This is a genomic window from Blastococcus sp. SYSU D00813 (genome assembly GCF_054050735.1).
In genome coordinates this window covers 1-46,843 of the sequence record NZ_JBJGZX010000034.1, presented here as the reverse complement: position 1 = coordinate 46,843, position 46,843 = coordinate 1, and the positions used below count along the sequence as shown (strand labels likewise).

General features: G+C 75.9%; 47 protein-coding genes. 23 read left to right on the top strand and 24 right to left on the bottom strand.

The annotated features are described in order from the left end of the window. The first annotated feature begins 334 nt into the window (after positions 1-334). The 3 genes from ACI8AX_RS18940 to ACI8AX_RS18930 are packed head-to-tail and all read left to right on the top strand — an operon-like array spanning position 335 to position 3,718. Positions 335-1,165 carry a hypothetical protein gene (locus ACI8AX_RS18940; protein WP_456551400.1) on the top strand — a complete coding sequence of 277 codons (831 nt, stop codon included), beginning with the start codon at positions 335-337 and terminating at the stop codon, positions 1,163-1,165. Further along, on the top strand, positions 1,165-2,958 hold the full coding sequence (locus ACI8AX_RS18935; protein WP_456551399.1) for a fumarate reductase/succinate dehydrogenase flavoprotein subunit: 1,794 nt from the start codon (positions 1,165-1,167) through the stop codon (positions 2,956-2,958). The genes ACI8AX_RS18940 and ACI8AX_RS18935 overlap by 1 nt, the downstream gene beginning before the upstream one ends. Positions 2,959-2,962: 4 nt before the next feature. Further along, positions 2,963-3,718: a succinate dehydrogenase/fumarate reductase iron-sulfur subunit gene (locus ACI8AX_RS18930; protein ID WP_456551398.1), complete on the top strand. Its 756-nt coding sequence runs from the start codon at positions 2,963-2,965 to the stop codon at positions 3,716-3,718. Between the two features lie 145 nt (positions 3,719-3,863). Here ACI8AX_RS18930 and ACI8AX_RS18925 read toward each other — a convergent pair whose 3' ends face one another. From ACI8AX_RS18925 to ACI8AX_RS18915, 3 genes are all read right to left on the bottom strand, one after another. Beyond that, the gene (locus tag ACI8AX_RS18925; RefSeq protein WP_456551397.1) at positions 3,864-4,085 is read right to left on the bottom strand and encodes a hypothetical protein; all 222 of its coding nucleotides are present in this window, start codon (positions 4,083-4,085) and stop codon (positions 3,864-3,866) included. 1 nt (position 4,086) lies between these two features. Continuing rightward, positions 4,087-4,668: a gamma carbonic anhydrase family protein gene (locus ACI8AX_RS18920; RefSeq protein ID WP_456551396.1), complete on the bottom strand. Its 582-nt coding sequence runs from the start codon at positions 4,666-4,668 to the stop codon at positions 4,087-4,089. Between the two features lie 97 nt (positions 4,669-4,765). Then, positions 4,766-6,190, bottom strand: a complete 1,425-nt coding sequence (locus ACI8AX_RS18915) for an MFS transporter (RefSeq protein WP_456551395.1) — start codon at positions 6,188-6,190, stop codon at positions 4,766-4,768. A gap of 149 nt (positions 6,191-6,339) precedes the next feature. On the opposite strand from ACI8AX_RS18915, the gene ACI8AX_RS18910 reads away from it, so the two are divergent. Further along, complete coding sequence (locus ACI8AX_RS18910) at positions 6,340-6,903, top strand: TetR/AcrR family transcriptional regulator (RefSeq protein WP_456551394.1); 564 nt, start codon at positions 6,340-6,342, stop codon at positions 6,901-6,903. A gap of 56 nt (positions 6,904-6,959) precedes the next feature. After that, positions 6,960-8,426 carry a protein adenylyltransferase SelO gene (locus tag ACI8AX_RS18905; protein ID WP_456551393.1) on the top strand — a complete coding sequence of 489 codons (1,467 nt, stop codon included), beginning with the start codon at positions 6,960-6,962 and terminating at the stop codon, positions 8,424-8,426. A gap of 19 nt (positions 8,427-8,445) precedes the next feature. On the opposite strand, the gene ACI8AX_RS18900 is transcribed toward ACI8AX_RS18905, so the two are convergent. Continuing rightward, complete coding sequence (locus tag ACI8AX_RS18900) at positions 8,446-8,655, bottom strand: hypothetical protein (protein WP_456551392.1); 210 nt, start codon at positions 8,653-8,655, stop codon at positions 8,446-8,448. Between the two features lie 146 nt (positions 8,656-8,801). Between ACI8AX_RS18900 and ACI8AX_RS18895 the strand changes: the two genes are divergently transcribed. Continuing rightward, complete coding sequence (locus ACI8AX_RS18895; RefSeq protein WP_456551391.1) at positions 8,802-9,155, top strand: hypothetical protein; 354 nt, start codon at positions 8,802-8,804, stop codon at positions 9,153-9,155. Positions 9,156-9,228: 73 nt separating this feature from the next. Here the strand turns inward: ACI8AX_RS18895 and ACI8AX_RS18890 are convergent, their stop codons facing one another. Genes ACI8AX_RS18890 through ACI8AX_RS18880 form a run of 3 tightly spaced genes read right to left on the bottom strand, consistent with a single transcriptional unit; the run spans position 9,229 to position 10,038 of the window. Next, positions 9,229-9,621, bottom strand: a complete 393-nt coding sequence (locus ACI8AX_RS18890; RefSeq protein ID WP_456551390.1) for a nuclear transport factor 2 family protein — start codon at positions 9,619-9,621, stop codon at positions 9,229-9,231. A gap of 23 nt (positions 9,622-9,644) precedes the next feature. Then, positions 9,645-9,806 (bottom strand): hypothetical protein, encoded by a 162-nt coding sequence (locus ACI8AX_RS18885; protein WP_456551389.1) that lies wholly within the window; start codon positions 9,804-9,806, stop codon positions 9,645-9,647. Positions 9,807-9,840: 34 nt separating this feature from the next. Beyond that, the gene (locus ACI8AX_RS18880; RefSeq protein ID WP_456551388.1) at positions 9,841-10,038 is read right to left on the bottom strand and encodes a ferredoxin; all 198 of its coding nucleotides are present in this window, start codon (positions 10,036-10,038) and stop codon (positions 9,841-9,843) included. Positions 10,039-10,135: 97 nt separating this feature from the next. Between ACI8AX_RS18880 and ACI8AX_RS18875 the strand changes: the two genes are divergently transcribed. The 3 genes from ACI8AX_RS18875 to ACI8AX_RS18865 are packed head-to-tail and all read left to right on the top strand — an operon-like array spanning position 10,136 to position 12,274. Beyond that, positions 10,136-11,449 (top strand): cytochrome P450, encoded by a 1,314-nt coding sequence (locus ACI8AX_RS18875; protein WP_456551387.1) that lies wholly within the window; start codon positions 10,136-10,138, stop codon positions 11,447-11,449. Next, complete coding sequence (locus ACI8AX_RS18870) at positions 11,446-11,613, top strand: hypothetical protein (protein ID WP_456551386.1); 168 nt, start codon at positions 11,446-11,448, stop codon at positions 11,611-11,613. The genes ACI8AX_RS18875 and ACI8AX_RS18870 overlap by 4 nt, the downstream gene beginning before the upstream one ends. 25 nt (positions 11,614-11,638) lie before the next feature. Then, complete coding sequence (locus ACI8AX_RS18865; protein WP_456551385.1) at positions 11,639-12,274, top strand: TetR/AcrR family transcriptional regulator; 636 nt, start codon at positions 11,639-11,641, stop codon at positions 12,272-12,274. A gap of 34 nt (positions 12,275-12,308) precedes the next feature. Here ACI8AX_RS18865 and ACI8AX_RS18860 read toward each other — a convergent pair whose 3' ends face one another. Beyond that, on the bottom strand, positions 12,309-13,079 hold the full coding sequence (locus ACI8AX_RS18860) for an SDR family NAD(P)-dependent oxidoreductase (RefSeq protein ID WP_456551384.1): 771 nt from the start codon (positions 13,077-13,079) through the stop codon (positions 12,309-12,311). 555 nt (positions 13,080-13,634) lie between these two features. Here ACI8AX_RS18860 and ACI8AX_RS18855 point away from each other — a divergent pair. Then, the gene (locus tag ACI8AX_RS18855; protein WP_456551383.1) at positions 13,635-14,099 is read left to right on the top strand and encodes a DNA glycosylase AlkZ-like family protein; all 465 of its coding nucleotides are present in this window, start codon (positions 13,635-13,637) and stop codon (positions 14,097-14,099) included. Between the two features lie 114 nt (positions 14,100-14,213). Beyond that, a complete protein-coding gene (locus tag ACI8AX_RS18850) occupies positions 14,214-14,459 on the top strand; it encodes a hypothetical protein (protein WP_456551382.1) in 246 nt (81 codons plus the stop codon). Here ACI8AX_RS18850 and ACI8AX_RS18845 read toward each other — a convergent pair. Continuing rightward, positions 14,444-15,133 carry an NADPH-dependent F420 reductase gene (locus ACI8AX_RS18845; RefSeq protein WP_456551381.1) on the bottom strand — a complete coding sequence of 230 codons (690 nt, stop codon included), beginning with the start codon at positions 15,131-15,133 and terminating at the stop codon, positions 14,444-14,446. The two genes, ACI8AX_RS18850 and ACI8AX_RS18845, sit on opposite strands and share 16 nt — an antisense overlap. A 126-nt stretch (positions 15,134-15,259) precedes the next feature. On the opposite strand from ACI8AX_RS18845, the gene ACI8AX_RS18840 reads away from it, so the two are divergent. Both ACI8AX_RS18840 and ACI8AX_RS18835 read left to right on the top strand, forming a co-directional pair. Next, complete coding sequence (locus ACI8AX_RS18840; RefSeq protein WP_456551380.1) at positions 15,260-15,934, top strand: hypothetical protein; 675 nt, start codon at positions 15,260-15,262, stop codon at positions 15,932-15,934. An 88-nt stretch (positions 15,935-16,022) separates the two neighbouring features. After that, the gene (locus ACI8AX_RS18835) at positions 16,023-19,388 is read left to right on the top strand and encodes a BTAD domain-containing putative transcriptional regulator (RefSeq protein WP_456551379.1); all 3,366 of its coding nucleotides are present in this window, start codon (positions 16,023-16,025) and stop codon (positions 19,386-19,388) included. Here the strand turns inward: ACI8AX_RS18835 and ACI8AX_RS18830 are convergent. The 4 genes from ACI8AX_RS18830 to ACI8AX_RS18815 form a co-directional block, all read right to left on the bottom strand. Beyond that, positions 19,332-20,015, bottom strand: a complete 684-nt coding sequence (locus ACI8AX_RS18830) for a hemerythrin domain-containing protein (RefSeq protein ID WP_456551378.1) — start codon at positions 20,013-20,015, stop codon at positions 19,332-19,334. The genes ACI8AX_RS18835 and ACI8AX_RS18830 overlap by 57 nt on opposite strands. A gap of 162 nt (positions 20,016-20,177) precedes the next feature. Next, a complete protein-coding gene (locus ACI8AX_RS18825) occupies positions 20,178-21,257 on the bottom strand; it encodes a DUF2855 family protein (RefSeq protein WP_456551377.1) in 1,080 nt (359 codons plus the stop codon). A 58-nt stretch (positions 21,258-21,315) separates the two neighbouring features. Further along, positions 21,316-22,182, bottom strand: a complete 867-nt coding sequence (locus ACI8AX_RS18820; RefSeq protein WP_456551376.1) for a class I SAM-dependent methyltransferase — start codon at positions 22,180-22,182, stop codon at positions 21,316-21,318. 104 nt (positions 22,183-22,286) lie between these two features. Continuing rightward, positions 22,287-25,127 carry a BTAD domain-containing putative transcriptional regulator gene (locus ACI8AX_RS18815; RefSeq protein ID WP_456551375.1) on the bottom strand — a complete coding sequence of 947 codons (2,841 nt, stop codon included), beginning with the start codon at positions 25,125-25,127 and terminating at the stop codon, positions 22,287-22,289. An 85-nt stretch (positions 25,128-25,212) separates the two neighbouring features. Between ACI8AX_RS18815 and ACI8AX_RS18810 the strand changes: the two genes are divergently transcribed. Further along, a complete protein-coding gene (locus tag ACI8AX_RS18810; protein ID WP_456551374.1) occupies positions 25,213-26,202 on the top strand; it encodes an LLM class flavin-dependent oxidoreductase in 990 nt (329 codons plus the stop codon). Positions 26,203-26,204: 2 nt separating this feature from the next. Here ACI8AX_RS18810 and ACI8AX_RS18805 read toward each other — a convergent pair whose 3' ends face one another. From ACI8AX_RS18805 to ACI8AX_RS18795, 3 genes are all read right to left on the bottom strand, one after another. Further along, positions 26,205-27,035 (bottom strand): NAD(P)H-binding protein, encoded by an 831-nt coding sequence (locus tag ACI8AX_RS18805; protein ID WP_456551373.1) that lies wholly within the window; start codon positions 27,033-27,035, stop codon positions 26,205-26,207. A 123-nt stretch (positions 27,036-27,158) separates the two neighbouring features. Next, positions 27,159-28,211: a 1-acyl-sn-glycerol-3-phosphate acyltransferase gene (locus ACI8AX_RS18800; protein ID WP_456551372.1), complete on the bottom strand. Its 1,053-nt coding sequence runs from the start codon at positions 28,209-28,211 to the stop codon at positions 27,159-27,161. Position 28,212: 1 nt separating this feature from the next. Further along, a complete protein-coding gene (locus ACI8AX_RS18795; RefSeq protein ID WP_456551371.1) occupies positions 28,213-29,070 on the bottom strand; it encodes a patatin-like phospholipase family protein in 858 nt (285 codons plus the stop codon). Between the two features lie 106 nt (positions 29,071-29,176). On the opposite strand from ACI8AX_RS18795, the gene ACI8AX_RS18790 reads away from it, so the two are divergent. From ACI8AX_RS18790 to ACI8AX_RS18780, 3 genes are all read left to right on the top strand, one after another. After that, positions 29,177-29,770: a carboxymuconolactone decarboxylase family protein gene (locus tag ACI8AX_RS18790; protein WP_456551370.1), complete on the top strand. Its 594-nt coding sequence runs from the start codon at positions 29,177-29,179 to the stop codon at positions 29,768-29,770. Further along, entirely contained in the window at positions 29,767-30,636 is an 870-nt protein-coding gene (locus tag ACI8AX_RS18785; protein WP_456551369.1) for an RNA polymerase sigma-70 factor, read from the top strand. Before ACI8AX_RS18790 ends, ACI8AX_RS18785 begins: the two co-directional genes overlap by 4 nt. A 76-nt stretch (positions 30,637-30,712) precedes the next feature. Continuing rightward, complete coding sequence (locus ACI8AX_RS18780) at positions 30,713-31,906, top strand: FAD-dependent oxidoreductase (protein ID WP_456551368.1); 1,194 nt, start codon at positions 30,713-30,715, stop codon at positions 31,904-31,906. A gap of 6 nt (positions 31,907-31,912) precedes the next feature. Here ACI8AX_RS18780 and ACI8AX_RS18775 read toward each other — a convergent pair whose 3' ends face one another. Then, entirely contained in the window at positions 31,913-33,286 is a 1,374-nt protein-coding gene (locus ACI8AX_RS18775) for a multicopper oxidase family protein (RefSeq protein ID WP_456551401.1), read from the bottom strand. 592 nt (positions 33,287-33,878) lie between these two features. On the opposite strand from ACI8AX_RS18775, the gene ACI8AX_RS18770 reads away from it, so the two are divergent. Then, positions 33,879-35,444 (top strand): protein kinase domain-containing protein, encoded by a 1,566-nt coding sequence (locus ACI8AX_RS18770; RefSeq protein ID WP_456551367.1) that lies wholly within the window; start codon positions 33,879-33,881, stop codon positions 35,442-35,444. 70 nt (positions 35,445-35,514) lie between these two features. Next, positions 35,515-36,084, top strand: a complete 570-nt coding sequence (locus ACI8AX_RS18765; RefSeq protein WP_456551366.1) for a TIGR03086 family metal-binding protein — start codon at positions 35,515-35,517, stop codon at positions 36,082-36,084. A gap of 26 nt (positions 36,085-36,110) precedes the next feature. Here the strand turns inward: ACI8AX_RS18765 and ACI8AX_RS18760 are convergent, their stop codons facing one another. After that, positions 36,111-36,587 (bottom strand): MarR family winged helix-turn-helix transcriptional regulator, encoded by a 477-nt coding sequence (locus ACI8AX_RS18760; protein ID WP_456551365.1) that lies wholly within the window; start codon positions 36,585-36,587, stop codon positions 36,111-36,113. A gap of 122 nt (positions 36,588-36,709) precedes the next feature. On the opposite strand from ACI8AX_RS18760, the gene ACI8AX_RS18755 reads away from it, so the two are divergent. After that, a complete protein-coding gene (locus ACI8AX_RS18755) occupies positions 36,710-37,477 on the top strand; it encodes a pirin family protein (RefSeq protein ID WP_456551364.1) in 768 nt (255 codons plus the stop codon). Positions 37,478-37,585: 108 nt separating this feature from the next. Continuing rightward, entirely contained in the window at positions 37,586-38,188 is a 603-nt protein-coding gene (gene wrbA, locus ACI8AX_RS18750) for an NAD(P)H:quinone oxidoreductase (protein WP_456551363.1), read from the top strand. 122 nt (positions 38,189-38,310) lie between these two features. Here the strand turns inward: wrbA and ychF are convergent, their stop codons facing one another. Together ychF and ACI8AX_RS18740 are read right to left on the bottom strand one after the other, a co-directional pair. Further along, positions 38,311-39,384 carry a redox-regulated ATPase YchF gene (gene ychF / locus ACI8AX_RS18745; RefSeq protein WP_456551362.1) on the bottom strand — a complete coding sequence of 358 codons (1,074 nt, stop codon included), beginning with the start codon at positions 39,382-39,384 and terminating at the stop codon, positions 38,311-38,313. A 28-nt stretch (positions 39,385-39,412) separates the two neighbouring features. Further along, entirely contained in the window at positions 39,413-41,074 is a 1,662-nt protein-coding gene (locus ACI8AX_RS18740) for a serine/threonine-protein kinase (protein WP_456551361.1), read from the bottom strand. Positions 41,075-41,232: 158 nt separating this feature from the next. On the opposite strand from ACI8AX_RS18740, the gene ACI8AX_RS18735 reads away from it, so the two are divergent. Next, positions 41,233-42,759 (top strand): flavin-containing monooxygenase, encoded by a 1,527-nt coding sequence (locus ACI8AX_RS18735; RefSeq protein ID WP_456551360.1) that lies wholly within the window; start codon positions 41,233-41,235, stop codon positions 42,757-42,759. A gap of 19 nt (positions 42,760-42,778) precedes the next feature. Then, a complete protein-coding gene (locus ACI8AX_RS18730; protein WP_456551359.1) occupies positions 42,779-43,804 on the top strand; it encodes an alpha/beta fold hydrolase in 1,026 nt (341 codons plus the stop codon). Positions 43,805-43,848: 44 nt separating this feature from the next. On the opposite strand, the gene ACI8AX_RS18725 is transcribed toward ACI8AX_RS18730, so the two are convergent. The 4 genes from ACI8AX_RS18725 to ACI8AX_RS18710 form a co-directional block, all read right to left on the bottom strand. Next, on the bottom strand, positions 43,849-44,391 hold the full coding sequence (locus ACI8AX_RS18725) for a glutathione peroxidase (RefSeq protein WP_456551358.1): 543 nt from the start codon (positions 44,389-44,391) through the stop codon (positions 43,849-43,851). 73 nt (positions 44,392-44,464) lie between these two features. After that, on the bottom strand, positions 44,465-44,953 hold the full coding sequence (locus ACI8AX_RS18720; RefSeq protein ID WP_456551357.1) for a GNAT family N-acetyltransferase: 489 nt from the start codon (positions 44,951-44,953) through the stop codon (positions 44,465-44,467). Next, positions 44,950-45,588 carry a response regulator gene (locus ACI8AX_RS18715; RefSeq protein ID WP_456551356.1) on the bottom strand — a complete coding sequence of 213 codons (639 nt, stop codon included), beginning with the start codon at positions 45,586-45,588 and terminating at the stop codon, positions 44,950-44,952. Before ACI8AX_RS18715 ends, ACI8AX_RS18720 begins: the two co-directional genes overlap by 4 nt. Further along, a complete protein-coding gene (locus tag ACI8AX_RS18710; RefSeq protein ID WP_456551355.1) occupies positions 45,585-46,721 on the bottom strand; it encodes a sensor histidine kinase in 1,137 nt (378 codons plus the stop codon). Before ACI8AX_RS18710 ends, ACI8AX_RS18715 begins: the two co-directional genes overlap by 4 nt. Positions 46,722-46,843 lie beyond the last annotated feature (122 nt).

The window sequence follows — 46,843 nt, the reverse complement described above, 5'->3', positions numbered from 1 at the left end:
CCCCCCCCCCCCCCCCCCCCCCCCCCCCCCCCCCCCCCCCCCCCCCCCCCCCCCCCCCCCCCCCCCCCCCCCCCCCCCCCCCCCCCCCCCCCCCCCCCCCCCCCCCCCCCCCCCCCCCCCCCCCCGCGCTCGTGTGACGCCGGGCACACCCGCGTCTCCGCAGCCCTTCCCTCCGGACGACGTCCGTGGTCGGATGCGCCCCACCGCCATGCGGCGGCGCGTCAGCAACGGTGCTGGAGGCGCTCATGGACGACGTGTCGTTGGAGGCCCCCGCCGGGGCTCATACCCCTGGCGTCGCCACGACGCCCCTCCTCGGCGGCCGGCGGACCACGCCGTGACCGCGACCGCTCCGCGCAGAACCGGGGCGGTCACCCCCGGGCGCGGCACGAGCGAGACCCCGCCCCGCCGCGCGGCCATCGCGGCGCGCACCCTGCGCACCGACCGGTGGTGGCTGCAGCCGCTGATCACCGTCGTCGTCCTGGTGCTCTTCATCGCCTACTCGACGTTCCGCGCGTTCCAGAACGCCCACTACTTCGCCGAGCCCTACATCTCGCCCTTCTACTCGCCGTGCATCACGACGCAGTGCGAGGGCGACACGTTCCCGGAGCTGTTCACCGGGCCGTCGTGGATCTCCCCGGCGATCTACATCCTGGTGATCCCGCTCGGCTTCCGGCTGACCTGCTACTACTACCGCAAGGCCTACTACCGGTCGTTCTGGCAGTCACCGCCCGCGTGCGCGGTCGCCGAGCCGCACCGCCGGTACACCGGCGAGACCCGGCTGCCGCTGCTCGGCCAGAACCTGCACCGGTACTTCTTCTACGCCGGCCTCGTGTTCAACGTGATCCTCACCTACGACGCCGTGCTCGCCTTCCGCGACGAGACCGGCGCCTGGGGGCACATGGGGCTGGGCACGCTCGTGCTGCTGGCCAACGCCGCGCTGCTGTGGCTCTACTCGCTGTCGTGCCACTCGTGCCGGCACATCGTCGGCGGCCGGCTGAACTCCTTCTCCCGGCACCCGCTGCGCTACCGGTTCTGGACGGTCGTCTCGCGGCTCAACGCCGACCACATGAAGTTCGCGTGGATCTCCCTGTTCGGCGTCGCGTTCGCCGACCTCTACGTGTTCCTGCTGGCGACCGGCACGATCTCGGATCCGAGGTTCTTCTGATGGTGGAGCTCGAACGGCACGAGTACGACGTCGTGGTCGTCGGGGCCGGCGGCGCCGGCCTGCGGGCGGCGATCGAGGCGCACGAGCAGGGCGCCCGGACGGCGGTGGTGTGCAAGTCGCTGCTGGGCAAGGCGCACACCGTCATGGCCGAGGGCGGCATCGCCGCGGCGATGGCCAACCTGTACCCGGAGGACAACTGGCGGGTGCACTTCCGGGACACCATGCGCGGCGGGAAGATGCTCAACCACTGGCGCATGGCCCAGCTGCACGCGCAGGAGGCGCCCGACCGGGTCCGCGAGCTCGAGGACTGGGGCGCGCTGTTCGACCGCACCCCCGACGGGCTGATCAGCCAGCGCGACTTCGGCGGCCACCGCTACGCCCGGCTGGCCCACGTGGGCGACCGCACCGGCCTGGAGCTGATCCGCACGCTGCAGCAGCGCACGGTCGCGCTCGGCGTCGACGTGTACATGGAGTGCACCGTCACCCGGCTGCTCACCGACGCCGAGGGCGTCACGGGGGCGTTCGGCTACTGGCGGGAGTCCGGGCGGTTCGTGGCCTGGCAGGCCCCGTCGGTCGTGCTGGCCACGGGTGGGATCGGCAAGTCCTACAAGGTCACGTCGAACTCCTGGGAGTACACCGGCGACGGCCACTCGCTGGCGCTGCAGGCCGGCGCCTCGCTGGTCAACATGGAGTTCGTCCAGTTCCACCCGACCGGGATGGTCTGGCCGCCGTCGGTCCGCGGGATCCTGGTGACCGAGAGCGTGCGCGGCGACGGCGGGGTGCTGCGCAACTCGGCCGGCAACCGGTTCATGTTCGACTACATCCCGGACTTCTTCCGCAAGGAGACCGCGGAGACCGAGGACGAGGCCGACCGCTGGTACGACGACAAGAAGAACAACCGGCGCCCGCCCGAGCTGCTGCCGCGCGACGAGGTCGCGCGGGCCATCAACAGCGAGGTCAAGGCCGGCCGCGGCAGCCCGCACGGCGGGGTCTTCCTCGACATCGCCTCCCGCCGCCCGGCCGAGTACATCCGCCGCCGGCTGCCCTCGATGTACCACCAGTTCAAGGAGCTGGCCGAGGTCGACATCACCGCCGAGGCGATGGAGGTCGGGCCCACCTGCCACTACGTGATGGGCGGGGTGGAGGTCGACCCCGACAGCGAGGCGGCGCGCGTTCCGGGGCTGTTCGCCGCCGGCGAGGTCGCCGGCGGCATGCACGGCTCCAACCGGCTGGGCGGCAACTCGCTGTCGGACCTGCTGGTGTTCGGACGGCGTGCCGGCGCCGCGGCCGCCGAGCACGCGCTCAAGCGGGCCGGCGCGGTGGCGCTGGCCGAGGAGGGGCTGACCGAGGCGGCCCGCGCCGCGCTCGCGCCCTTCGAGCGGGAGGGCGGGGAGAACCCCTACGCCGTCCAGCAGGACCTGCAGCAGACGATGCACGACCTGGTCGGGATCATCCGCACGGCCGCGGAGATGGAGCAGGCGCTCGAGCGGATCGAGGCGCTGAAGCAGCGGGTGGCCGCCCTGTCGGTGGAGGGGCACCGGCAGTACAACCCCGGCTGGCACCTGGCCCTCGACCTGCCGCACATGCTGCGGGTCAGCGAGTGCATCGCGCGGGCCGCGCTCGAGCGGCAGGAGAGCCGCGGCGGGCACACCCGCGACGACTTCCCCGCCACCGACGCCGAGTGGGCGAGGACCAACCTCGTCTGCGCGCTGGCCCCCGACGGCTCCGTGTCGGTGACCCGGCAGCCGCTCCCCCAGATGCCGCCCGAGCTGGCCGAGATCTTCGAGGGCTGACGCGATGAGCTACGACGCGACGTTCCGGGTGTGGCGCGGGGACGCCTCCGGCGGCGACCTGCAGACCTACACGGTGCCGGTGAACGAGGGCGAGGTCGTGCTCGACGTCGTCCACCGGCTGCAGGCGACCCAGGCCGGCGACCTCGCCGTCCGGTGGAACTGCAAGGCCGGCAAGTGCGGCTCGTGCAGCGCCGAGATCAACGGCCGGCCGCGGCTGATGTGCATGACCCGGATGAGCACCTTCGCCGAGGACGAGACGGTCACGGTGACGCCGCTGCGGACCTTCCCGGTGGTCCGCGACCTGGTCACCGACGTCTCCTACAACTACGAGAAGGCGGCGCAGATCCCGGCGTTCACCCCGCGCCCGCGCGATGCCGACGGCAACCACCGGATGCAGCAGGTCGACGTCGAGCGCTCGCAGGAGTTCCGCAAGTGCATCGAGTGCTACCTCTGCCAGGACACCTGCCACGTGATCCGCGACCACGAGGAGAACAAGGCCGTCTTCGCCGGGCCCCGGTACCTCATCCGGCTCGCCGAGCTGGACATGCACCCGCTGGACACCGTCGACCGCCGGGGCCTGGCGCAGGACGACTTCGGCCTCGGCTACTGCAACATCACCAAGTGCTGCAGCGAGGTCTGCCCGGAGGGGATCCACCTCACCGACAACGGGATCATCCCGCTCAAGGAGCGGGTGGTGGACCGCCGCTACGACCCGCTCACCTGGCTCGGCTCGAGGATCCGGCGCCGCCCCCGGGACTGACCGGCGGGGGCCGGGCGCCCGCCCGAGGAGCGCCCGCGCCGCGGTCCGGACGTGGGTCCCGCCGCCGCCCCCGGGCTGCCGGCGGTGTCCGGACGCCGCCGGGGCGATCGGGCCGGCAGGGTCCGGGAGTCCCCGGCAGGGCGGGTCAGCCGGCCTGGCCCTCGGCGGCCCGGCGCTCCGCCCCGGTCTCCTCCGCGTAGCCGGCGTCCTGCCCGGCCACCCGGCCGACCGCGGTCCCCGACCCGCCGGTGCCGGTCGTCGCACCGGCGTCGGGATCGCCCGAGTCACCCCCGCCGCTCGCCCGCGACAGCGCCTGCGCGTCGTCGCGGTCGACGTCCTCCTCCCCCGGCCGGGGATCGGCGCCCACGTCAGTACATCCCGTCGCCGGCGACCATCCCGGCGGCGGGCAGCGGGCGGCGGACCACCGGCCGGACGCGGCGGGCAGCGGGCAGCCGCCGGGTGTAGCTCTCGGCGTTCCCGCGGATGTGCGCGAGGTCGTCCTCCGTCGCCGCCCGGACGACGCGGGCCGGCACCCCGGCGACGACCGACCACGGCGGCACCTGCGTGTTCGGGGTGACCACCGCGCCGGCGGCCACGATGGAGGCACCGCCGATGTACGCCCCGTTCATGACGATGCTGCCCATGCCCACGAGGACGTCGTCGTCGATGCGCGCGCCGTGCAGCACGACCCGGTGCCCGACGGTGACCCCGCGGCCCACCACCAGTGGGAAGCCCGGGTCGGAGTGCAGCGCACACCCGTCCTGGACGTTGGTGTCGGGCCCGAGGACGATCGCCTCCTCGTCGGCGCGGGCCACCGAGCCGTACCAGATGCTCGACCGCGGCCCCATCGTCACCGCACCCACGACCACCGCGGTCGGGGCGACGAAGGCCTCGTCGTCGATCTCCGGCCGGCCGAACGGCAGTTCGGCGATGTAGTTGTCCCGCTCCATGGCGCCCTCCCGGTCCTCGCGCGGTGCCCGCAAGAGTGGCCTGGGTCACACCCGTGGCGCCAGAGGCTGCGCCGCCCCGGACGGCGCGGCGGCCGGCTCAGGCCCGTTCTGCGCGCGCCGGGACGAACAGCGCGGCCGCCGCGGCCAGCAGCGCCGCCAGCGCGCAGACCACGAACAGCACCCGGTAGGCGGTCAGCGAGGGCAGCGCGGACCCGCCCAGCGCGATGGTGCTGGCGGCGAGGATGCTGCCGCCGACGGCGCTGGCCAGGGAGCTGCCCACCGCGCGGAGCAGGGAGTTCAGCCCGTTCGCCGCCGCGATCTCGTCGCGGGGGCTGTGCTCGTTGATCAGCGAGGGCATGGCGGCGTAGCCGATGCTCGTGCCGATCCCCACCACGGTCGCGCCGATGACGACCTCGGTCAGGGAGCCGGTGAAGACGATGCGGAACACCCAGCCGAGGGCGACCACCACGCCGCCCAGCGCGAGCACCTGCGGCGCCCCCCGCCAGGCGATGAGCCGCGCGGACAGCGGTGCGAACACGAGCATGCAGAGACCACCGGGCAGCATGGCCAGACCCGCGACCACGATCGAGGAGCCGAAGCCGTAGCCGCTGGCCTCGGGCGCCTGCACGTAGGACGCCGTCCCGATGAGCGAGGCGAACAGCGCGAAGCCGAACAGCAGCGACGCCAGGTTGGTCAGCACGATCGGCCGGCGCCGCATGGTGGAGAGGTCGACCAGCGGCTGGGCGATGCGCGTCTGCGACCAGCCGAAGACCAGCAGCAGCACCGCGGCGAGCACGAGCAGGCCGACGACCCCGCCGGAGGTCCAGCCCCAGTCCGCCCCCTCGGCGAGCGGGAGGAGCAGCGCGACGAGCGCGCCGCCGAGCAGCAGGGTGCCGACGACGTCGACCCGTCCACCGGTGCGGCCGGGTGCCTCCGGGACGGCGAGCAGGATGCCGACGAACGCGACCGCGGCCACCGCGCCGGAGATCCAGAAGAGCGCGTGGAAGTCGAAGTGCTCGGCGATGACGCCCGCGAACGGCAGGCCCAGCGCGCCGCCCACGCCGAGCATGGCGCTGATGAGCGCGATGGCCCCGCCCGACCGCTCTCGCGGCAGCAGCCGGCTGAGCAGGCTGATCCCGAGCGGGATCGCGGCGGTCGAGACGCCCTGGATGCCCCGGCCGACGATCAGCAGCGCGACGTCGCTGGTGGTCGCCGTGACGAGCGAGCCCACGACCAGGGCGCCGATCGCGACCAGCAGCATCCGCCGCGCGCCGAACATGTCGCCGAGCCGGCCGAACAGCGGTACGGCGACGGCGGCCACGAGCAGCGTCGAGGTCAGCAGCCACTGGACCGTGTCGGCCGAGGCGTCGAGCGTGGCGGGCAGGGTCGCCAGGACGGGGATGAGCAGCGACTGCGCCAGCGAGACGACCAGGGCGCCGGTGCCGACGAACAGCAGCCACGGCCACGTGCGGGCCGGCGGGTCGAGGGCGCGGGCAGGAGCGTCGAGGGTCTGGGTGGTCATGCGGGAGGGCTCCCTCGGGCGGGGCAACGGGTGGAGCGGCGAGCCGGCGTCGTCGCCGGTGGTTGCCGACAGCAACCACCCGCCGTCCGTAGTCAACGGCGTTGACCCATTGGTGTCAACAGCGTTGACAGGTATGGGAGCGTGCTGAGGTGACGATCACAGCGACCGGAGCCGGGGCGAGCACCCGCGCGGCGATCGCCGTCGCGGCGCGTGCGCTGTTCGACGAGCGCGGGTTCGCGGCGACCTCGGTCCGGTCCATCGCGGCCGCGGCGGGCACCGACCCGGCGCTGGTCATCCGGCACTTCGGGTCCAAGGAGCAGCTGTTCGTCGAGGTCGTCGGCCTCACCGGCAGCACGGGCCCCGAGCTCGACGGACCGCTGGAGACCCTGGGCCGGCGGCTGGTCGCCCACGTCCTCGACCCCGAGCGGGAGGCCGAGCGGCGCGCCTACGCCACGCTGGTGCGCGCCTCGGACCACGACGCCGTCCGGGAGAGCCTGCGCCGGGCGGCGCGCGTCCACTTCATCGACGGGCTGACCCGCCGGCTGCCCGGGCCGGACGCGGCGGCGCGGGCCGAGCTGGTCGCCGCGCAGATCGGCGGGCTCATGCAGGCCTGGCCCGCGGTCGGCGAGGACCTGCTGACCGCGGTCGGCCGCGAGCGGGTGGTCGAGCTCTACGCCGCCGGGATCCAGGCGCTGGTCGACGCCCCGGCCTGAGCACCGGCCGGTCGTCCACCCGGTGCGGGGGGCGGGCGGGTCGTACCGTCGAGAGGGTGAGCATCGCGCCGCCTCCCACCGTCTCCCTCGGCGACCGCTTCGCCCGCGAGCTGCCGGAGATGGCGTTGCCCTGGCAGGCCGCAGAGGCGCCCGAGCCGCGGCTGCTCGTGCTGAACGAGCCCCTGGCCGCCGAACTGGGGCTGGACCCGGCCGCGCTGCGCACCGACGAGGGCGTCCGCCTCCTGCTGGGCACCGCCGTCCCCGACGGCGCCCGGCCGGTCGCGCAGGCCTACGCCGGGCACCAGTTCGGCGGCTACAGCCCGCGCCTGGGCGACGGCCGCGCGCTGCTGCTCGGCGAGCTCACCGACCCTGCGGGCCGGCTGCACGACCTGCACCTCAAGGGCTCGGGGCGCACGCCGTTCTCGCGCGGCGGCGACGGCTACGCCGCCGTCGGCCCGATGCTGCGCGAGTACGTGGTCAGCGAGGCGATGCACGCCCTCGGCATCCCGACCACCCGCTCGCTCGCCGTCGTCGCCACCGGCCGCCCGGTGTACCGCGAGACGGCGCTGCCGGGCGCCGTCCTCGCGCGGGTGGCCAGCAGCCACCTGCGGGTCGGCAGCTTCCAGTACGCGCGGGCCACCGGTGACGTCGACCTGCTCCGCCGGCTCGCCGACCACGCGATCGACCGGCACCACCCGGCCGCCGCGGAGGCGGAGAACCGCTACCTGGGTCTGTACGAGGCGGTCGTGGCCGCCCAGGCGTCGCTCGTGGCGCAGTGGATGCTCGTCGGGTTCGTCCACGGCGTGATGAACACCGACAACACCACGATCTCCGGCGAGACCATCGACTACGGGCCGTGCGCCTTCATGGAGGCCGTCGACCCGAACACGGTCTACAGCTCGATCGACGCCGGCGGGCGCTACCGCTACGGCAACCAGCCGCTGGTCGTCGAGTGGAACCTGGCCCGGTTCGCCGAGTCGCTGCTCCCGCTGCTGGCGGAGGAGCAGGAGCAGGCCGTGGAGATCGCCGTCGCGGCGCTGCAGGGGTTCCGGCCGCGGTACAGCGCCGCGTGGACGGCGGGCATGCGGGCCAAGCTCGGCCTGCCCGAGGGCCTGGCCGACGACGTCACCGCCGCGCTGGCCGACGACCTGCTCGAACTGCTGCAGGCCGGCCACGTCGACCACACGTCGTTCTTCCGGGCGCTCGGCCGGGCCGCCCGCGGCGACGTCGCCCCGGCGCGGGACCTGTTCCTCGACCTCGCCGGGTTCGACGCGTGGGCCCAGCGCTGGCGGGCCCTGGAGCCGGACGCCGCCGCGATGGACCGGGTCAACCCCGTCTACGTCCCGCGCAACCACCTCGTCGAGGAGGCCCTCGACGCGGCGACCGGCGGCGACCTCGCGCCGTTCGGCCGGCTGCTGGAGGCGGTGTCCCGGCCGTTCGAGGAGCGGCCGGGCCTGGAGCGCCACGCCCAGCCGGCGCCGGCGGACTTCGGCGCGACCTACCAGACGTTCTGCGGCACCTGACCCCTCGACGCAGGAGGGGTCAGCGCAGGACGTCGCGGGAGACGTCGGTGACGATCGCGCGGAACGTGGTGGTGTCGACCTCGTCGTCCACGGTCACGCGGACGACGTCGGCGACCTGCTGCTCGCTGGTCGGGCGCAGAGCGGCGGCGCGGGCCGCGGCCACGAGGTGGAGGTAGCGGACGCGGTGCTGGTCGCCGGACGCCGGCTGGTTGCTGGAGTGCGTGTGCATGCCTCGACGGTGACAGCCGTCACCGTCCGCTCCGGGGACCACCGCCGGGCGTGCCGGACCGATCCGTCCCCGTCGTCACACCCGCCCCGGCGACCACCGCCGTCCGGCCCTTCCCACCCGGTGCCGGGACTGCCGATGGAGGGGGCATGCGCGCCAGCCACCTCGCCACCGCCCTGACCGCCTTCACCGCCGGCCTGTCGGCCGCCACCGTGCTGAACGCCCGCCGCGCCGAGCGCCGCCGCCCGGCTGCCACCGCCGCCCCGGCCGTCGCCGCCCCGGTCGCCACCCCCGCGCCCGTGCTGCCCGCCGCTCCGGAGACCGACGGCGTCGTCCTGCCGTTCCTCCGCACCGTCGCGGCTCCCCCGGCCCCGGCCCCGGCCCCGGTCGCCGACCGCCCGGCCCGCTGCGGCGACAGCGGCGGCCTGACCCGCGCCGGCGCCCCCTGCGGCGCGCGCGCCACCAGCGGCGGCCGCTGCCACCACCACCCGCTGGCCGCCTGAGCCCGGCGGCGTCACGGCCCCCTCGCGGGGGCTCGCTGCCAGCTCGCGAGCGGAGGGGGCGAGGGGGCCTTCGTCAGGCGGGATCGGCGGTGAACTCGCGGCGGGCGATCCGCCACGCCCCGCCGACCCGCCGGAACTCGTCGAGGACCCGGCCGGCGCTGACGACGGCAGCGCCGGCCAGGACGACGATCGACGAGCGGCACGTGGCCGTGTCGCCGTCGACGTCGATGACGTGGTTCAGCGACAGCCGGTGCACCGATCCCGGCCGCAGCCCCGCCGCGAAGGCCTCCAGGGCGTCCCGGCCCACCACGTCGTCCCCGCCCGTGCCGCCGCCGACGAACACGCCGTCGTCGGTGTAGAGCGAGGCGAACGTCGCCGCGTCGCCGGCGTCGAGCGCGGACACGTAGCGGGCGTAGACGTCGCGGATGGCGTCGCGGTCCTCGGCGGGGGTCGGCACGGCGGGCATGCTCGCACCCCGCCGCCCGGCGGTCAGCCCGCGGCGGCCGGCGCGGGGACGGCGGCGGCGAGCCGGCGCTGCTCGACGACCTGCGCCGCGAGGGCCTGCAGCCGCGCCCCCACCAGGTGCCGGGTCGGGGCGACGTCGTGCACGTGGGAGCTGCAGGGGACCAGCAGCCCCACCCGGCCGTCCACGCGGAGCTCGCCGTCCTGCTCCGACGGGTGGCCCTCAGACGTCGGAGACGGTGATCACCGACGCCGGGCAGGCGGCGGCGGCCGCGCGGGCCGCGTCGGCGTGGGCGGCGCCGGGAGCGGGGTCGAGCAGCACGACCAGGCCGTAGTCCTCGTCCTGGTCGAACAGGTCCGGCGCGGCCAGCACGCACTGACCGGCGCCGATGCACATGTCGCGGTCCGCCTCGACCCTCACGGCCCCTCCTCCGTCCGTGCACGACACGCATCTGTGCACGACGTGCATGTTGAGACTAGCGTCACCTCCTGACGGTCGCCGGAGAGAGGACGCACGGATGAGCACCGACAGCGCGCAGGCCGACAGCACGGTCGAGCGGGTCACGATCGAGATCCGCCGGCCGATCGCCGCGGACCTGGTCGAGCACCCGCCGGGCTGCCCGTTCGACCCGGCGCCGGGCATGGTCGAGCGCCGTGGCCGGGGCGCCGTGCAGCCGCTGCGCCTGCTCAACGGCGTGGGCGCCTACCTCGTGACCGGGTTCGAGGAGGGGCGCTCCGTGCTGGCCGACCCCCGGTTCAGCGCCGACAAGATGCGCAACCGCGAGGCGACGTCCTTCCAGCCGGAGGAGGTCGCGGCGATGGGTGAGGCGGCCGAGCGGGGCGGGTGCCCCGTCGTCCCCGCGTCCGAGGCGCCGCCGCGCGGTGACGGCTACTTCGTCTTCATGGACCCGCCCGAGCACACCCGGCTGCGGCGGCTGCTCACCGGCCAGTTCACCGTGCGCCGCATGCAGGCACTCGAGTCGCGGCTGCGGGAGATCGCCGCCGAGCAGATCACGGCGATGCAGGCCGCCGGCACCGAGGCCGAGCTCGTGTCCGCGTACGCGCTGCCCATCCCCTCGCTGATGATCTGCGAGCTCCTCGGCGTCGACCCCGAGGACCGCGAGGCCTTCCAGCACAACACCTCGGTCGGCACGAACGTGAACGCCAGCGACGAGGAGAAGGCGGTCGCGGGCGGCGAGCTCTACGCCTTCATGCAGCGGCTGGTGACCGGCAAGCGCGCGGACCCCGGCGACGACATCCTCTCCGGGCTGGTGCGCGCCACCGACCCGGAGCTGACCGACCAGCAGCTGGTCGACATGTCGCTCGTGCTGCTGGGCGCCGGCCACGAGACGACGGCGAACATGCTGAGCCTCGGCGCACTGGCGCTGCTGTCGCACCCCGAGCAGGTCGAGGCGCTGCGGGCGGACCCGGCGCTGTTCGACAACGCCGTCGAGGAGCTGCTGCGCTACCTGAGCATCGTGCAGTTCGGCGTCACCCGGATCGCGATGGAGGACCTCACGCTCGGCGGCGTCGACGTTCCGGCGGGGGCGACGGTCATCGTGGCGATGCCCGAGGTGAACCGGGACCCGGGGCACTTCCCCGACCCCGACCGGTTCGACGTCACCCGCCCGCGCACCTCGCACCTGGCCTTCGGGCACGGCGTGCACCAGTGCCTGGGCCAGCAGCTGGCCCGCATCGAGATGCGGATCGGGCTGGAGGAGCTGTTCACCCGGCTGCCCGGGCTGCGCCTGGCCGTGCCGGTGGAGGAGGTGCCGGTGAAGAACGAGATGCTCATCTACGGCCTGCACTCGCTGCCGGTCACCTGGGCGTGACCGACCCGGGCCGGGTCGCCGTCGTCACCGGCGCCTCGTTCGACCTCGACGGCGCCGCGGCCGGGGCCGTCGCCGCCGACCTGCGCACCACGGGGGCGCAGGCCGCCGGCTTCCTCACCGCTCGGGTCCTCGGCGTCGACGGCGGCCTGCACCCGAGCGGCTGAGATGGCGGCGGGTACACAGGTCGGCGTGGACGGCCGGACGGCGACGGCAGGGCGCCGGGAGCAGAAGAAGAGCGCGACCCGCGCGGCGATCCGCGAGGCCGCCCTCCGGCTGGCCGTGCGCGACGGCGTCGAGAACGTGACCCTCGAGCAGATCGCGGCCGAGGCCGACATCGCGCTGCGGACGTTCTTCAACTACTTCTCCAGCAAGGAGGAGGCCGTGGTGGCCTCCGCCGCCGGCGACTTCCATCGGTTCGTCGCCGAGTTCCGGGCCCGACCGCGCGCGGAGTCGGTGCTGACGGCCCTGCGCGAGGCGGCGCTGCTCGCACTGGACCGGGCCGCGGCCGACGACCGCGACCACGTGGTGGCCCTGCAGGTGATCCGCGGGCAGCGGTCGCTGGTCCCCCAGCTGCTGGCGGCGCTCGCCGCGCAGGAGACGGTGCTCGCCGAGGCCATCGCCGAGCGGCTGGACGCGGAGGCGGCCGCCTCGGTCTACCCGCGGCTGTGCGCGACCACGGCGCTGGCGGGGATGCGCGTCGCCCTCGACCGGTGGCTGGAGGGCAGCGCCGTCCCCGCGTTCGCCGACCTGCGCGCCGAGCTGGACCAGGTCCTGTCGGAGCTGGCCGCCGGGCTCGACCGGCCGGGGGTCCCGGAGGGCGCGTGAGGCGCCCCCCGGGGACGGCGCCGGGAGGTGGGCGTCAGGCGTTGAACCGCAGGGCCCCGTCGAGCCGGATGACGTGGCCGTTCAGGTAGTCGTTCTCGGCGATCTGGTACGCGAGCTTCGCGTACTCCGCCGGGCGGCCCATGCGCTTGGGGTTGGGCACGACCTTGCCGTACATCTCGTCGGCCTTGACCGGGTCGGGGAAGGCCGGCGTGAGGAAGGTGCCGGGCGCGATGCCCATGACGCGGATGCCGGCCGGGGCGAGGTCGCGGGCCGCGGCCAGGGTGAGGGCGATGACGCCGCCCTTGGCCATGGCGTAGCTGGTCTGGCCGGGCGCGGCCTCGAAGCCGGCGATGCTCGCGGTCATGATCACGACGCCGCGCTGGTCGTCCTCGAGCGGCTCGTTGCCCTGCATGGAGGCGGCCGCGCGCGACAGCACCCGGTAGGTGGCGGTGTAGTAGTACTCGGTCGTCTGGAGGAAGGCCTCCATCGGCATGGGCTTGCCGTCGCGGGAGACGATCCGCTGCGCGGCACCGCCGCCGGGGCCGCCGTTGACGATGACCGTGACGCGGAGCGGGCCGAGCGACTGCGCCTTCGCGACCGCGGCGTCGACGGACTCGTCGCTGGTGACGTCGGTGTGCACGAACTCCACGGCGTCGCCGAGGTCGGCCACGATGGCCTTGGCCTTCTCCTCGTTGACGTCGGCGATGACGACCTTGAGGCCCTCGGCCGCGTACTTGCGGACGGTCTGCTCGCCGAAGCCGCCGGCGCCGCCGACGACGAGTGCTGATGCTCCAGTGAGGTCCACGGTCTCTCCGCTCTCCGGGACGCGTGCCACCGACGCGTCGCGCCCGGGACTGTAGGTGGCCGCGATCACGCCGGAGGCGGCCCGCCGTCCGCGGGGGTGCGCCGTCGGCCCAGCCTGCCCGCTGGGGCGCGCCCGCACGGGCCGGCCGGCGGTCGGGACGACGGGACGGAGCCGGGATGCACCGGCGCCTCGCGGCATCCGGCGCGGGAGACCGAGGTGATCCCCCCGCGGTGCGACGGGACCGGGGACGACGTCCGGTCCTGTCCGGGGACGCGGACGAGCCCCGCGCACCAGCCCTCCCCCGAGGCGGTGCGCGGGGCTCCTCGCAGTTCCCCCTGCCGCCGGTCCCCCCGTGACCCGGCGACGAGGACGACTCTGCCGGTCGTCCCGCAGCATCCGCGCAGCCGTTCCGCACGATTCCCGCAAGAGACGGGAACCGTCACCCCCCTCCGCCACACTCCGGGACCGTGGGTGCGCAGGTCCTCGACCGCCGGGCGCTGAACCGCGCCACCCTGGCGCGGCGAGCTGCTGCTGCGCCGCGACCCACGGGGTGCGGTGGCCGCGGCGAGCGCCGACCTGCGGGCGTGGTGCGGGCTCAGCGGGCTGCCCGCGGTGCTGGCGCGGGTACGGCCGCGGCTGCGGTCCTCCCGCGGCGAGCGCGGCCGCGAGCTGCTCGACGTGCCCGACGGCCTCCTGCCCGACGGCGCGGAGCCCGCACCGGTCCGGTTCCTGCCCGCGTTGGACGACGCCGTCCTCGGCTACGACGACCGGTCCCGGGTCATCGCTGCTGAGCACCGGGGGCTCAGCGTGGCCGGCGCGCGGGTGGTGCTGGTCGACGGGTTCGTGTCCGCCACCTGGACGAGCCGGGACCGGGCCGACGGCGGGGTGGACGTCGCGGTGCAGCCGCTGCGGCCGCTGTCGGCGCCCGAGCGGGAGGAGACGCAGGAGGAGGGCGAGCGGCTGGCCGGCTTCCTCGGCGACGGCGTCCCCGGCGGGTTCGCGGTGGCCGCCGGCGGCTGAACCGGCCGGTCGGGCGCCGCCCGAGCCGTCGCTCGCTCCCGGGCGGCTGTGCGTCTGGGAGCGGGAGGCGGCGGGAGCCCCCACGGAGGTCCCGCCGCCCCTACGCTGCCCGCCGTGTCCGATGCCCCGACCCCCACGGCCGCCGAGCCGGCCCCCGTGTGGCTGGAGGGCGGGCTCGCCCTCGCTCTGACCCTGTGCTTCGTGATCGCGCTGGTCCTGAAGCTGAACGAGCACGACGGCTCACCGACCGCGCAGTTCGTCCTGCTCGGGGTGGCGGCCGTGCTGGCGCTGGCGCTGGTGGCGGTCCGCCGGTGGGGCGCAGCGCCCGACGTCTCGCAGAACGGTCACATGTCGCGGTAGCGCACCGCCGCGGCCAGCTTCTCCCGCGCGATCTCCGGCGTCGCCGGGCGGCCGGGGCCGGGGAACTCCGTCCCGGGCGCGAGGTACAGCCCGGCGTACGCGGCGGTGTCGCGCTGGTAGCGCCAGCCCTCGGCCAGTGGCCCGGCGTCGTAGGCGTCGTAGCCGAGGGAGTCGAGGAACGCGGTCACCGTGCGCTTGGCGTCCGCGTCGTCGCCGGCGATGACCAGGACCGACCGGTCCGGGGAGCCGGCGGGACGGCCCAGGGTGGCCAGGTGCTCGAAGTAGATGTTGTTGAAGGCCTTCACCACGCGGGACTCCGGCAGGTGGGCCTGCAGCAGCTCGCTCACCGTCGTCGACTCGTCGTCGAGCTCGGGGATCTGCCCGTCCCGCTGCGGGTAGTAGTTGTTCGTGTCGATCACGACCTTGCCGCGCAGCGGCTCGACGGGGACGTCGCGGTAGGCCTTCAGCGGGATCGTCACCACCACGAGGTCGCCGGCCGCGGCCGCCTCGGCCGGGGTCGCCGCCCGGGCGCGCGGGCCGAGCTCGGCGACGAGGTCGGCGAGGGTCTCCGGCCCGCGGCGGTTGCTGAGCACCACGTCGTGGCCGGCGGCGACCGCCAGCCGCGCGATGGTGCCGCCGATGTGACCGCTGCCGATGAGTCCGAGAGTCGTCATGCCGGCGCCAAGTCCGTCGCCCCAGCGGTCATTCCCGGGAGGCCGACGGTGCCGGCGCGCCCGGTGCCGGGGCGCGTCCAGACGGTTGCCGCCGGATTGCAAGAGGGCGCCGCCACCGTCGGCGCCATGACGACGACGTCCTCCCCCGTCCCCCCGTCCCCCCGTCCGCACGGCTGGCGGCTCGCGCTGGTCGCCTCGGGCGTGCTCGCGCTCGCCGGCGGTGCGCTGCACCCCGACTCTGACGGCACCGCCCCGCTGCGCGAGGAGCTGGCGGTGATGACCGCGGACCCGAGCTGGGTGCCCGGCCACTCGCTGCTCGTGCTCGGCACCGTGCTGCTGGTCGGCGCCCTGTACATGGCCCGTCTCCAGCGGGTGTGGCCGCGCGCGACCGACCGGGCCGTCGCGGCCCTGACCGTGGCCCTGGGTCTGTACGCCGTCGAGACGGTGTTCCACCTGGCCGCGGCGGTCGACTCCGACGCGCTGCACGCCGGGCACGCCGCCCCCGTCGCGTCCACCCACATCGGGCTGGCCGCCGTGCTGTACCCGGTGAGCGGGGTCGCCCTCGTCGTCGCCGCCACGACCCTGGGGCGGGCGCTCGGCGGTGCCGCGCGCCCAGTGGCCGCGGTGGGGGTCGTGGGCGGGCTGGCGCACGCGGTCTCGGTCCCGCTGACGCTGCTGCTCCCCGGGGCCGAGCTGACCCCGGTCTTCGCCGCCTCGGGTGTGCTGATGGCGCTGTGGGCGATCGGCACCGGGGTCGTCGGCGCCCGTGCCCGGGTGGCGGTGCCGGTCGCGGTGGGCTGACCCGCGCGACGGTGCCGGCCGCGCCCGGCGCCGTCGTCGCGCGTCCGGACCCCCTCCGCGACCCCTCCGCGCCCCTACCATCCGCGCCGTGCAGGTCAGGGTGCTCGGCGGGCTGGAGGTGCTCGTCGACGGCGCGCGCGCCGACCTGGGCGGGCCGAAACCGCAGGCCCTGCTGGCGCTGCTGGTGTCGGCCGAGGGCCGGCCGGTGTCGGTGCCGCACCTGGTCGAGCAGATCTGGGGCGAGGACCCGCCCGCCCGCGCCGAGGCCTCCCTGCAGTCCTACGTGGCGCGGCTGCGCAAGGAGCTGGAGCCCGCGCGGCGGGCCCGGGCCACGACCGACCGGCTGCGCACCCACCCCGGCGGCTACTCGCTGGCCGTCGCTCCCGCGGACGTCGACGCGCGGCGCTTCGCCGACCTCGTCCGCCGGGCGCGGGCGGACCGGGACGAGGCGCTGTTCGCCGAGGCGCTGGCGCTCTGGCGGGGCGAGCCCTACGCGGGGCTGACCGGCACGTGCCCGTCGCTGGCCGCCGAGGCGGTGCGGCTGACCGAGCTGCGGCTGTCGGCGCTGGAGGACCTGTGGCGGCTCCGGCTGGACCGGGCGCACCCCGACGCCCCGGCCGAGCTGGAGCAGCTGGTGCGGCTGCACCCCTCCCGCGAGCGGCTGTGGGGCCTGCTCGCGCTCGCGCAGTACCGGACCGCGCGCCAGGCCGACGCCCTCGACACCCTCCGCCGCGCCCGGGCGCACCTGGCCGAGGAGCTGGGCATCGACCCCGGTCCGGACCTGCGGCAGCTGGAGGCCGCCGTCCTCCGGCAGGACCCGGCCCTCGACGCGCCCTCTCCCGCGCCTCCACCGCCCCCGGACCCGGCAGGGCCGGCGGCGACCTCGCCGGGACTCGTCGGCCGCGACGCCGAGCTGGCCGAGGTCGACCGGGTGCTCGCCGCGGCGGCCGGCGGCCGGGGGCGCGTCGTCCTCGTCCTCGGCGAGCCGGGCATCGGCAAGACGCGGTTCACCGAGGAGGTGCTGACGCGAGCGGCCGCGACCGGTGCCCGGACCGGCCGCGGCGCGTGGGAGCCCGACGGCAGCCCGCCGCTGGAGGGGTGGACGGCGGCGGCCCGCGCGGCGCTGGGCCGGCCGGGGGTGCTGGCGCCCACGCCCGGCGAGTCGCGGGACGCCGCGGCGGAGAGCTACCGGCTGGCCGAGGCGCTGCTGGCCGGGGTCGGCGACGGGCCGCCGGTGGTGCTGGTGCTGGACGACGTCCACTGGGCCGACACAGACAGCCTCCGGCTGGTGCGCCGCGTCGCCGCCCGGCTGGCGAGGACGCCGCTGGTCCTCGTCGTCGCGCTGCGGCCCGCCACCGGGGACACCCCCGCGCCGGTCGCCGACCTGCTCGGCGCGCTGGCCCGGCTGGACCCGCTGCGCCTGGAGCTGGACGGGCTGGACGCCGAGGCCGTCGTCGCCGCGGTCGAGGCGTCCACCGGCATCGGGCTGACCCCCGAGGTCGCCCGCGAGCTGGTGGCCCGCACCAACGGCAACCCGTTCTTCGTCTCCGAGGTGGTGCGCCTGCTGGCCGCCGAGGACGCGCTGACCGACCCGCACGCGCCGGCCTGGCGCACGGTGCCGCGCGGGGTGCGCGACGTGGTGCGGCAGCGCCTCGCGGAGCTGCCACCGGCGACCGCCCGGGTGCTGGCGGTGGCCGCCGTCGCCGGGCGCGGGTTCGACCTGCCGGTCGTCGAGCAGGCGGCCGGCCGGTCCGGCGCCGAGGTGGACGAGGCCGTCGAGGCGGCCCTCGCGCTCGGACTGGTGGAGGAGCAGGGACCGGGGCACTACCGCTTCCCGCACGCGCTGGTCCGCGACGCCGTGTACGAGACGCTGCCGGCCCCCGCGCGGGCGCGGGCGCACGCCGACGTCGCCGCCGCGCTGGAGGACTGGCACGCCAGCCGGGTCGCCGACCACGCCGCGGAACTCGCCGAGCACTACCGGCTGGCCGGCCCCGCGCACGCCCGGTCGGGGTGGAGCTTCGCCCGGCGCGCGGCGGAGGCGGCGGCCGCCGGCTCCTCGCACGACGAGGCGCGCCGGCTCTTCGCGCTCGCCGCAGACCTGCAGGCGCACGACCCCGCGGCGACCGGCGCCGAGCGGGAGGCGGTGGCCGTCGGGCTGGCCCGGGCGCTGCGCCGGCTCGGCCGGCCGCTGGAGGCCTGGCCGCTGCTGGCCGCCGCCGGGGCCGAGGCCCTGCGCCGGGAGGGGCCCCGCCGCGCGGCCGAGGTGCTGCTGGAGATCACCGAGGGCGCGGTGTGGGGCTGGCGGATGCGCGGGGCGGTCGACGAGACGGCCATCGCGCTGTGGGAGAGCCTGCTCGACGCACCGGACGGCGACCTGTCCCCCGGGCAGCGCGCCCGCGTGCAGGCCGCGCTGACCATCGAGTACCTGTACGCGCCCGGCACCACCGAGCGCAGCACGGCGCTGCTCGACGCCGCCATCGACGCCACCCGCGGGCCTGGTCTCACCGACCGCGAGCGGGCCGCCGTCCTGCACGTGACGACCGGGGCGCTGACCCGGCCGGGCCTGCTGCACCGCCGCGCCGCCGTCGTCGACGAGCTGGTCGCGCTGGACACGCGCACCGGCGACGGGGCGGCGCTGGCCTACGCGCTCACCCAGCGCGCCGCCGTCCGTGGCGAGCTGGGGCGGCTGGACGACGCCGGGTCCGACCTCGTCCGCGCCTCGCAGCTCGCCGAGCGGCACGCGGTGCCGCAGGTGCTGCTCATCGCCGGCTGGGGTCTGGCGCTGGTGCGGCAGGCCCGCGACGACATGTCCGGGGCCGAGGCCGACGTCGCCCGCCTGGAACGGCTCGCGCAGACGCTGGCGATGGCGGGGGTCGGGGTCGGGCTGGCGCAGCTGATCACCGTCCGCGAGGCGCAGGGCCGGCTCGCCGAGCTGGAGCCCGAGCTGAGCCGGGCGGCGGAGCACCAGCCGGGCGAGATGCGCGACGCGCACGCCCTCGCGCTGATCGCGGCCGGGCGGGCGACCGAGGCGCGGCTGCTTCTCGGGGCGTGGGCGGAGCAGCCGCCGATCAACCCCGACTACCTGTGGCTGAGCCTCACCACGCTGCGCGCCTGGGTGTGGCTGGACCTGCACGAGGCGGGGCTGGCCGGCGACGACGTGGTCGCCGACCTGCGGTCCCGGCTCGAGCCGTACGCCGACCTGTTCGCCGTCGGCGGGATGTCGGCGCTGTTCCTGGGCTCCGTCGCGCACACGCTGGCCCGCCTGGCCGCGGCGCAGGGCGACCGGGCCGCCGCACGCCGGTACGCGGAGTCCGCCGTCCACCGCCACGGGGCCGCGGGGCTGGTCCGGTGGGCGCAGCGGTCGGCGGAGCTCCTGGCCGGGCTGGACGCCGGCGCCTCAGGGCGTCGCGGTGCCGTGGATGACGAGGGCGTGCTTCCGGAACGCCCGGCGTGACAGCTTCGGCACGAGGAACCGCACCGGGGCCGGCGCCGCGGCCAGCATCGCCGCGATCGCCTCCGGCTCCCCCTCGTACTGCAGCATCCCGAACACCAGCGACATCTGGTCCCGGCGGTTGCTCTTCCGGGCCCGCTCGCCGATCTCGTGCCACTCCTCGGCGGTGAGGTTCCGGGCGATGATCGGCAGCAGCCGCTCCTCCTCGGCGTCGAGGTGCTCGGAGAGGTGCGCGTAGGCCTGGTCGAGCAGGTCGGCCAGCCGGTCGCGGTCGGCGGCGCCGGCGGTGACCGCCCAGCGCGGCCGGATCTCCTCGATGCCGGCGAGGATCTCGGCCACGCGCTCGTGCTGGGCCTCCATCAGCCGCACGATCGGGGCCAGCTCCTCGGGCACCCGCTCGAGCAGCTTGGGCCAGATCATCTCGTCCTCGCCGGTGTGGTGGTGGTGCAGCGTCCGGGTGAGGAACTCGACGTGGTCGGCGACGACCCGCGCCCGCCGGCCGTCGCCCTCCTCCACGCGGCGGACGACGCCGCCGGCGAGCCGGAACTCGCGCCGGAAGAAGGTGTGGACGGTGTTCATCTCGCGGGTGTCGATCGGGGCGGTCGGCGTGGTGGGCGTGGTGGCGGTCATCGCGGTCTCCTCGGGGTCGGGCCGTTCTCGGCTGGTCCGACCCTCGGGCGCGGTGTCTGCATCCCTCTTGCACCCGTCTTGCACCCGCGACCGCCCCCGGGCGTGTGCGCCCACGCGGCGGATCGAGGCCGGTCCCGCGGCCTGGGCGCACCCGCTCGGCGGCTACAGCGAGAACACCAGGCCCTCCCGCGGGTCGACGTCCCCCTTCAGCAGCGCCGCGTAGGCGTCGGCGAGGGCGTCGGCCCCCGTCGCGTGCCGGAAGGTGACGAGTCGGGGCAGGCCGGTGGTGGCGAACGACGCCCACGCCGCGCCGAGCAGCCGGGCGAACGGCAGCTGCCCCAGCTCCGCGGCCCGCTCGTCGGCGACGTCGGGGGCGAAGAACCACACCGGCCGGGGCCCGCGCAGCCCGTCGGCCCCGAGGTCCACCTGCTCCCAGTGCGTCGCGCCCACCATGACCGAGGCCCGGAGGCGGTCGGCGGAGGTCCGGTGCACGGCGGCGCGGACGGCGGCGTCCCCGGCGATGTCGACCAGGACCAGCCCGCCGGCGGCAGGCAGCGACGCGATGTCGTCGTAGCCGAGGACGCGGTCGTAGAGGCCCGTCGCGACGGTCGGGCCGACGCGACCGGCCGACGTCAGGCCGAGCAGCGCCGGCCGGTCCTCGCGCTCCCGGACCGCGGCCGCCGTGCACAGCGCCGTCCGGCTCGAGGCCGAGGTGAGGACGACGGTGTCCGCGCCGTGCCAGCCGGCCCGCGCGAGCTGGTCGGCGAGGAGCCAGCCGGTCAGGAACAGCGGGCGCACGACCACCGCGGCGTCGTCGAGATCGGGCGGGAACCCGGTCCGCGGGGTCGCCCGGAGGTAGCGGTTGTAGGTCGGCGGCAGGTCCGCGCGGGCGGCCGACGAGTCGAGGAACCCGGGTCCGGACGGCGTCACCTGCAGGGTGACCCGGGTCGACATCGGCCAGTACCCGTAGAAGCGCTCGCCCGGCGCGATGCCCTCGACGCCGGAGGCCTCGGCCCGGCCGAAGCCCCAGGCGGGGATGCGGCCCCAGCCCTCCGGCGCGGGGAAGAAGTCCCAGTAGCGCAGCTGGTCGCCGAGCACGGCGTAGGTCAGGTTGTTCGCGGTCAGGCCGAACCGCTCGACGGTGAACTGCACCGTGCCCTCGGCCACCTCGGTCGCCGCGGCCTCGCCGTCGTCGACACGGGTCGTCCGGGGGTCGTCCCGCCGGACCAGGAAGTCGGTCATCTCGTGCTCCTCTGGGCTGGCCGGCCGGGTCGCCCGGGGCGACCCGGCCGGGACGGGGTCAGGCGCGGCGGGCGGTGACGAGCAGGTACTCCCAGTCCATGACGACCGAGCCGGTGCCGGAGTCGTACCGGGCGACCAGCGCGGCCAGCTCGCGGTCGAGGGCCGCGGTGCGCTCGGGGTCGTCGGCGATGGCGCGGTAGGCCACGATCGTGGGCCCGTAGACGGCCTTCCAGTGGTCGCGCCAGGCCTCCGGCGAGGGCTGGCCGCCCACGGTGATCGTCTGCCGGCGGGCGACGACGTCGGTGACCCGGTCGCCGAGCAGACCGCGCACGTGCTCCTCGTCGCCCCACAGCGGCGGCGGCTGCGCGCCGGGCGGCGGCGGGGGCGCGTACGGCTTCATCGTGCGGAACAGCTCGCCGACGAAGCCCTGCGGCGTCCAGCTGATCAGGCCGATGGTCCCGCCGGGCCGGCACACCCGGACCAGCTCGTCGGCCGCCTGCTGGTGGTGCGGCGCGAACATGACGCCGACGCACGACAGGACGACGTCGAACGCGCCGTCGGCGTACGGCAGCGCCTCGGCGTCGGCCTCCTCCCACCGCAGCCGCGCGCCCTGCCGCTCGGCCGAGCGGCGGCCGGCCTCGAGCAGCTCCGGGGTGAGGTCGGAGGCGGTGACGTCGGCGCCGGTGAGCGCCGCGGGGACGGCGACGTTGCCGGTGCCGGCCGCGACGTCGAGCACCCGGTCGCCGGGGGCGACGCCGGCGGCGGCGACCAGGACGGGCCCGAGCTCGGGGATGACGTCGGCGGCCACGGCCGGGTAGTCCCCGAGCGCCCACATGGCCCGGTGCCTGGTCTTGAGCGCGCGGTCGGCGGCGGCCGCGTCGGTGGTCCCGGTGTCGGTGGTGCCGGTGTGGATGGTGCCGGTCATGTCGGACTCCTCCGTCGTCGGTGCGGGGGTGGGCGGGGGATCCACCCGGTGCGACGACGGTGGGCCGGGGGTGTTGCAGGCCGGCTGCAACGCCGCTGGAGGGCTCACGACAGCCGGCCCAGGGCCGCGCGGGCGGAGCCGACCGCCGTCTCGAGCACCTGCGCGGCGCCGGGAGCCGCACCCGGGCGCGGGGCGGCCGGCCCGAGCGGTGAGGGCTTGCCCGCAGCGACCAGGCAGGCGTGCAGCGCAGCGGCGTCGGAGTCCGCGCCGACCCGGTGCAGCAGCCGGGCCACGTACCGCAGGGCCAGCCACTGCTGCGTGGCGTCGCCGACCCGGTCCCAGTGGTCGAGCACGCCCAGGAACGCCCGCGCCGCGACGACCGGGTCGTGGTGCACGCCGCGCGTCGCCGCGGCCTCCATCATCGCGATCCCGTGCCACCAGAAGTTGCGGACGGCGGCGGCGAGCGCGCCGGCCTCGTCGAACAGGGCCAGGGCGCGCTCGGGCTCGGACTTCTTGAGCACCAGGCCGACGGCGTAGCGGGCCATCGAGCGCGCGGTCGGGTTCGCCGTCGCCTCGGCCACCTCGAGGCTCTCCTGCGCCGCGGCGAGCCCGCGCTCGGGTGCGCGGAGGACGGCCTGGCAGACGGCGACGTAGTAGAGCGTCCAGACCAGCCGGATCCGGTCGTCGTCGGCCCGGGCGCGCTCGGCCTCGGCGGTGTAGTGCCGCAGCGCCGGCGCGGCGTCCCCCTGGTACATCGCGACGTCGGCGAGCACGTCCGCGGGGTGGGCGATGCGCGGGGTGCCCGCCGGGGGGCGCCGTCCGTCCGCGAGGGCGGCGAGGGCCGTGGCCCGCGGGAAGTCACCGCGGTTCCACGCCCCGCGGGCGGCCGCGCCGACGGCGGCGACGTAGCTGGGGTGCTCGGGAGGGGCACCGGCCACCACCCGCTCGGCCCAGGTCGAGGCCTCGTACCCGATCCGCAGGTGCACCAGCTCGGGCACGGCGGCCGCCAGCCGCAGCGCGAGGTCGCGGTCGCCGTCGGCGCAGCTGCGCAGGAAGGCGGCCCGGAAGTCGTCGTGGTCGGCCAGGGCCTCCTCGACCCAGGCCCGCTCGTCCGGGCCCTGGACGCCGCGGGCCGCCCGCTCGGCCAGGTCGGTGTAGTACGCGGCGTGCCGCCGGTGCAGCGCGGTCGTGGCGCCCTCGGCGCCCACCCGCGAGCGCCCGTAGGCCCGCAGGGTCTCCAGCAGCCGGTAGCGGCTGTGCGCCCCGCCGCTGGCGGCCACCACCATGGAGCGCTCCACCAGGCGGGTCAGCCGGTCCAGCGCCTCGTCCTCGGTGGCGTCGGGGTCGGCGACCCGGTGCACCGCGCGCAGGTCGGCGCCGCCGACGAACACCGACATGGCACGGAACACCCGCTGCTCGGCCTCCGGCAGCAGCCGGTAGGACCACTCGACGGCCTGCCCGAGGCTCTGGTGCCGCGCGACCGCCCCGCGGCCGCCGCCGAGCAGCGGGGTCTCCTCCAGCCGCCGGGCGATCTCCCCCGGGCTCATCACGCGGGTGCGGGCGGCGGCCAGCTCGATGCCCAGCGGCAGCCCGTCGAGCCGGGCGCAGATGGCCGCGACCGCCTCGGCGTCGGCCGCGTCGAGCCGCAGGTCCGGCGACACCGCACGGGCGCGCTGCAGGAACAGCGTGGCGGCGTCGTCGGCCGGCAGCGGGGGCACCGGCCACAGCTGCTCCCCCTCGACCCCGAGCGGCTCGCGGCTGGTCGCGAGGACGACGACCCGCGGGCACTGCGCCACGACGGCGGCGACCAGCCGCGACACGGGGTCGAGCACGTGCTCGCAGTTGTCGACCACGAGCAGGGCGGAGCGGCTCCGCAGGTACTCGACGACGGTCTGCTCGATCGTCAGGCCGGGGCGCTGCTGGACGCGCAGGACGGCGGCGACGGCGTGCCCGACCGGGCTGCCGTCGGGCAGCGTGGCGAGCTCGCACAGCCAGGCCCCGTCGGCGAAGCGCGGGCCGTCGCGGGCGGCGACCTCGACCGCCAGCCGGGTCTTCCCCGTGCCGCCGACGCCGGTCAGCGTCACCACCGGCCCGGCGCGGAGCGCGGCCAGGACACGGTCGACCTCCCGGTCGCGGCCGACGAAGCCGCTGGCCCGCCGCGGGAGGTTGCCCTGCCGCGGCCCGGTGGCCAGTGCCGGGTCGTGCACGAGGATCCGCCGGTAGAGGGCCTGCGCGGCCGCGGCCGGCTCGACCCCCAGGTCGTCGTCCAGGCGGGCGCGCAGGTCGTGGAACGCCGCGAGCGCATCGGCCTGCCGGCCCGTGGCGTACAGCGCGCGCATCAGCGCGACCGCGGGCCGCTCCCGCGTCGGGTGCCGGCGCACCACCGCCTCGAGCTCGGGCAGCGCCTCGGCCGCCCGCCCGAGCTCGAGCAGGGCCTCGAGGCGGTCCTCCTCCGCGGTGTTGCGCAGCTCGGTCAGCCGGGCGGCCGTCGCGGCGGCGAAGTCGTCGTCGGCGAACTCGGCGAGCGCGTCGCCGCGCCACAGGGCCAGGGCGGCGTCGAGGTCGGCCAGCGCCCGCTCGTGGTCACCCGCTGCCGCCGCGGCCCGGGCGGCGGTGACGAGCCGCTCGAACGTGTCGGCGTCCAGCGTGGCGCCGTCCAGGGACAGGCAGTAGCCCGGCGGGCGGTAGCGCAGGTCCGCGGCCGCACCCAGGGCGCCGCGCAGCCGGGAGACGTAGGCCCGCAGCGCCGTCCCCGCGCCCGGCGGCGGGTCGTCGCCCCAGAGGGCCGCGACGAGCCGGTCGGTGGGCACCAGGTCGCCGCCGGCGAGGAGGAGGACGGCGAGCAGCGTCCGCGGCTTGTGCCCGCCGACGGCGACGGGCCCGCGGTCGTCCTCCACCTGCAGGGGCCCGAGGATCCGGACCCGCGCCGTGCCAGCAGCTGTCATCGCGCGCCTGCAATCGGGATGCAACGGGCCCGGCCGACAGTAGCGGCGGCCCGATGTCGAGGACAGGTCCCAGGAGGCGCCGACCATGACCACCGCACCCCGACGCCGCTCCGTGGGCGTCACCCCGATGGAGAACCGCGCCGACGTCGTGCTGCACCTGGCCGGCCGGGCGGAGGAGCTGGGCTACGAGTCCTTCTCGGTCGCCGAGGGCTGGGGGCACGACGCCGCCGTGCTGCTGGCGACGATCGCCGCCCGGACCGAGCGGATCGGGCTGGCCACCGGCGTGCTCAACGTGTGGGGCCGCAGCCCGGCCGGCATCGCGATGCTGGCCGGCTCGCTGGCCGAGGCCTCGGGCGGCCGGTTCGCGCTGGGGCTGGGCGCCGGGTCCCCGCAGCTGGCCGAGGGGCTGCACGGCCAGCGGTTCGAGGCGCCGGTGGCCCGGCTGGGGTCGGTGACCCGCCAGGTGCGCTCGCTGCTGGCCGGCGGGCGGGTGACGCCGACGGTGCCCGGAGGGCAGCGCCCCCTGCGCCTGGCCGTGCCGCCGCACCCGGAGGTCCCGGTGCACCTGGCCGGGCTGGGTCCGCGGTCGGTGCGGCTGGCCGGGGAGCTCGCCGACGCCTGGTGCCCCTTCTTCCTGCCGCGGTCGGGTCTGGCCGACGGGGTGAAGCAGGTGCAGGAGGGCGCCATCGCCGCCGACCGGCCACTGCCCTCGGTGCGCCCCGGGCTGCCGGTCGCGGTGGCCGCCGACCCCGCCGTGGCGGAGGCGGTCGCCGCGTGGTGGGTGGTCACCTACCTGACCGGGATGGGCCCGCTCTACGCCGGCACGCTGCGCCGGCTCGGCCTGGGCGCGGCCGTCGACGCCGTGGTGGCGGCGAACCCGGCACCGCGCTCCCCCGTGCTGCCCCCGGAGGCGCGGGTGCTGGTCGACGAGGTGCTCGTGGCGGGGGACGCCGCGGCCGCCCGGTCGGCGGTCGACGCGTGGACGGCGGCCGGTGCGGACGTGCCGGGCATCGTGCTGCCGCCCGGCCGGCCGGTGGAGGAGCTCGAGTACGCGCTCGAGGTCCTGCGCCCCTGAGGTCAGCCGCGCCAGGCGCCCCGGGCGGCCGCCGCGGCCGCGTAGTCGGCGAACCGGGTCGGCCGGCGGCCGGTGACCCGCTCGACGACGTCGTCCGGCTCGTCGTCGCCACGTCGGCGCAGGGCGGCGAACGCGTCGAGCTCGGCCTGCGTGACCGCCTCCGGCTGACCGGCCGCCGTCATCGCCTGCCGGTAGGCCTCGGGGTCGCCGTCGAACCGCACCTCCCGCCCGCTGACCCGGGCGACGGTGGCGACGGCCTCGGCGAAGGTCAGCGGCTCCGGGCCGCGGACCTCGTACAGCTGCCCGGCGTGGCCGTTCCCGGTGAGCGCGGCGGCGGCCACGGCGGCGATGTCGCCGGCGTCGACGAAGGCCTGGCGCAGGTCGCCGACCGGCACCAGCACCTCGCCGGCCAGCACGCCCGGCGCGAAGAAGCCCTCGTCGAAGTCCTGGTCGAACCAGTTCGGGCGCAGCACGGTCCACTCGACACCGCTGTCGCGGACCAGCCGCTCGGCGTCGAGCAGCCGCTGGTCGCCCATCTCCTCGACGGCGCTGCTCGACAGCAGGACGATCCGCCGCACCCCGGCGTCGACGGCCTGCGCGACGAGGTCCGGCTCGACCGGGACGCCGTCGGGGGCCATGAGGTACAGGCCGGTGGCGCCGGCCAGGGCCGGTCCCCAGGTGGCCGGCCGGGCCCAGTCGAACGGTGCGGCGTCCGGGCCGGTGGCGGAGCGGGAGGCGGCCCGGACGGCGTGGCCGTCCCGCCGCAGTGCCTCGACGACGCGCCGGCCGGTGCGCCCGGTCGCGCCGAGTACGAGGGTCAGGGAGTCGCTCATGCACCCATGCTGGGACGCGTTGCGGTCACCTCCTGACCGCGTTCGCCGCCTCTCGTCACGAGCGATGTGCGCCCACGGCCCGTTCCCGGGCCCGGCCGGTCACCAGCCGCACGTCGCTCGGGGTCAGGAGCCTGGCGACCGCCGGCTGAGCTCCCGCTCGGCCGCCGACGTCTCGCCGATCCAGTCGTCGATCGTCGTCCACCAGCCGTGCAACCAGTCGACGAGCTCCTCGTCGTCGCGCGGGACCTCGGCGGCCGGCACGAACCACCAGCGCAGGTGCAGCGTCTTGTCCATCGGCAGCTCCCGCCACAGGTCGCCGACGGTGTGCAGGTGGTCCAGTCCGGTGTGCGCGACGAACACGACGTCGGCGTGCGGCGCCGCCCGCAGCGCGGCGGCGACCCCGGCCGGGCGTGGGGGCAGCACGTGCTCCAGCGACTCCGCGCGGCGGGCGGCGACGACCTGCCCCCGCGCGCGCAGCCGCTGGATGGCGCGGAACCGCCGCCGCGGGGTGAAGTTCGCGCCCTCGGGGAAGATCAGCAGCGCGTCCTCCTCGCCCAGGTCGCGGGCCAGCTCCCCGATCGCCTCGACGGCACGGTCGCCCGGCGCGTCCGACGACACGAAGTGGTTGGGCAGCCGGTTGAGCAGGACGTCGATCATCGGGTCCAGCTGCAGCAGGTCCTTGAGCACGATGCGGGGCTGGCGCAGGTGGTCGCGGTCCATGAGCGTGTGCACGAGCAGGAACGAGTCGCCCGGGCCGGCGTGCCGGGAGAGCACCACCATCGCGTTCGTCGAGCCGGGCACCCCGTCGTCCAGCGGCGACCAGGACTCCCCGTCGGTGACCAGCCGCAGCGCGAACAGCCGCCGCGCCACCCGCATGAGGACGTCGAGCAGCAGGCGCAGGACCGTGTAGTGGGCGGCGCGCCAGGCGTGGCCGCCGCGGCGGCGACCGAGGCCGCCGAGCACCCACAGCACCGCCGCGGCGACCTGGCCGGCCACCTGCAGCGCCAGGTACACCAGCGCGAAGCACAGCAGCCGCAGCGCCCGCCACCGGCCGGGCAGCCACACCGAGACCACCGCCGCGACGAGCACCAGCACCGGCAGAAGGAGGACGCCGGCCACCAGCGCCGCCAGGACCAGCGGCCCGGCGAGCCGGCGGACGGGGCGCGGCGGGAGCACCTCAGGCCACCCGGTCCAGGTAGTCGCCGGCGGCGGCGTGCGCCCGCTCGATCCGGCCGGGCACGCCGGCGAAGTCCCGGTAGCGCAGGTCCCGGAGGCTGCCGGCCGACGGCGGGCCCTCGGCCCCCGACGGCAGCACGTGCAGCGTGACGTCGGCCGGCAGCGCGGCCACGTCGGCGGCGAAGCGGTGGCGGCGTGCGATCTCGAAGGCGACCTGCGCGACCTCCCACGGCCGGGCCGGTGGGCGCAGCGGGCGGTCGATCCGGCCCACGTGCAGCACGTACACGGTGTCGGCCCCGAGTGCGACCGCCCGCCCCACCGGGATGCTGTGCACCAGGCCGCCGTCGACGTAGTGCTCGCCGTCGACCTCCACCGGCGGCAGGAGCCCGGGGACCGCGCACGAGGCGAGGACCGCGTCGAGGAGCGGCCCCCCGGTGAACCAGTGCTCGGCCGCCCGCTCGATGCTCGCCGCCACGCACTGGAACGGGACCCGCAGTCCGGCGAAGGTGTCCACCGGCAGGTGCTCGGCGAGCAGGTCCCGCAGCGGCTCGCGCGGGTGCAGGTGGGTGCGGGTCCGCACCAGCGTGCGCGCCCTGTCCAGCACCGATCCGGCGAAGACCCCGCGGGCGGCCAGGTCACCCCACACCTCGCGCAACCGCGCCACCGTGCCCGGTTCCGGGTCGGCGGCCACGAGGGCGCCGTTGATCGCCCCGACCGAGGTGCCGACGACGAGGTCCGGACGGACGCCGCGCTCGAGCAGCGCCTGCAGCATCCCCACCTCGGCCGCGCCGAGCAGCCCGCCGCCGCCGAGGACGAACGCCGTGCCGCCCTCGCCGGCCGGTCGCGGTGTCGATGCCATGACCGGATCGTGCCCGGCCGCCTCCCCGGGGGCAGCGCGACGAGGTGTCACACCGCGGTCCCGGCCGGTGTCTCCATGGCGTGACCACGACACACCTGGAGGAGAGATGACCAGCAGCACCCGCGTCCCCGCGACCGAGATCACCGGCGTCTACGGGGCACTGCTCAAGACGGTCAGCCGCAGGCTGTTCGGTCAGGTGCCGGAGGGCGCCGGGGTCATGTGGCACTCCCCCGCCGTCCTCAAGGACACGATGGCCTTCGGCCGCAAGGTCGACTCGTGGGACCGGCTCGACCCGGACCTCGCGTCCTTCGCGGCCATGGCGGCGGCCAGCACGATCGGCTGCAGCTTCTGCCTGGACCTGCACTACTTCATGAGCCACGACCGCGGCCTCGCCGAGGAGAAGGCGCGGGAGGTGCCGCGGTGGCGCGAGTCCGCCGTCTTCAGCCCGCTGGAGCGGCGGGTCATGGAGTACGCCGAGGCGATGTGCCGGACCCCGGTCGCCGTGACCGACGAGATGTCGGCCGCCCTGCTCGCCGAGCTGGGGGCTCCCGCGCTCGTGGAGCTGACCGCCAGGATCGGGATGATGAACATGACCGCCCGCGGCAACGTCGCCCTCGGCATCCGGTCGCAGGAGTTCGCGGCGTCCTGCGGCCTGCCGCCGTTGGCGGCGGCTCCCGGGAAGGGCCTCGCCACGGCATGACCGACGACCCGTTCCTCTCCCACCGCGGCCTGCTGTTCACCGTCGCCTACGAGATGCTCGGCTCCGCCGCGGACGCCGACGACGTCGTCCAGGAGACGTGGCTGCGGTGGGCCGAGGCGGACCGGGCCGCCGTGCGCGACCCGCGGGCCTACCTCGTGCGGGTCGTCACCCGGCAGGCGCTCAACCGGCTGCGCACGCTGACCCGACGCCGCGAGGACTACGTCGGCGAGTGGCTGCCCGAGCCGCTGCTCACCGGCCCCGACGTCGCCGACGACGTCGAACTCGCGGAGAGCGTCTCGATCGCGATGCTGACGGTGCTGGAGACGCTCGGGCCGACCGAGCGCGCGGTCCTCGTGCTGCACGAGGTGTTCGACGTGCCCTACGACGAGGTCGCCGAGGCGGTGGGGAAGTCGCCCGCCGCGGTCCGGCAGATCGCCCACCGGGCGCGCGAGCACGTGGCGGCGCGGCGCCCCCGGACGGCGGTGAGCGCCGAGGAGCACCGGGAGGTCGTGGCCCGCTTCCTGGCGGCGGTCACCGCCGGCGACGTGCTGGGCCTGGTGGACGTCCTCGCACCCGACGTGGTCGTGGTCGCCGACGGCGGTGGGCTGGCGCCCGCGGCGCTGCGCCCGGTCGCCGGCCGGCAGCGCGTCGCGTCGGCCCTGGCGCACTTCGCGCGGCTCGCGCCGGGCGTCGCGATCACCACGCCGCTGCTCAACGGTGGCGTCGCCGTGCGGATCGACCCGGGCGGTGAGTTCGAGACGGCGGTCGCGTTCGTCGTGGAGGACGGTCTCATCGCCCGCATGTACGCGGTCCGGAACCCGCACAAGCTCGGCCGGCTCGACGAGGTGGCCGACCTGCGCCGTTGACGGTGGCCGGTGTGCGCTCCGATCCCCCAGCCGGATCCGTTGTGTGCAACCGAAGCCGGCGGGGAAGACGTCGGGGGTGACGAGCGCAGAGCAGCACGAGGTCCTGGTCGTGGGCGGCGGCAACGCCGGCATCTCGCTGGCGGCGAAGCTGCTCCGCGACGGCTCCGGACAGGTCACCGTCGTCGCCCCGCAGCCGGTGCACCGCTACAAGCCGCTGCTCAACTACGTCGGCGGCGGCGAGGCGACGATGGCCGACCTCGAGCGGCCGATGGCCGACGTCGTCCCGGACGGGTGCACCTGGATCCGCGACGCCGTCGACGCGGTCGACCCGGCCGCGGCGACCGTCCGCACCCGGCTGGGGCGCACGCTGCGGTACTCGACGCTCGTCCTGTGCCCCGGCCTCGAGGAGGACTGGGCGGCCACCCCCGGCCTGCAGGAGGCCTACGCCGACGGGTGGGCGGCCTCCACCTACGTGCCGGGCAGCACGCCGCGGGTGTGGCCGCTGCTGTCCGGGCTGCGCGCCGGCTCCGTCGTCTTCACCGTGCCGCCGGAGCCGGCGTCGTGCGGGCCGACCGCGCTCAAGCCGCTGTTCATGGCCTGCGACCACTGGCGGCGCACCGGCGTGCTGGCCGACCTCCGGGTGACGCTGGTGCTGCCCGAGGCGACCGCCACGCGGGTGCCGCACGCCGACGAGGTGCTGGAGCGCGCCCTCGCCGACCTCGGCGTCGAGGTCCTGCGCGAGACCCGCGTCGAGTCCGTGGACGCCGACCTGCACGGCGTCACCGTCGCCGGCCCGGCCGGCCGGCACGTGCTCGAGGACGTCGCCGTCGCCCACGCCGTCCCGCGCTACCGGGCGCCGCGGTGGATCGCCGGCAGCGGCCTGGCGGTCGACGCGGACCCCGGCCTGGTCGACGTCGACCCGGCCACCCTGCGCCACCGCCGGCACCCGTCGGTCTGGGGGCTGGGCGACGCCGCCGCCGTGGCCACCCGCCCCTCCGGCGGCGCGCTGCGCAAGCAGGTCGCCGTCCTCAGCGCGAACCTCGCCGCGGCCCACGACGGCGGGGACCTGCAGCGCTACGACGGCTACACGGTCGTGCCGATCACCGTCGCGCGCCGGACGCTGACCCTCGCCGAGGTGGACCGCGCGGGCCGGCCCACCCCCTCGGTGCCGTTCGTCGACCCGACCCGGCCGCGGCGGGCGACGTGGTGGTTCGACCGGTACGCGCTGCCGCAGGTCTACTGGCGCCGCATCCTCCGCGGCCGGGTCTGACGGCGGTCAGTCCTCGGGGCGGTCCGTCGCGGGCGCGGCCCGGATCGGGTCGAGCTCGGGGACGTCGGCGCCCACGCAGAACTGGGTCATCATGTCGTGGTCCTCGTGGGTCAGGTTGTGGCAGTGGACCATGTACTTGCCGCGGTCCTCGGGGTAGGTCATCTCCTCGGGCCGCTGGGCCGGGTCGTGGCCGTTGGGGTCGCCGGCCTGGTGGAACCGCATGAGCACGTCGACCCGCTCGTTCTCCCCGATGTAGACGACGTCCTTGGGCCCGCGCTCGTGCGCCGGCGGCGGCGCGCCGTTGCGGCTGAGCACCTTGAAGTCCACCAGGTGGATGTGCAGCGGGTGGAACCAGCCGCCGGAGTTGTTCTGGATCGTCCACACCTCGGTCGTGCCGGGCTGCACGGTCGCGAACTCGAGGCTGTAGCCGGAGTCCTCGATGTCCTTCCACGTGATGCCGCTGATCACCCACTCGCCGTTGGAGCGCTCCAGCCGCATCTGCCGCCGGATGGCGCCCTGCGGCGTGAGGCTCATGACGCCGCGGGCGGCCGTCGGGTCGAGGACGGCGGGGACGGCGTTGTCCGACGTCGGGAAGGCGTCGCCGGTGACCTCGAACTGCATGATCTTGTCGGTGTCGTCGTAGTCCGGCGCGTTCGGGACCCCGCGGTTGACCAGCTGCACCCTCGCGCCAGGCGGGTACCGGCTGAAGTCGACGACGACCTCGTACCGCTCGGCCATCCCGATGCGGAAGCCGGTCGTGCTCTGCGGCGCCGGCATCAGGCCGCCGTCGGTCCCGATGACGGTCAGCGGTGAGCCGTCGCTGAGCGCCAGCTTGTAGGCCCGCGAGATCGAGGCGTTGAGGACGCGGAACCGGTACTTGCGCCGCTTGACCTCCAGGCTGGGCCAGGGCACCCCGTTGACGAGCACGACGTCCCCGAAGGTCGAGGAGTGGCTGTTGTCGTCGAACAGCAGGGCGCCGTCGGAGGCGAAGGCCTTGTCGCTGACGACCAGCGGCAGGTCGAACTCCCCCTTCGGGAGGGGCAGCGCGCGCTCGACGGGGTCCGTGCAGACGTACATGGCGGCCAGACCCATGTAGGCGTTCTCCGCCGTGTGGTGGACGCCGTGGTCGTGGTACCAGAGCGTCCGGGCGCTCATCCGGTTCTCGTAGACGTAGTCCTTCCACTGCCCGGGCTGGGTGATGTCGCTGGCGTACCCGTCGTACTGCGGTCGCGACGGCGACCCGTGCAGGTGGGTCGACGTCCAGTCCCGGTACTGCATCGCCGGGTGGGTCGGCGGCAGGGCGTTGACCTGCCGGACCACGGCGGTCTGCCCCTGGCGCGTGACGATCGTCGGGCCCGGCGTGCCGCCGGCCCCTCCGATGGTGTCGTAGTAGCCGAAGACGGGGGTGCGGTAGCCGGGGATGATCTCCGGGTGAGCAGCCGCTGCTCGATGCGGTGGTAGGCGGCGCCCGACGCGGTGGTCGTCGACCGGGCGACCGGCGGGGTCCGGAAGGGCAGGCTGTAGGGACGCGGCAGCTTGCTCGCGGCCATCTGCGAGGCGGACGAGGCGCTGAGCGTCGGGACGAGCGGCAGGGTCAGCGCGGCGGACGCGAGGGCGCCGACCTTGAGAGCGTCGCGGCGGGTCAGGGTGGTGGGCACGGTGTCTTCCTCTCGGGTCCCCCTGTTCGTGGACGGGAGGAGGCTCCTTCGCCGGTGCCGCGCGGGGTCACCCGTGACGTGGGGCCCGCCCGACACCCCGACTTGGGGGGTTGCCGAATCAGTTCCGACTCGCTCTCGACGCGTCCTCACGACCCGTGACCGGACGGGACGTCCTCGCGGACGGAGGTCAGGCTCCCCTCAGCGACCTGCGCCGACGTCCCGGCACGGCCTCGACGGCCTCTGGACGCCGACCCCTCGGGTCTCCACACTGCGCTGCACGCCGACAGCCGGCACCGGACGACGGGGGGCACGCAGTGGACATCGAGCCGGGCACCCTGATCGGCGGGTACGTGGTCGAGCGGCGCCTGGGCAGCGGGGGGATGGGCGCCGTCCACCTGGCCCGCCACCCGACCCTCCCCCGCCACGTCGCGCTCAAGGTGCTGCACGGCGGGCTCGCGGCCACCCCGGCGGTGCGCGCCCGGTTCGAGCGGGAGGCGGAGCTGCTGAGCCGGCTGTCGCACCCCAACGTCGTCGACGTCCTCGACCGCGGCACGCAGGACGGCCTGCTGTGGATCGCGATGCAGTACGTCGCGGGCCCGGACCTGGCCGACGTCCTGGCGCGCGACGGCGCCGCGCCGCCCGAGCGCGCGCTGGCGATCGTGGCCGCCGTCGGCGCGGCGCTCGACCACGCGCACGCCTGCGGACTCGTGCACCGTGACGTCAAGCCCGCCAACATCCTGCTGGCGGTCCTGCCCGGCGGCGGCGAGCGGGTGGTGCTGACGGACTTCGGGATCGGCCAGGACACGGGGTCCTCGGCGGTGCTGACCCAGACCGGCGAGGTCACCGCGTCGCTGGCCTACGCCGCACCCGAGCAGGTGTCCGGCGCCCGCGTCGACGCCCGCGCCGACGTCTACGCGCTGGGTGCCGTCCTGTTCGAGCTGCTCACCGGGCGCCGCGCGGTGACCGCCGAGACGCTGCCCGCGACGCTGTACGCGGTGGTCACCGCCCCTCCGCCCGACCCGCGCGCGGTCCGCCCCGACCTGCCGCCGGGGATCAGCGCGGTGCTCGCCCGGGCGATGGCCAAGGACCCAGCGCAGCGGTACGGCTCGTGCGCCGAGCTGGTCGCCGCCGCGCGGGCGTGCTGGCCGGCACGCCCGCCGGCGCTGGAGACGACGGTCGGCCGGTTCCCCCCGCCGGCTCCGCCGACCCTGCCGCCGCCCCCGCCGTCCCCGACCGCCGGACACCCGCGCCGGAACCGCCTGGTCGCCGGCGCCGTGGCCGGGCTGGTCGCCGTCGTCGCGGTGGGGGTGCTCGTGGCGCTGGCCCCCTGGCGTGGCGACGACGACGCAGCCGCGGCCGGCACGTCGACGGCGACCCCGTCGACGGCGGCCTCGTCGCCGTCGACGTCGTCGGCGGGCCCGGCGCAGCCGTGGGGCGAGGTGCAGTTCGTCGTCGACGACTTCCCGACCCTGCTGCCCGAGACCCCGGACGGCGAGGGATGGGCCGGAGGCACCTGCGCGCCGACGTCGTTCGCGATCGACGTGCACGCCGACCTCGGCATCACCTGCCAGTACCCGAACGGGATGACCGTCGAGGTGGCGCACTACCCGGACGTCGCCGCCCGCGACGCCCGCCGCGCGGAGCTGGAGCAGGAGGACGCACCCGGGTCACCGGAGAGCTGGGCCACCGCGACCACGACCCGCGCCGGGGTCCGGCTGTTCAACGCCGACGGTCAGCCGCTCGCGTGGCAGTGGTACCTGTTCAACCAGCAGGACAAGGCGCTCTACGTCGTCATCGCCGAGTGGGCGGGGCACACGCAGGCCGAGCTCGACGCGGCGTTCTTCGACCAGGCACCGTTCACCGGGCCGGCGGGCACCTGAGCCCCGACCGATGAGTCCCGGCGCCGCGGGAGTCATACCGGTGACCCACTGCTGCGAGAGGGAGCCCGCGATGGACGCCGACCAGACCCCCGCCGAGGAGTACCGCGAGATCGGGGGCCGCTTCACCCGGCTCGTCGAGGGCGTGCCCGACGCCGCGACCTGGGACCGGCCCTCCCCCGTCGCCGGTTGGACCGCGCGCGACGTCGTCCGGCACCTGGTCGAGTGGTTCCCCGGGTTCCTGCGCGCCGGCGCCGGGGTGGAGCTGCCCGCCGGGCCGCCGGTGGACGACGACCCGGTGGGCGCGTGGCGGACGTTCAGCAACGGGGTGCAGGCGCTGCTCGACGACCCGGCGTCCGCCGACCTCGTCGTCCGCAACCCGCACATCGGCGACGTGCCGCTGCCCCAGGCGGTGTCGCGGTTCTTCACCGCCGACGTCTTCATGCACACCTGGGACCTGGCGCGGGCCACGGGGCAGGACGAGACCCTGGACGCCGCCCGCTGCGCCGCGATGTTCGCGGGCATGGAACCGATGGACGAGATGCTGCGGGCCAGCGGTCAGTACGGTCCGCGCGTGCCTGTGCCGAAGGACGCCGACCCGCAGACCAAGCTGCTCGCCTTCATCGGCCGCGACCCTCGCTGACCCATCCCCCGGGCCGGCGAGCCGGGTCAGCCCGTCCGGCGGGGGAGGTCGGCGTCGGACTCCAGGCGCGAGAGCACGCTGGTCGCGACGGCGTCGAGCGCGGCCACCTGCTCCTCCGTCAGCCCGTCGAACACCAGGCGCCGGACCACCTCCACGTGGGCCGGCGCGGCCTGCTCGATGGCGTCTCGGCCGGCCACGCTGAGGACGACGAAGGCACCGCGCCGGTCGGTGCTGCACTCCTCGCGCACCACCAGGCCGCGGCGTTGCATGCGGGCCAGGTGGTGCGACAGCCGGCTCTGCTCCCACTCGAGCGCCTCCGCCACCTCGAAGACGCGCAGCCGGCCACCGGCGCACTCGCTCAGCAGCACGAGGACGTCGTAGTCGGCCAGTGACAGCCCCGAGCTGCGCTGGAGCTCCCGGTTGAGGCGGGCGTCCAGGCGCGAGGACATCCGCAGGAGCCCCCGCCAGGCCCGCTGCTCGCCCTCGTCGAGCCACCGCGTCACGCGCCCCACCTCGTCCCCGGAAGAAAAATGACGCGTCATCTAGTTTACCGCCTCAGTACATGACACATCATCCATGTGAGCCGTTCCCGAGCACCGCTCACCGTCCGACCGGAGGCCCCGTCGTGGCAAGCACGTCCCTCGTCCCGGGCATCGAGGTCCGCCGCGCCGCCGAACGCGCAGCCACCCGGATCTCCTGGCTGGACAGCAAGCACTCGTTCTCGTTCGGTGCGCACCGCGACCCGAGGAACACCCACCACGGCCTGCTGCTGGTCAACAACGACGACGTCGTCACCGCAGGCAGCGGCTTCGAGACCCACCCCCACCGGGACATGGAGATCGTGACCTGGGTGCTGCAGGGGTCGCTGGTGCACCAGGACTCGACCGGCCACAACGGCGTCATCTACCCCGGCCTGGCCCAGCGGATGAGCGCCGGCACCGGCATCCTGCACAGCGAGAAGAACGACTCCTGGCGGCTGCAGGGCGACGTCCACCGGGACCCGGTGCACTTCGTGCAGATGTGGGTCGTGCCCGACGAGAGCGGCATCTCCCCCGGCTACGAGCAGCTGGAGATCGACGACGCCCTGCTCGCCGGCGGCCTGGTCCCCGTGGCCTCCGGCATGCCCGGGCACCGGGACGCCGCCGCCATCGCCATCCGCAACCGGTACGCCGCACTGCACGCCGCGCGCCTGCAGCCGGGCCAGTCCGTCGAGCTGCCCGACGCGCCGTTCCTGCACCTGTTCGTGCCCCGCGGCGCCGTGACGCTCGAGGGGACCGGCGACCTCGCCACCGGCGACGCGGCCCGCCTCACCGCGACCGGCGGCCAGCGCGTCACCGCGGTCGAGGCCGCGGAGGTCCTCGTGTGGGAGATGCACGCGACCCTCGCCGCCTGACGGGTCACCCCGTCGTCCTCCGAGGACGCCCCCCAGACGTGCCCGCCGCGCTGCGGCGGCGGGACGGCACCAGCCACCCGATCCACCACCCGAGCCCCAGGAGAAGACATGACCAAGATCGCTGTCATCTACTACTCGTCCACCGGCAACGTGCACCAGCTGGCCGCGGCCCTGGCCGACGGCGCCCGCGAGGCCGGGGCCGAGGTGCGGCTGCGCCGCGTGCCGGAGCTCGCCCCGGAGGAGGCGATCGACTCGAACCCGCTGTGGCGGGCCCACGTGGACGCCACGGCCGACGAGGTCGAGGTCGCCACCGCCGACGACATGGAGTGGGCCGACGGCTACGCGCTCGGCAGCCCCACCCGGTTCGGCACCCCCGCCGCCCAGCTGAAGCAGTTCATCGACACCCTCGGCGGCCTGTGGTTCACCGGCAAGCTGGCCAACAAGGGCGCGACCGCCTTCACCAGCGCGCAGAACGTCCACGGCGGCAACGAGTCGACGATCCTCACGCTGTTCAACGTCTTCTCGCACTTCGGCGCCGTGATCGTCCCGCCCGGCTACACCGACCCGCTGCTGTTCGAGGCCGGGGGCAACCCCTACGGCGTCTCGAACGCCTCCGGCGGCAAGTCCGACACCGTCACCGACGCCGAGATCGCGGCCGCCCGCTACCAGGGGCGCCGCCTCGCCGAGGTGAGCGCCAAGCTCGCCGCCTGACCACACTCCCCACGAGACCACGCGGGCCCGCACCCCCCTGGGTGCGGGCCCGCGGTCGTGCGGTCCGGATCGTGATCCCGCTCGCCGACCAGGCAGTCCCGGACTGCGGGGACCCGGCCGGTCTACACGTTGAAGCGGAACTCCACGACGTCGCCGTCGGCCATCACGTAGTCCTTGCCCTCGATCCGCACCCAGCCCCTGGCCTTCGCCTCGGTCATCGAGCCGGCCTCCATCAGCTGGTCGAACGAGACGACCTCGGCCTTGATGAAGCCGCGCTGGAAGTCGGTGTGGATGACGCCGGCGGCCTGCGGGGCGGTGGCGCCGACCGGGATGGTCCAGGCGCGCGCCTCCTTGGGCCCGGCGGTCAGGTAGGTCTGCAGCCCGAGGGTGCGGAAGCCGACCTTCGCCAGCTGGTCCAGGCCGGGCTCGCTCTGCCCGATCGACTCGAGCAGCTCGGCGGCCTCCTCGGCGGGCAGCTCGGCGAGCTCGGACTCCGTCTTGGCGTCGAGCAGGATGGCCTCGGCCGGGGCCACCAGCTCGCGCAGCTCGGTCACCAGCGACTCGTTGGCCAGCTCGTCGGCGTCGACGTTGAAGACGTAGAGGAACGGCTTGGTCGTGAGCAGCGACAGCTCACGCAGCGGCTCGGTGTCGACGCCCGCGGCGAACAGCGTCTGCCCGGTGTCGAGCACCTCCGACGCCGCGACGGCGGCCTTGTGCAGCGCGGCCCGCTCCTTGTCCTTGCGGGCCTCCTTCTCCAGCCGCGGGATCGCCTTCTCCAGCGTCTGCAGGTCGGCCAGCACCAGCTCGGTGTTGATCGTCTCGATGTCGTCGCGAGGGCTGACCTTGCCCTCGACGTGGACGACGTCGGGGTCGGTGAACACCCGGATCACCTGGCAGATCGCGTCGCTCTCGCGGATGTTGGCCAGGAACTTGTTGCCCAGCCCCTGCCCCTCGCTGGCGCCGCGCACGATGCCGGCGATGTCGACGAACGACACCGTCGCCGGGATCACCTTCTGCGAGGAGAACAGCTCCGCCAGCCGCCCCAGCCGCGGGTCGGGCACGCCCACCACGCCGACGTTCGGCTCGATCGTGGCGAAGGGGTAGTTCGCCGCCAGGACGTCGTTCTTGGTCAGCGCGTTGAACAGGGTCGACTTGCCGACGTTGGGTAGACCGACGATCCCGATGGTGAGACTCACGGACAGCCAGCCTACGTGGGCGCGCCGCTCAGCCCGTGGGCGTCATGGAACCGAGGACCCGGTCCCACACCGCGTGCCACTCGCTCTCGATCGAGAAGGGAGCGGCGAAGAGCACGAGGACGTCGCCGTCCACCACGACGCCGAACACGGAGAGCTGCTGGTCCTCGCTGAGGAACAGCCCACCCTCGAGCAGCGGGACCTCCAGGCCCGCGACGAGCGTCGTCCCGGTCAGCTCCAGGCTCAGCGCCGGCTGGGTGGCCCTGATCTGTCCGGGCAGGTCCTCCGGCGTCACGCCGGTCAGCCTGGGGTCCCGCCCGACGTACATGCTGACCAGACGCTCCGGGTCCTCGGCGGCGACCTCCGCGGCAGCAGCCTGGCTCGCCGGGTCGGCCACGTCGAAGGGGAAGCGGTCCTCCGGCCCGAAGTAGGCGAACTCGCCCAGTTCGTCCTCGTCGCGGAGCAGCCGCCAGTCCGCCGGGACCTCCGCCTCGTACGGCACCACGACCAGCGACCGGGTCTCGTACTCCACGTCGACCGCGCTGCTCCACGGCGACCAGACCAGCAGGCCGGCGAGGACGGCGACGGCGGCGGCCACCGCCACGACCGCGACCCGCGCCCGCCGGCCGCCCGGTCGACGGTGCCGGCCCGAGCCGGGGGTGCCTCGTCCCGGCTCCCCGGCCGCAGCCGCGGACGGGACCCGGGCCGCGGGCGCCGGGGGAACCGGGGCAACCGGGGGAACCGGGGGCGCGGGGGGCGCCGCCGGCACGCCGACCGCCCCGACGACCGTGGCCGGTGCCGGCGTCCGCGCGGAGGCGGGCTCGTCCGGCCGGTGCCCCGCCGCGGTGCGCAGCCCGGCGACGAACTCCCCGCACGACCCGGGCCGGTCCCCCGGGTCCTTGGCCATGCCGCGCGCAAGGACGTCGGCCATCGCCGGCGGGAGGTCGGGGCGGACGTCGGTCAGCCGCGGCGGCGGCACGGACACGTGCGCCCACAGCAGGGCGGCCTCCTGGTCCCGGCGGAACGGTGGCACACCGGCCAGCAGCTCGAAGGCGACGCAGGCGAGCGAGTAGAGGTCGGCCCGCCCGTCCACGTCCTCGCCCTGGATCTGCTCCGGCGCCACGTAGTGCAGGCTCCCGAGGAACGTCCCCGAGCGGGTCAGGCCCGACAGCGACCCCGCCTGCTTCGTCAGGCCGAAGTCGGTCAGGTACAGGTGGGCACGCGCCGGCACGTGTCCCGGGCGCCCACCCGACACGAGGAGGTTGCCGGGCTTGACGTCGCGGTGCACGAGCCCGGCCCCGTGGGCGGCGTCCAGCGCGGAGGCCGCCTGGCCGAGCAGGAGCACCGCCTCCGGCACCGGCAGCGGGCCGCCGCGCAGGACGCTGGCCAGGTCCGCGCCGTACACGAAACGCATCGCCACGTAGAGCAGTCCCTGCCAGTCGTCCGCCTCGTACACCGGGACGACGTGCGGGTGCTCCAACGCCGCCGCGAGCCGGCACTCCCGCACGAACCGCTGCCGGAACTCCTCGTCGTGCGAGAGCTCGGGCGCCAGCACCTTGAGCGCCACCGGCCGGTCCAGCCGGACGTCGCGCGCCCGGTAGACCAGCCCCATGCCCCCGCGCGCGAGCAGCTGTTCGACGCGGAACCGGGAGACGTCCGTCCCGGGTTCGATGAGCGGTTGAGACAGCGACATCGGCGTCCCCACACGGGAGGCGGGACGGGCGGCGCCCCGCCGGAGCAGGCGGAGGTGCAGCCTACGGCCGGAAGGGGCCGCGCAGCGGGCCCCAGCCCCTGCCGGACGGCGCCGCCGCGTGCCAGGCTCGCAGACCTCCCGCACCCCCGGAGGTCCCCGTGGTCCCCTCCCCGACGACGACGTCGCGGCCCGACCCCACCCCGCTCCCCCGGCACACCCGCGTGGCCGTCGTCGGCAGCGGCTTCTCCGGCATCGGCACCGCCGTCGCGCTGCGCCGGGCCGGCATCGACGACTTCGTCGTCCTCGAACGCGCCGGCACCCTCGGCGGCACGTGGCGCGACAACACCTACCCGGGCGCGGCCTGCGACGTGCCCAGCCACCTCTACTCGTTCTCCTTCGCGCCCAAGCGCGACTGGTCGCACGTCTACTCGCGCCAGCCGGAGATCCGCGAGTACTTGGAGCAGGTCGCCGCCGAGCACGGCGTGCTCCCCCACCTGCACCTGTCCACCGACGTCGTCGCCGGGCGGTGGGACGACGAGGCCCTGGTGTGGCGGCTGGAGACCAGCCGGGGCGACCTCACCGCCGACGTCCTGGTCAGCGGCGCCGGCGGCCTGGTCGAGCCGCACCTGCCCGAGGTCCCCGGCATCGACTCGTTCGCCGGCCCGTGGTTCCACTCGGCCCGCTGGGACCACTCGGTCGACCTCTTCGGCAAGCGGGTGGCCGTCGTCGGCACCGGCGCGTCGGCCGCGCAGTTCGTGCCGGAACTGCAGAGGACGGCGGCGCGGGTCGTCGTCTTCCAGCGCACCCCGCCGTGGGTCGTCCCGCGCAACGACCGCGCCTACACCCCGGTCGAGCACCGGCTCCAGGCTCGCGTGCCCGGGCTGCTGCGCCTGGCCCGCAGCGGGCAGTGGGCCGTCCGCGAGGCACGGCTGCGGCTGTGGACCGGCGGCGGCCGGCTCCGGGCGCTGTTCGAGAAGCAGGCGCTCGCGTTCCTCGAGCAGCAGGTCCCCGACCCCGACCTGCGCACCCGGCTCACCCCCGACTACGCGATGGGCTGCAAGCGGGTGATCGTGAGCGACGACTACCTCCCGGCCCTGACGCAGCCGAACGTCGAGGTGGTCACCTCGCCGGTCGCGGAGGTCCGCCCGCACGCGGTGGTGGACGCCGACGGTCGCGAGCACGAGGTCGACGCGATCGTCTACGGCACCGGCTTCCGCGTCATGGACATCCCGCTCTCCCACCGGCTGGTCGGGCGCACGGGCCGCACGCTGCGGGCGGAGTGGGACCGCGCCGGAGCCCAGGCGCACCGCGGCACCACCGTCGCCGGGTTCCCGAACCTGTTCCTGCTGCTCGGCCCGAACACCGCGCTGGGCCACACCTCCGTCGTCCTCATGATCGAGGCGCAGATCGGCTACGTGGTGCAGGCGCTGCAGCGGATGGGCGCGACCCGCGGCGCCCTCGAGGTCCGCCGGGCCGCGCAGGAGGCCTACAACGCGCGGCTGCAGGACGAGCTCGGCGACACCGTGTGGAACACCGGCGGCTGCCGGTCCTGGTACCGCGACGAGCACGGGCGCAACTTCACCCTCTGGCCCGGGCACACGTCGGCCTTCATCCGGCTCATGCGCCGGTTCGACGCGGAGTCCTACGAGCTGCGGGTGGCGCCCCGCGTCCCCGTCCACGCCTGAGCCTGGGAGCATCCCGCCCATGCGCGTCTCTCCCGCCGCCGTCGCCGGCGTCGCCGTCCTCACCGCGGGGGCCGTCGTGGCCCGCCGCCGGGCCGCCCGTCCCGCCCCGCCGGTCGCCGAGCCGCCGCCCCCGCCGCAGGGCCGGACCCGCACCGTCGCCACGGACGACGGCGTGGACCTGCACGTCGAGGTCTTCGGCGCCGAGCAGCCGACCGCGACCGTCGTCCTGGCGCACGGGTACGTGCAGTCGTCGCGGCTGTGGGCCGGCCAGGTGCGCGACCTGCTCGACGCCCGGCCCGACCTGCGGGTGGTCACCTACGACCACCGCGGCCACGGCGCCTCCGGGCCCACCCCGCGCGACCGCGCGAACATCGAGCAGCTCGGCCGCGACCTGGCCCGGGTGCTCGACGAGGTCGTCCCCGACGGACCGGTCGTGCTCGGCGGGCACTCGATGGGCGGCATGACCGTCATGGCGCTGGCCGAGCAGCACCCCGAGCTCTTCGGCGACCGCATCGTGGGCGTGGCCCTGGTCGGCACCAGCTCCGGCGGGCTGGACGCGGTCACCTACGGCCTGCCGAAGCCGGTGGCGAAGGTGGTCAAGCGGGTCCTGCCGGCCCTCAACGAGCGGGCGGTGCAGGCGGAGCTGGCCGGCAGGAAGCGCGCGGTCGGCAAGGCCGACATGTGGCTGATCTTCAGCGGGTCGGCGGACCCGGCCGACCTGCGGCTGGCCACGGAGGTGCACCGGGCCTGCACCGCCGAGACCGTGGCCGCCTTCCTCGCCACCTTCTCCGACCACGACCGCGCGAAGGCGCTCGAGGCGCTCAGCGAGATCCCGGTCCTGGTCGCCGTCGGGGACGCCGACCGGCTGTGCCCGGTCGAGCACAGCCACACGATCGCCGAGGCCCTGCCGACGGCCGAGCTCGCCGTCTACCCCGGCGTCGGGCACATGGTGCACATGGAGCGCCGCCGCGAGGTCAGCGACCGGCTGCTCGCGCTGGTGGACCGGGCGCTCGCCCGAGTGGGCGCCCCGGCCGCGACGGCCTGACGCGGGCAGCGGGCCCCCGCGGGGGCCCGCTGCCCACCGCCGGCTCAGGCGGCGAGCGCCGCCTCGATGTCGTCCTTGATCTGCGCCGGCTGCACCGTCGGCTCGTAGCGGCGGATGACCTCGCCGTCCTTCCCGACGAGGAACTTGGTGAAGTTCCACTTCACCTCGTCGGTGCCGATCGCCTCCGGCCGCATCTTGGCGATGTGGTCGTACAGCCCGGGCGCGGTCTCCGCGGAGAAGTCGCCGGGGTCGGCCGCCCGCAGGTACGACCACAGCGGGTGCGCGTCGTCGCCGTTGACGTCGACCTTGGCGAAGACCGGGAAGGTGACGCCGTACTGGGTCGAGCAGAACTCCTGGATCTCCTCGTTCGTCCCCGGCTCCTGGCCCATGAACTGGTTGGACGGGAAGCCGAGCACCTCCAGGCCCCGGTCCCGGTACTGCGTGTACAGCTCCTGCAGGCCCTCGTACTGCGGCGTCAGCCCGCACTTGCTGGCGGTGTTGACGACGAGCAGGACCTTCCCCGCGTAGTCGCTCAGGCGCTGGGTGGTGCCGTCGGCGGCGTCGACGGTGAAGTCGTGGGTCTTCATGCGCTGGTCCTCTCGGGGGCGGCTGTCCGGCTGCAACCGCAAGGCCTACCAGAAGACGGCGCGGGCTCCCTGCTCAGTCCAGCTCGGTGGTCATCCGCACGCGGGTGAGCTCCTCGCCGTCCACGGCGACGGTCTCCACCTCCTGCTCCCGCCAGCCGTACCGGGCGAACACCGGCGCGGCCCGCCACGACGCGTGGGTGACCAGCGCGCGGATGCCGGCGGCCCGGGCGACGCCCTCGATCCCGGCCAGCAGCGCCCGGGCGACCCCGCGGCCGCCCGCGGCCGGCGCCACGAACAGCTGGTCGACCTCGCCGGGGACCAGCCCGTCGACCGCCTCCACCGCCAGCGAGGCGAAGCCGGCGACCGCCCCGTCGGCCTCCGCCACGAGCACGACCGTCGCCTCGATGTAGCGCGCGTGCGCCGCCGCGGTGCGCCGCCGCGCCCACACCGCCCGCTGCGCGGGCGTGTAGTGCCCGGCCGCCGACTCCTCGATCGCGGCCCGGCTCACCTCGGCCAGCACGGCGGCGTCCTCGGGCCGCGCCGGGCGGACGACGACGCTCACGCGCCCGGCCGCGGCAGCAGCCCGCGCTCCACGGCGACCATCACCGCGCGGGTGCGGTCGTCGACCCCGAGCCTGGCGAACAGCCGCAGCAGGTGGGTCTTCACGGTGGCCTCGCCGATGAACAGCTCGCGGCCGATCTCGGCGTTGGTCAGCCCGCGCGCCACCCCGGCCAGCACCTCCAGCTCCCGCGGTGTCGGCTCCTCCACCGCCGGCGCGCGCATCCGCGACACCAGCCGCGCGGCCACCGGCGGGGCCAGCACCGTCTCCCCGCGGGCGGCGGCGCGGACGGCGTCGGCGAGCTGCGGCAGCGGCGCGTCCTTGAGCAGGTAGCCGGTCGCGCCGGCGGCCACCGCGCGGGTGATGTCGGCGTCGGTGTCGTAGGTGGTCAGCACCAGCACCCGGACGGCGGGGTGCGCCGCGGCCAGCTTCTCGATGGCGGTGACGCCGTCCATCCGCGGCATCCGCAGGTCCATGAGGACGACGTCCGGCGACAGCTCGGCCACCCGCGCCAGCGCCTCGAGCCCGTCCCCGGCCTCGCCGACCACCGTGAGGTCCGGCTGGGCGTCCAGCCAGCCCACCAGCCCGCCGCGCACCACCGGGTGGTCGTCGGCCACCAGCACCCTGATCCCCGTCATGCGCCCGGCACCCGCACGGTCACCCGCGTCCCCTCCCCCGGCGCCGACGCCACGTCGACCTCGCCGCCCACCTGCTCCACCCGACCGCGCAGGCCCTCGAGCCCGGCGCCGGCGACCGCGGCGGGGTCGAAGCCCACGCCGTCGTCCTCCACGTGCACCGACACCTGGCCGGCCACCCGCGCCACCCGGACCACCACCGCGCTGGCGCCGGCGTGCCGGCGCACGTTGGTCAGCGCCTCCTGCGCCCCGCGCAGCAGCACGACCTCCTCGTCGCGGCGCAGCGCGACGCCCTCGCCCAGCGCCGCCGTGTCCACCCGCACCGGCAGGCCGGTCTCCCGCGCGAACCGCCCGGCCAGCCGCTCCAGCGCCTCGACCAGCGTCGACCCGTCCAGCGCCACCGGCCGGAACGCGGCGACCACCGCCCGCGCCTCGGCCAGGTTGTCGCGGGCGACCTCCTCGATCAGCCGCAGCCGCTCGGCGGCGGCGGCCGGGTCCGTCCCGACCTGCGCGGCGGCGGTCTGCGCCAGGACGACGATGCTCGTGTAGCCCTGGGCGAGCGTGTCGTGCACCTCGCGGGCGAGCCGCTCGCGCTCCTCCATCACCCCGCGCTCGCGCTCGACCGTGGCCAGCTCCGACCGCGTGCGCTCGAGGGACTCGATGAGGTCGGCCCGCTCGGCGCTCTGCCGGAGCACCCGGCTCACCCACAGGCCCAGCGCGAGGCTGAAGACCAGGCTGATCCCCGTCTCCTGCAGCACCTGCGCCGTCGTCCGGTCGCTGCCGCTCGCGGTCAGCGGGCCGATCGCGGTGGCGGCGGCCAGGAACAGGGTCCACGCGACGCCGACGCCCGTGCCCTGCACCACGAACCAGACCTGCGGGTAGGCGAGGAACAGCAGGAACAGCAGGCTGGGGGCGACCCAGCCGAGCACCCCGAACGACGCCACGAGGACGACGAGGTAGGCCAGCGCCCGCCGCGGCCGGCCGCCGGCCAGGGCGGGCGCGCCGGCGGCGAGGTAGGCCAGGGCGAGGACGGCGAGCACGGCGACCGCCGGCCGGCGGCGGTCGTCGGCGACCGTGTCGGCGGTGGCGGCCGTGAGCACCGCCAGCGCCCACACCACCGCGGCGATGACGTGCATCCCCACCACCGTGGCCCGCCAGCCGCGCGCGGACAGCGGCGCGGGGGGGGGGGGGGGGGGGGCGGGGGGGGGGGGGGGGGGGGGGGGGGGGGGGCGCGGGCCGCGGTGGGGGGGGGCGCCGG

Bases quoted from the DNA above. Each gene is read 5' to 3' on its own strand.
- ACI8AX_RS18935 (WP_456551399.1), top strand. From the start codon at position 1,165: ATGGTGGAGCTCGAACGGCACGAGTACGACGTCGTGGTCGTCGGGGCC.
- ACI8AX_RS18930 (WP_456551398.1), top strand. From the start codon at position 2,963: ATGAGCTACGACGCGACGTTCCGGGTGTGGCGCGGGGACGCCTCCGGC.
- ACI8AX_RS18920 (WP_456551396.1), bottom strand. From the start codon at position 4,668: ATGGAGCGGGACAACTACATCGCCGAACTGCCGTTCGGCCGGCCGGAG.
- ACI8AX_RS18915 (WP_456551395.1), bottom strand. From the start codon at position 6,190: ATGACCACCCAGACCCTCGACGCTCCTGCCCGCGCCCTCGACCCGCCG.
- ACI8AX_RS18900 (WP_456551392.1), bottom strand. From the start codon at position 8,655: ATGCACACGCACTCCAGCAACCAGCCGGCGTCCGGCGACCAGCACCGC.
- ACI8AX_RS18895 (WP_456551391.1), top strand. From the start codon at position 8,802: ATGCGCGCCAGCCACCTCGCCACCGCCCTGACCGCCTTCACCGCCGGC.
- ACI8AX_RS18890 (WP_456551390.1), bottom strand. From the start codon at position 9,621: ATGCCCGCCGTGCCGACCCCCGCCGAGGACCGCGACGCCATCCGCGAC.
- ACI8AX_RS18875 (WP_456551387.1), top strand. From the start codon at position 10,136: ATGAGCACCGACAGCGCGCAGGCCGACAGCACGGTCGAGCGGGTCACG.
- ACI8AX_RS18845 (WP_456551381.1), bottom strand. From the start codon at position 15,133: ATGACGACTCTCGGACTCATCGGCAGCGGTCACATCGGCGGCACCATC.
- ACI8AX_RS18840 (WP_456551380.1), top strand. From the start codon at position 15,260: ATGACGACGACGTCCTCCCCCGTCCCCCCGTCCCCCCGTCCGCACGGC.
- ACI8AX_RS18830 (WP_456551378.1), bottom strand. From the start codon at position 20,015: ATGACCGCCACCACGCCCACCACGCCGACCGCCCCGATCGACACCCGC.
- ACI8AX_RS18825 (WP_456551377.1), bottom strand. From the start codon at position 21,257: ATGACCGACTTCCTGGTCCGGCGGGACGACCCCCGGACGACCCGTGTC.
- ACI8AX_RS18820 (WP_456551376.1), bottom strand. From the start codon at position 22,182: ATGACCGGCACCATCCACACCGGCACCACCGACACCGGGACCACCGAC.
- ACI8AX_RS18815 (WP_456551375.1), bottom strand. From the start codon at position 25,127: ATGACAGCTGCTGGCACGGCGCGGGTCCGGATCCTCGGGCCCCTGCAG.
- ACI8AX_RS18810 (WP_456551374.1), top strand. From the start codon at position 25,213: ATGACCACCGCACCCCGACGCCGCTCCGTGGGCGTCACCCCGATGGAG.
- ACI8AX_RS18805 (WP_456551373.1), bottom strand. From the start codon at position 27,035: ATGAGCGACTCCCTGACCCTCGTACTCGGCGCGACCGGGCGCACCGGC.
- ACI8AX_RS18795 (WP_456551371.1), bottom strand. From the start codon at position 29,070: ATGGCATCGACACCGCGACCGGCCGGCGAGGGCGGCACGGCGTTCGTC.
- ACI8AX_RS18790 (WP_456551370.1), top strand. From the start codon at position 29,177: ATGACCAGCAGCACCCGCGTCCCCGCGACCGAGATCACCGGCGTCTAC.
- ACI8AX_RS18785 (WP_456551369.1), top strand. From the start codon at position 29,767: ATGACCGACGACCCGTTCCTCTCCCACCGCGGCCTGCTGTTCACCGTC.
- ACI8AX_RS18765 (WP_456551366.1), top strand. From the start codon at position 35,515: ATGGACGCCGACCAGACCCCCGCCGAGGAGTACCGCGAGATCGGGGGC.
- wrbA (WP_456551363.1), top strand. From the start codon at position 37,586: ATGACCAAGATCGCTGTCATCTACTACTCGTCCACCGGCAACGTGCAC.
- ACI8AX_RS18740 (WP_456551361.1), bottom strand. From the start codon at position 41,074: ATGTCGCTGTCTCAACCGCTCATCGAACCCGGGACGGACGTCTCCCGG.
- ACI8AX_RS18730 (WP_456551359.1), top strand. From the start codon at position 42,779: ATGCGCGTCTCTCCCGCCGCCGTCGCCGGCGTCGCCGTCCTCACCGCG.
- ACI8AX_RS18725 (WP_456551358.1), bottom strand. From the start codon at position 44,391: ATGAAGACCCACGACTTCACCGTCGACGCCGCCGACGGCACCACCCAG.
- ACI8AX_RS18715 (WP_456551356.1), bottom strand. From the start codon at position 45,588: ATGACGGGGATCAGGGTGCTGGTGGCCGACGACCACCCGGTGGTGCGC.
- ACI8AX_RS18710 (WP_456551355.1), bottom strand. From the start codon at position 46,721: ATGCACGTCATCGCCGCGGTGGTGTGGGCGCTGGCGGTGCTCACGGCC.